This window comes from Streptomyces sp. NPDC057877, assembly GCF_042796855.1.
In the GTDB taxonomy this organism is placed as follows: domain Bacteria; phylum Actinomycetota; class Actinomycetes; order Streptomycetales; family Streptomycetaceae; genus Streptomyces.
This window is the reverse complement of the sequence record NZ_JBHVMS010000010.1, coordinates 112,974-169,184: the sequence shown is the minus strand read 5'-3', so window position 1 is coordinate 169,184 and position 56,211 is coordinate 112,974. Positions and strand designations below refer to the sequence as shown.

50 protein-coding genes and 7 pseudogenes (1 of these 57 cut by a window edge) are annotated in these 56,211 nt (G+C 71.2%); 30 read left to right on the top strand and 27 right to left on the bottom strand.

Translation table 11 applies throughout. The annotated features are described in order from the left end of the window. Window positions 1-41, top strand: a pseudogene (locus tag ACFVQG_RS29500) (O-methyltransferase); its annotated part reaches 552 nt to the left of the window's first position; the annotation flags it as partial. 123 nt (window positions 42-164) lie between these two features. Here the strand turns inward: ACFVQG_RS29500 and ACFVQG_RS29495 are convergent. Beyond that, entirely contained in the window at window positions 165-623 is a 459-nt protein-coding gene (locus tag ACFVQG_RS29495) for an SPW repeat protein (RefSeq protein WP_383389146.1), read from the bottom strand. A gap of 1,101 nt (window positions 624-1,724) precedes the next feature. Next, window positions 1,725-2,123, bottom strand: a complete 399-nt coding sequence (locus ACFVQG_RS29490) for a recombinase family protein (RefSeq protein WP_383389144.1) — start codon at window positions 2,121-2,123, stop codon at window positions 1,725-1,727. Between the two features lie 310 nt (window positions 2,124-2,433). Between ACFVQG_RS29490 and ACFVQG_RS29485 the strand changes: the two genes are divergently transcribed. Further along, on the top strand, window positions 2,434-3,099 hold the full coding sequence (locus ACFVQG_RS29485) for an ArsR/SmtB family transcription factor (RefSeq protein WP_383389142.1): 666 nt from the start codon (window positions 2,434-2,436) through the stop codon (window positions 3,097-3,099). After that, window positions 3,096-4,433 (top strand): MFS transporter, encoded by a 1,338-nt coding sequence (locus ACFVQG_RS29480; protein WP_383389140.1) that lies wholly within the window; start codon window positions 3,096-3,098, stop codon window positions 4,431-4,433. Before ACFVQG_RS29485 ends, ACFVQG_RS29480 begins: the two co-directional genes overlap by 4 nt. 184 nt (window positions 4,434-4,617) lie before the next feature. Here ACFVQG_RS29480 and ACFVQG_RS29475 read toward each other — a convergent pair. The 3 genes and pseudogenes from ACFVQG_RS29475 to ACFVQG_RS29465 all read right to left on the bottom strand — a co-directional run. Then, window positions 4,618-4,938: pseudogene (locus tag ACFVQG_RS29475) on the bottom strand (Tn3 family transposase); the annotation flags it as partial. Between the two features lie 376 nt (window positions 4,939-5,314). Further along, window positions 5,315-5,539, bottom strand: coding sequence for a DUF4158 domain-containing protein (locus ACFVQG_RS29470; RefSeq protein ID WP_383389138.1), 225 nt, complete (start codon window positions 5,537-5,539; stop codon window positions 5,315-5,317). 314 nt (window positions 5,540-5,853) lie between these two features. Further along, window positions 5,854-6,801, bottom strand: coding sequence for a LysR family transcriptional regulator (locus tag ACFVQG_RS29465; RefSeq protein WP_383389136.1), 948 nt, complete (start codon window positions 6,799-6,801; stop codon window positions 5,854-5,856). A 191-nt stretch (window positions 6,802-6,992) separates the two neighbouring features. On the opposite strand from ACFVQG_RS29465, the gene ACFVQG_RS29460 reads away from it, so the two are divergent. From ACFVQG_RS29460 to ACFVQG_RS29450, 3 genes and pseudogenes are all read left to right on the top strand, one after another. Further along, a complete protein-coding gene (locus ACFVQG_RS29460; RefSeq protein WP_383389134.1) occupies window positions 6,993-7,520 on the top strand; it encodes an SRPBCC domain-containing protein in 528 nt (175 codons plus the stop codon). After that, window positions 7,517-8,411 (top strand): annotated as a pseudogene (locus ACFVQG_RS29455) (NAD(P)-dependent oxidoreductase). The gene ACFVQG_RS29460 and the pseudogene ACFVQG_RS29455 overlap by 4 nt, the downstream one beginning before the upstream one ends. Window positions 8,412-8,784: 373 nt before the next feature. Further along, window positions 8,785-8,983, top strand: a pseudogene (locus tag ACFVQG_RS29450) (transposase family protein); the annotation flags it as partial. Window positions 8,984-9,011: 28 nt separating this feature from the next. On the opposite strand, the gene ACFVQG_RS29445 reads toward ACFVQG_RS29450, so the two are convergent. Beyond that, on the bottom strand, window positions 9,012-9,692 hold the full coding sequence (locus ACFVQG_RS29445; RefSeq protein ID WP_383389132.1) for an NAD(P)H oxidoreductase: 681 nt from the start codon (window positions 9,690-9,692) through the stop codon (window positions 9,012-9,014). 103 nt (window positions 9,693-9,795) lie between these two features. On the opposite strand from ACFVQG_RS29445, the gene ACFVQG_RS29440 reads away from it, so the two are divergent. Both ACFVQG_RS29440 and ACFVQG_RS29435 read left to right on the top strand, forming a co-directional pair. After that, window positions 9,796-10,755, top strand: coding sequence for an AraC family transcriptional regulator (locus tag ACFVQG_RS29440; RefSeq protein ID WP_383389130.1), 960 nt, complete (start codon window positions 9,796-9,798; stop codon window positions 10,753-10,755). A gap of 231 nt (window positions 10,756-10,986) precedes the next feature. Next, a complete protein-coding gene (locus ACFVQG_RS29435) occupies window positions 10,987-11,298 on the top strand; it encodes a hypothetical protein (RefSeq protein WP_383389441.1) in 312 nt (103 codons plus the stop codon). A 71-nt stretch (window positions 11,299-11,369) separates the two neighbouring features. Here the strand turns inward: ACFVQG_RS29435 and ACFVQG_RS29430 are convergent. The 10 genes and pseudogenes from ACFVQG_RS29430 to mftA form a co-directional block, all read right to left on the bottom strand. Further along, a pseudogene (locus ACFVQG_RS29430) lies at window positions 11,370-11,651 on the bottom strand (site-specific integrase); the annotation flags it as partial. A gap of 294 nt (window positions 11,652-11,945) precedes the next feature. After that, on the bottom strand, window positions 11,946-12,506 hold the full coding sequence (locus ACFVQG_RS29425) for an adenylate kinase (protein WP_383389128.1): 561 nt from the start codon (window positions 12,504-12,506) through the stop codon (window positions 11,946-11,948). Window positions 12,507-12,545: 39 nt separating this feature from the next. Beyond that, window positions 12,546-14,459: an acetate--CoA ligase gene (gene acs, locus ACFVQG_RS29420; protein ID WP_383389127.1), complete on the bottom strand. Its 1,914-nt coding sequence runs from the start codon at window positions 14,457-14,459 to the stop codon at window positions 12,546-12,548. Between the two features lie 74 nt (window positions 14,460-14,533). Next, window positions 14,534-16,084: a mycofactocin biosynthesis glycosyltransferase MftF gene (gene mftF / locus ACFVQG_RS29415; protein WP_383389125.1), complete on the bottom strand. Its 1,551-nt coding sequence runs from the start codon at window positions 16,082-16,084 to the stop codon at window positions 14,534-14,536. Further along, entirely contained in the window at window positions 16,081-16,866 is a 786-nt protein-coding gene (locus ACFVQG_RS29410; RefSeq protein ID WP_383389123.1) for a mycofactocin-coupled SDR family oxidoreductase, read from the bottom strand. Before ACFVQG_RS29410 ends, mftF begins: the two co-directional genes overlap by 4 nt. Next, window positions 16,863-17,600 (bottom strand): mycofactocin biosynthesis peptidyl-dipeptidase MftE, encoded by a 738-nt coding sequence (gene mftE, locus ACFVQG_RS29405; RefSeq protein WP_383389121.1) that lies wholly within the window; start codon window positions 17,598-17,600, stop codon window positions 16,863-16,865. The genes ACFVQG_RS29410 and mftE overlap by 4 nt, the downstream gene beginning before the upstream one ends. Before the next feature lies 1 nt (window position 17,601). Beyond that, window positions 17,602-18,855 carry a pre-mycofactocin synthase MftD gene (gene mftD / locus ACFVQG_RS29400; protein ID WP_383389119.1) on the bottom strand — a complete coding sequence of 418 codons (1,254 nt, stop codon included), beginning with the start codon at window positions 18,853-18,855 and terminating at the stop codon, window positions 17,602-17,604. Between the two features lie 27 nt (window positions 18,856-18,882). Then, complete coding sequence (gene mftC, locus ACFVQG_RS29395; RefSeq protein ID WP_383389117.1) at window positions 18,883-20,235, bottom strand: mycofactocin radical SAM maturase; 1,353 nt, start codon at window positions 20,233-20,235, stop codon at window positions 18,883-18,885. A gap of 15 nt (window positions 20,236-20,250) precedes the next feature. Continuing rightward, window positions 20,251-20,529: a mycofactocin biosynthesis chaperone MftB gene (mftB, locus tag ACFVQG_RS29390; RefSeq protein ID WP_383389115.1), complete on the bottom strand. Its 279-nt coding sequence runs from the start codon at window positions 20,527-20,529 to the stop codon at window positions 20,251-20,253. 10 nt (window positions 20,530-20,539) lie between these two features. Further along, complete coding sequence (mftA, locus tag ACFVQG_RS29385) at window positions 20,540-20,674, bottom strand: mycofactocin precursor MftA (RefSeq protein WP_383389113.1); 135 nt, start codon at window positions 20,672-20,674, stop codon at window positions 20,540-20,542. A 282-nt stretch (window positions 20,675-20,956) separates the two neighbouring features. Here mftA and mdo point away from each other — a divergent pair, with 282 nt between their 5' ends. The 4 genes from mdo to mftM all read left to right on the top strand — a co-directional run bounded on the left by mdo (window position 20,957) and on the right by mftM (window position 26,082). Beyond that, a complete protein-coding gene (gene mdo, locus ACFVQG_RS29380; protein WP_383389110.1) occupies window positions 20,957-22,249 on the top strand; it encodes an NDMA-dependent methanol dehydrogenase in 1,293 nt (430 codons plus the stop codon). An 83-nt stretch (window positions 22,250-22,332) separates the two neighbouring features. After that, window positions 22,333-23,562: an AAA family ATPase gene (locus tag ACFVQG_RS29375; RefSeq protein ID WP_383389108.1), complete on the top strand. Its 1,230-nt coding sequence runs from the start codon at window positions 22,333-22,335 to the stop codon at window positions 23,560-23,562. A gap of 23 nt (window positions 23,563-23,585) precedes the next feature. Continuing rightward, window positions 23,586-25,121 carry a VWA domain-containing protein gene (locus ACFVQG_RS29370; protein ID WP_383389106.1) on the top strand — a complete coding sequence of 512 codons (1,536 nt, stop codon included), beginning with the start codon at window positions 23,586-23,588 and terminating at the stop codon, window positions 25,119-25,121. 34 nt (window positions 25,122-25,155) lie between these two features. Continuing rightward, complete coding sequence (gene mftM, locus ACFVQG_RS29365) at window positions 25,156-26,082, top strand: mycofactocin oligosaccharide methyltransferase MftM (RefSeq protein ID WP_383389104.1); 927 nt, start codon at window positions 25,156-25,158, stop codon at window positions 26,080-26,082. Window positions 26,083-26,105: 23 nt separating this feature from the next. Here the strand turns inward: mftM and ACFVQG_RS29360 are convergent, their stop codons facing one another. Next, entirely contained in the window at window positions 26,106-26,795 is a 690-nt protein-coding gene (locus ACFVQG_RS29360) for a response regulator (protein ID WP_383389103.1), read from the bottom strand. Further along, window positions 26,785-27,651: a sensor histidine kinase gene (locus ACFVQG_RS29355; RefSeq protein WP_383389101.1), complete on the bottom strand. Its 867-nt coding sequence runs from the start codon at window positions 27,649-27,651 to the stop codon at window positions 26,785-26,787. The genes ACFVQG_RS29360 and ACFVQG_RS29355 overlap by 11 nt, the downstream gene beginning before the upstream one ends. Between ACFVQG_RS29355 and ACFVQG_RS29350 the strand changes: the two genes are divergently transcribed. Beyond that, entirely contained in the window at window positions 27,601-28,083 is a 483-nt protein-coding gene (locus ACFVQG_RS29350; RefSeq protein ID WP_383389099.1) for a hypothetical protein, read from the top strand. The genes ACFVQG_RS29355 and ACFVQG_RS29350 overlap by 51 nt on opposite strands. A gap of 87 nt (window positions 28,084-28,170) precedes the next feature. On the opposite strand, the gene ACFVQG_RS29345 is transcribed toward ACFVQG_RS29350, so the two are convergent. After that, complete coding sequence (locus tag ACFVQG_RS29345) at window positions 28,171-29,445, bottom strand: iron-containing alcohol dehydrogenase (RefSeq protein WP_383389097.1); 1,275 nt, start codon at window positions 29,443-29,445, stop codon at window positions 28,171-28,173. A gap of 245 nt (window positions 29,446-29,690) precedes the next feature. Here ACFVQG_RS29345 and ACFVQG_RS29340 point away from each other — a divergent pair, with 245 nt between their 5' ends. The 3 genes from ACFVQG_RS29340 (at window position 29,691) to ACFVQG_RS29330 (ending at window position 32,963) form a co-directional block, all read left to right on the top strand. Continuing rightward, window positions 29,691-30,923, top strand: a complete 1,233-nt coding sequence (locus ACFVQG_RS29340; RefSeq protein ID WP_383389096.1) for a GAF domain-containing protein — start codon at window positions 29,691-29,693, stop codon at window positions 30,921-30,923. A gap of 121 nt (window positions 30,924-31,044) precedes the next feature. Then, window positions 31,045-32,562 carry an aldehyde dehydrogenase family protein gene (locus tag ACFVQG_RS29335; protein ID WP_383389094.1) on the top strand — a complete coding sequence of 506 codons (1,518 nt, stop codon included), beginning with the start codon at window positions 31,045-31,047 and terminating at the stop codon, window positions 32,560-32,562. Next, complete coding sequence (locus tag ACFVQG_RS29330) at window positions 32,562-32,963, top strand: DUF779 domain-containing protein (protein ID WP_383389092.1); 402 nt, start codon at window positions 32,562-32,564, stop codon at window positions 32,961-32,963. Before ACFVQG_RS29335 ends, ACFVQG_RS29330 begins: the two co-directional genes overlap by 1 nt. A 473-nt stretch (window positions 32,964-33,436) precedes the next feature. On the opposite strand, the pseudogene ACFVQG_RS29325 reads toward ACFVQG_RS29330, so the two are convergent. Then, window positions 33,437-34,623: pseudogene (locus tag ACFVQG_RS29325) on the bottom strand (Cmx/CmrA family chloramphenicol efflux MFS transporter). 502 nt (window positions 34,624-35,125) lie between these two features. Here ACFVQG_RS29325 and ACFVQG_RS29320 point away from each other — a divergent pair. Further along, a complete protein-coding gene (locus ACFVQG_RS29320; protein WP_383389089.1) occupies window positions 35,126-37,288 on the top strand; it encodes a SpoIIE family protein phosphatase in 2,163 nt (720 codons plus the stop codon). Window positions 37,289-37,366: 78 nt separating this feature from the next. Here ACFVQG_RS29320 and ACFVQG_RS29315 read toward each other — a convergent pair whose 3' ends face one another. Both ACFVQG_RS29315 and ACFVQG_RS29310 read right to left on the bottom strand, forming a co-directional pair. Beyond that, complete coding sequence (locus ACFVQG_RS29315) at window positions 37,367-38,551, bottom strand: type III polyketide synthase (RefSeq protein WP_383389086.1); 1,185 nt, start codon at window positions 38,549-38,551, stop codon at window positions 37,367-37,369. A 476-nt stretch (window positions 38,552-39,027) separates the two neighbouring features. After that, on the bottom strand, window positions 39,028-39,975 hold the full coding sequence (locus ACFVQG_RS29310; protein WP_383389084.1) for an SDR family NAD(P)-dependent oxidoreductase: 948 nt from the start codon (window positions 39,973-39,975) through the stop codon (window positions 39,028-39,030). A 109-nt stretch (window positions 39,976-40,084) separates the two neighbouring features. On the opposite strand from ACFVQG_RS29310, the gene ACFVQG_RS29305 reads away from it, so the two are divergent. Further along, on the top strand, window positions 40,085-40,750 hold the full coding sequence (locus ACFVQG_RS29305) for a TetR/AcrR family transcriptional regulator (protein ID WP_383389082.1): 666 nt from the start codon (window positions 40,085-40,087) through the stop codon (window positions 40,748-40,750). A gap of 307 nt (window positions 40,751-41,057) precedes the next feature. On the opposite strand, the gene ACFVQG_RS29300 is transcribed toward ACFVQG_RS29305, so the two are convergent. After that, window positions 41,058-41,687, bottom strand: coding sequence for a hypothetical protein (locus ACFVQG_RS29300; protein WP_383389081.1), 630 nt, complete (start codon window positions 41,685-41,687; stop codon window positions 41,058-41,060). 53 nt (window positions 41,688-41,740) lie between these two features. After that, entirely contained in the window at window positions 41,741-41,869 is a 129-nt protein-coding gene (locus ACFVQG_RS29295; protein WP_383389079.1) for a hypothetical protein, read from the bottom strand. 171 nt (window positions 41,870-42,040) lie between these two features. On the opposite strand from ACFVQG_RS29295, the gene ACFVQG_RS29290 reads away from it, so the two are divergent. Further along, on the top strand, window positions 42,041-42,811 hold the full coding sequence (locus tag ACFVQG_RS29290; RefSeq protein ID WP_383389077.1) for a response regulator transcription factor: 771 nt from the start codon (window positions 42,041-42,043) through the stop codon (window positions 42,809-42,811). Window positions 42,812-43,166: 355 nt separating this feature from the next. On the opposite strand, the gene ACFVQG_RS29285 is transcribed toward ACFVQG_RS29290, so the two are convergent. After that, a complete protein-coding gene (locus tag ACFVQG_RS29285; RefSeq protein ID WP_383389076.1) occupies window positions 43,167-44,108 on the bottom strand; it encodes an NAD(P)-dependent oxidoreductase in 942 nt (313 codons plus the stop codon). A gap of 124 nt (window positions 44,109-44,232) precedes the next feature. On the opposite strand from ACFVQG_RS29285, the gene ACFVQG_RS29280 reads away from it, so the two are divergent. The 4 genes from ACFVQG_RS29280 to ACFVQG_RS29265 all read left to right on the top strand — a co-directional run bounded on the left by ACFVQG_RS29280 (window position 44,233) and on the right by ACFVQG_RS29265 (window position 47,459). Further along, window positions 44,233-44,829, top strand: coding sequence for a TetR/AcrR family transcriptional regulator (locus ACFVQG_RS29280; RefSeq protein ID WP_383389074.1), 597 nt, complete (start codon window positions 44,233-44,235; stop codon window positions 44,827-44,829). A 94-nt stretch (window positions 44,830-44,923) separates the two neighbouring features. Beyond that, the gene (locus ACFVQG_RS29275) at window positions 44,924-45,625 is read left to right on the top strand and encodes a TetR/AcrR family transcriptional regulator (RefSeq protein WP_383389072.1); all 702 of its coding nucleotides are present in this window, start codon (window positions 44,924-44,926) and stop codon (window positions 45,623-45,625) included. A gap of 97 nt (window positions 45,626-45,722) precedes the next feature. Continuing rightward, the gene (locus ACFVQG_RS29270) at window positions 45,723-46,712 is read left to right on the top strand and encodes an NAD(P)-dependent alcohol dehydrogenase (RefSeq protein WP_383389070.1); all 990 of its coding nucleotides are present in this window, start codon (window positions 45,723-45,725) and stop codon (window positions 46,710-46,712) included. A gap of 93 nt (window positions 46,713-46,805) precedes the next feature. Then, window positions 46,806-47,459 (top strand): 1,4-alpha-glucan branching protein, encoded by a 654-nt coding sequence (locus ACFVQG_RS29265; protein WP_383389432.1) that lies wholly within the window; start codon window positions 46,806-46,808, stop codon window positions 47,457-47,459. Between the two features lie 180 nt (window positions 47,460-47,639). On the opposite strand, the pseudogene ACFVQG_RS29260 reads toward ACFVQG_RS29265, so the two are convergent. Beyond that, a pseudogene (locus tag ACFVQG_RS29260) lies at window positions 47,640-47,825 on the bottom strand (MerR family transcriptional regulator); the annotation flags it as partial. 61 nt (window positions 47,826-47,886) lie between these two features. On the opposite strand from ACFVQG_RS29260, the gene ACFVQG_RS29255 reads away from it, so the two are divergent. The 7 genes from ACFVQG_RS29255 (at window position 47,887) to ACFVQG_RS29225 (ending at window position 55,631) form a co-directional block, all read left to right on the top strand. Further along, window positions 47,887-48,594 carry an SDR family oxidoreductase gene (locus ACFVQG_RS29255; RefSeq protein ID WP_383389068.1) on the top strand — a complete coding sequence of 236 codons (708 nt, stop codon included), beginning with the start codon at window positions 47,887-47,889 and terminating at the stop codon, window positions 48,592-48,594. Between the two features lie 243 nt (window positions 48,595-48,837). Beyond that, entirely contained in the window at window positions 48,838-48,927 is a 90-nt protein-coding gene (kdpF, locus tag ACFVQG_RS29250) for a K(+)-transporting ATPase subunit F (RefSeq protein WP_383389066.1), read from the top strand. A gap of 9 nt (window positions 48,928-48,936) precedes the next feature. Next, window positions 48,937-50,598, top strand: a complete 1,662-nt coding sequence (gene kdpA / locus ACFVQG_RS29245) for a potassium-transporting ATPase subunit KdpA (protein ID WP_383389063.1) — start codon at window positions 48,937-48,939, stop codon at window positions 50,596-50,598. Next, a complete protein-coding gene (gene kdpB, locus ACFVQG_RS29240; RefSeq protein WP_383389061.1) occupies window positions 50,598-52,721 on the top strand; it encodes a potassium-transporting ATPase subunit KdpB in 2,124 nt (707 codons plus the stop codon). Before kdpA ends, kdpB begins: the two co-directional genes overlap by 1 nt. Before the next feature lie 5 nt (window positions 52,722-52,726). Continuing rightward, window positions 52,727-53,338: a potassium-transporting ATPase subunit KdpC gene (gene kdpC, locus ACFVQG_RS29235; protein ID WP_383389059.1), complete on the top strand. Its 612-nt coding sequence runs from the start codon at window positions 52,727-52,729 to the stop codon at window positions 53,336-53,338. Between the two features lie 165 nt (window positions 53,339-53,503). Further along, window positions 53,504-54,916 (top strand): TrkH family potassium uptake protein, encoded by a 1,413-nt coding sequence (locus ACFVQG_RS29230; protein ID WP_383389057.1) that lies wholly within the window; start codon window positions 53,504-53,506, stop codon window positions 54,914-54,916. After that, window positions 54,909-55,631 carry a potassium channel family protein gene (locus tag ACFVQG_RS29225; protein WP_383389055.1) on the top strand — a complete coding sequence of 241 codons (723 nt, stop codon included), beginning with the start codon at window positions 54,909-54,911 and terminating at the stop codon, window positions 55,629-55,631. Before ACFVQG_RS29230 ends, ACFVQG_RS29225 begins: the two co-directional genes overlap by 8 nt. A gap of 33 nt (window positions 55,632-55,664) precedes the next feature. On the opposite strand, the gene ACFVQG_RS29220 is transcribed toward ACFVQG_RS29225, so the two are convergent. Next, on the bottom strand, window positions 55,665-56,162 hold the full coding sequence (locus ACFVQG_RS29220) for a lamin tail domain-containing protein (protein ID WP_383389053.1): 498 nt from the start codon (window positions 56,160-56,162) through the stop codon (window positions 55,665-55,667). Window positions 56,163-56,211 lie beyond the last annotated feature (49 nt).

Here is a 56,211-nt window from a genome sequence, read left to right as displayed (position 1 = left end):
TCGCAGCAGGCCTCAGCGCGGTCGTCGGCACCCGACTACCTGGCCGAGAGCAGCCGCATAGCCGGATGCAACGACGTCTTATGGGCGGGAGTAGGAGCGCACAGACGATGGCGCGTCACAGAACGGGACGGTCCGGGATCTCCCGTTGCCGAATCGGCGTCTGCTCAGCGGTCGGTTCCGCCGTAGGCGCCCTCGGGACCGCGTGCGTCGCTTGAGCGGGCTGCCGCGCTGGCGGCAAGGGCGAGTAGCAGGGCGATCAGGCCAGTGATCACGTTGTTGATGACGGTGCGTGTGGTGTCGACGTTGCCTGACACCACCCAGGGGGCGATGACCGTCCATGCGCCCAGGGCGCAGGCCGCCCAGGCCATGCTGTGTGTCCGGTCGTAGGCGCGACCGAATCCGCCACTCATCAGCAGGGCGTATCCGATCCCCACGATCAGGTTGTTGATGGCGAGCCGGGAGAAGCCGCCGCTGTTGAATCCCGCGATCCACGGGGAGGCCGCGAGGTAGAGGCCCGTGAGCAGGGCCAGTGCCTCGATGGCTTGCGCCCTCGGGGTCGTTGCGGCACGTTCGGCCAGCGCATGGCGCTGGCGCATCTCGACGATGTCGGGGTGGGTCTCCATGGCCGATCCGGTTGGTCCCCCCGATCGGGTCGATCCGGTGGGCCCGTAGCTAGGTGACGTCACTGCGATCACTTCCCGAAGAGAGAAACAAGAGCTGCGTTGAGCGTCGCTGCCAGAGGGCCGGAGTCCTGCAGTCGGCCTGCTGGTGGGGCGGCGCCCTTACGCTCCAGGGTTGCGGGGCTTCCCGCCTTCTCCTTGGCCGATTAACCCCCAGCAGACCAGTAAAACAGTAAAAATACTCTCAAACAGAGAAAATTTTCACTAGGGTCCCCTCATCCTGCCCGCGCCCTTCGCGGTCTCGGTAGGCTCCGGTTCCCGTATCCGTCAGAGCGCGGTCTGCCCGCCTCGCCCCCGACCCAGGCGGCTTCAACGGCGGCCCAGCAGCCCACGTCCCGGATCGCCGCGGGCGGGGCCTGCGGCGCACCGCCGCAGGGCTGAGCCAAGTGCGTCGTTGACCTGGCCAGTCCCGAACTCGCCGGGGACCGGCTGCTCGGCGTGCCCGAGGTGGCGGTGCTGGGCGGCATCACGGCCTCCACACTGCGGGGTTACATCTCCCGGGGCGGAACGCGCGCCGTTGCCCCAGGCGACTGTCGGCGGACGGGCCCAGTGGTCACGCCCGGTCGCCGAGGACTGGGCCCAGGCCCGGCGCCGCCCGTCCGAGGGGCTGAGGGATGCCATGTCGGCCGACGACCGGCAGCATCTTGCTCCGGGGGCCGCTCTGATCCGCGACCGGTTCAGCGAAACCTTCGCAGCTCGGCATCCCTGCCCAGGTGACGGGCGAAACCCTGCGGAGGTCCGCGACCACGAACGGGGAACTCGACGGGCAAACCGCGAAGGAGTTCTTCTCCCGCCTCGTCCCACGCGAGCCGGAGGACTGAGGACACGATCGCGAAAGGCGCCAAGCCAATCCCAGTGGCTTGACGCCTCTCGTTCACGACTCTCACGGCAAACGGAGAAGCCCCATCTGAGAGCGCGGGACACAGGGGGTACCGGTAAGAACTCTGTCACCTGCCGCAAACGGCGGTGATCAGGCCTCGGACTGGGTGGGTTGGGGCAGTTCCGGCGTGCTCGGCGCCTCAGCGAGTGCGAGGCGACCGCCCCTCAGCTCAGGCACGTAGTTGTGATCGTGTTCCTGGAGACGCCGAGGAGCTTCGCGTCCAGGCCCTCGTTGGTGCCCTGCACGATGAGTTCGCGGATGAACTCCGCCAGGGCCGCGAACACGTGGAACACCAGGCGTCCGCAGGGCGTGGTCGTGTCGAGCGCCTCGTGCAGCGAGGTGAAGCCGACGCCGCGCTTGCGCAGGCCGGACACGATCGCGATGAGGTCCTGGATGGAGCGGCCGAGCCGGTCGAGTGACGGGACGACGAGAGTGTCACCCTCGCGCAGGTAGTCGAGGGTCGCCCATAGTTCCTCGCGTGTGGCGTTCTTGCCGGACTTCTTGTCAGCGAAGATCCGGATATACCCCGCCTCGGTGAGTGCGTGGATCTGCCGGTCGAGCAACTACCCCTTCGCGGACACGCGTGCCTATCCCACAAGACCGCCGGTCCGTACGGCCGGTACGAGGGCGAGGAGATCGGCGGTGTCGTCGTCCTGGGGTGGCTGCACCCGCCAAGTTCTTGAGCACGTCGACTTTCTGAGCCGTTCCATGGGCATGGTCCGGCGTCGATCCCGCCGCGAGCACTCGCTTACCGATCTTGCTCAGGAATCGGTCGATAGATGAGCACAGGGGTCTCGCGCACGAAGCAGATCGCAAGGAGTTCTTCGCAAAGGACTCTTTGCGAAGAACTCTTTGCGGTTTAGCCTGTGTGGTGTGACCGACGCGATGAAGAGGCCAGAGGGCCCGAACCTTGAAGAGGACTCCGTTGTCCTGGATGCCAAGGGGCTGCGTGCCATGGCGCATCCGGTGCGTGTGCAGCTGGTGGGGCTCCTGCGGAAGTACGGTCCATCGACAGCCACCCGTCTTGCGGAGCGGCTGGGCGTGAATTCCGGGACAGCTAGCTATCACCTGCGCCAACTCGGCGCGGCTGGTTTCGTTGAGGAGGACGCTGAGCGCGGCAACGCGCGAGAGCGCTGGTGGCGCTCGGTACATCAGATGACGGAGCTCAACGACCGGGAGCTGGCCGATCGAGAGCCCGAGGCCATCTTGGCCTTCCTGCAATCCGTCGCCACCACCTACACCTTGCGCACTCAGCAGACGCTGAACGAGTTGCAGACGATGCCTCGTGCGTGGCGGGACACCTTCGACATGAGCGGCTGGGCCTTGCGGCTCACGCCCGAAGAGGCTGTCGCCCTGCGGCAGGAGTTGAGGGCCGTCATCTCTCGGTACCGCAGAGACACGCCCGAGGCGGCGGCAAGTGCCCCGAAGGGTGCCGAGCGGGTCGGCGTTATCACGCAGATGCTGCCCGAACTGGATGCGCCTGCCGCGTCGTCGCTCCCTTCCGGCCCTCAGGAAGAGGAAGGGAGCCCGAGGTCATGACCGAAGGCGCCTCGGAGGTCGGCGGCATACCCGGCAAGAGGTCCTTACGGCCGCTGAGCGGGGTGCTGGCGGCCATGGTTGTGTCGCTGACCGGCACGCGGATCTCCGTTGTGGCACTGCCCTGGTTTGTTCTCGTCACAACCGGCAGCGCCACCCAGACCGGACTGGTCGCCTTCTGCGAGATGACTCCCTACGTGGTGGTCAAGGCGTTCACCGGACCGCTGGTGGACCGGATCGGCCCGCGGGCCGTTTCCTGGACCACCGATCTGGCCAGCGCGACCGCCGCCGCCGCGGTCCCCCTGCTCCACGCCCTGGACCTGCTGTCCTTTCCGCTTCTGCTGGTTCTGGTCGCGCTGATCGGCGCGGCCCGGGGACCCGGAGACCTGGCCAAGGAGGTGATGGTCCCGGAGGCGGCCGAGCGCGGCCGAGTGCCGCTGGAGCGGGCCACCGGTCTGGCCGGTGTGATCGAGCGTCTCGCCTCCACCGTCGGTCTGGCGGTCGGCGGATCCCTGGTCGCGCTGCTCGGTCCCCTGACCGGACTCGCCGTCAACGCCAGCTGCTTCGCCCTCGGATCAGTGATCATCAAGCTCGCGCTGCCTCGCGGCATGGGGCTCGCGGTCGAGGAGGCCCCCTCGCCAGCCGGGGGAACGGAACCGGGCTACTGGCGGCGGTTCGGCGAAGGCTTCACCTTCCTGCGCAGCGAGCCGCTGCTGCTCACCGTCATCGTCATGTGCGGAATCACCAACCTGCTGGACGCGGCGATCACCTCGGTGCTCGTACCTGTCTGGGCCAGGGAGTCCGGTAACGGGCCGACCGCGATCGGCCTGATGGGCAGTGTGATGGGGGCCGCGGCGGTCGGCGGGAGCCTGATCGCCGCGGTGGTCGCGCACCGGCTGCGGCGGCGGGTGGTGGTTCTCGCCGGGTTCCTGCTGGTCGGGGCACCGAGGTTCCTCGTCCTTGCCTTCGATGCTCCGTTGGGGGTGGTGCTGGGCGTCTTCGCTGTCAGTGGATTCGGTGGCGGCTTCGTCAACCCAGTGTTGGGGGCTGTCCTCGTCGAGCGGGTGCCGCGCCGGATGCTGGGGCGGGTCAACGCGCTCGGTGACTCGCTGGCCTGGGCCGGTATCCCTCTCGGCGGGCTGCTCGCCGGGGCGGCGGTGACCGCTGTCGGACTCGTGCCGGTGCTGCTCGCTTGCGGCGCCGCGTACTTCCTCACCACGAATCTGGCTGGGCTACGGCCGGAATGGCGCGAGATAGACCGTACGCGTGGGCGGGGCGTCGTGAAGCCGCATTCCAAGGAAGACGCCTCACAAGGCAGTGCGACTGTAGCGACATGACGTCCACGGGAGGAGGTGGACCATCTGGTCTTCTTCTCCCTCCCCACCGCTCCTTCCCACCTCGCCACGCTTCACGCACGCTCAGATGACTGCTGGTCGGGCGGCGTCCGTCGCAACTCGGGGGGCGCGGAAGTGTGACCGCAGCAGGGTCGAGGCGGGTGCCCATGTCGAGCAGTTGCGGGTAGGCGTCCGGTTCGCCCGCCACCGGCCGGTACAGCTTCACCTTGTTGATGCGCTTGATCCTGGGCAGCAGGTCGAAGTTCAGCGGTCTCGTCATGCCGAACCCCATTTTCGACTGGCCATGCGAGTCCGTGTAGTTCGCTTCCACGTCCATGGTGGTGCCGAGCCGCATAGCGCCCTCGACCATCGCGGCGACCTCGGAGGCGGTGCTGTAGCTCGCCCTTGATCCTGCGCGGGTTCTTCGGCTCGGGCTGGGCCTCGGCAGGGTCAGCCGGATCGCCCCGGACTTCCGCTCGGTGATGTCCAGCCAGCTCAGCTTCGGCATCCGGTCGTTCAGCAGGCCCAGTTCGGTGGTCATCTGCTCGCGCAGCTCGTCGACGAAGACCTGCGGGTCCAGCGGCTTGCGCAGCTCGCGGTAGTTCTCCTCGCGGCGCTCGGCGAAGTCCTGGGGCAGGTCCTCGTCCGGGTTGCGCCACCTGTCGGCGCAGACGACCCAGATCTCCTTGCACTTGAGCTGGTCGCGCAGGGCCTGCAGCGCCGCCGCCACGATCCGGTCGCACCGCCCAGGCGTGGGCGGCTTGATGCACTCCGTACGACAACGGGCCAGCAGCTCCACCCGCACCTGCTCCGGCCGTCGCTCCCTGCAGGCGACGTTCTCGGCGAGTCAGGCCGTCAGCTTGTCCGCGTCCGCGACACCGCACTCACGGAAGCCCAAGTGCCGACGGATGCGCACGGTGGTACTCAACCCTCCGACCGCTCCACTCATAGGCGTCCAGCTCGGACGCAGGTACCTGTACCTGCCGGGCGACGAACTCCACTGCCGCACCAGGCAGCTCGAACCGGCCTCGGGGAAACCGGCCGTACTGCGTAGAGAACTTCAGCAACATGGCAAAGCCCAGTCGCGTCGCACCGCGCTTGCCGGACACAAGCCGTGTTCGTCCTTCAATAGCGTCCAGTGTTCGACCAGGTCATCCAGGTCCAAAGGGGTGCGGGCCATGGTCGTCGATCGTCCTCTCGGGGCTTCACCCCGCGTAGCTGTACGACGCCGGACTCACGCACACGAGTGACACCCGCACAAGATCACCGCCGGTTGCGGCTGGTGACAGCGTTCTTACCGGCAGCCCTACAGGCGCCGCTGGCTCGAACTCCACCCGGTGAACTGCACTCAGCTGGATCTGCTCGACGGACTCGCCGTTCGCCCGGGTCCTGCGACCCTCGGTTCAAGGCTGCCCGTGGGTTCCTACCAGGTGAGGGCGGAGCGGCGGAGGGTGTCGCGAACGCGGACGACGTCGGGGTTGGCTTCGGCGCCTGGGCGCTGGACGAGGAAGAGGGTGTTAAGCGGTGGTTCGTCGGGATCGTGTAGGAGGGTGAGGGTGCCAGCGGTGAGGTGGTCCCTGCACAGGGAGCGGGGCAGGACGCTGTAGCCGGAGCCAGCGGCGACTGCGGAGAGGACGGCGTACAGGTTGGGCACGGTGACGGCGGCCTGGGTGGTGAGCTGCTTGCCGAGGACGAGGCGCCAGTAGCGGCGCACGATAGGCAGGTCCTCCGCGTAGGTGACGAGCGGGATGTCCTTGAGCACGCTGCAGACGCTGTCGGGAGCCATGCCTTCCGTGCGCGTGGCCCAGCGTGGCGCCGCGACGAGCACGTACTCCTCGTCGGCCAGGGGTGCGGAGGGCAGGGCGCGGCCTCTCGGCCGCCGGGTGGTGATCACCAGGTCGTGCCGACCCGCCCGCAGCCCTTCGACGAGCGGTTCGGTCAGGCCGGTGTCGACGCGAAGCTGAACTCCGGCGGTGACGAGCGGGGCGAGTGCGGGCAGTGCCCGGGTGCACAGCAGCTCGGAGGGGCCGGCGAGGTGGACGGGGGCGCCCTGGCCGGAGAGGTGGCCGCTCTCCAGGGAGGCGAGGGCGTCGAGGGGGCCCGCGGACCGGGCGGCGAGTTCGTGAGCGAGCGCTGTGGGTTCCGCGCCGCGGGGGAGCCGGGTGAACAGTTCCTGCCCGGTCTGCTGCTCCAGTGTGCGGATCTGGGCGGTGACGGTCGGCTGCGACAGCCCGAGCAGGGGCGCCGCCGCGGTGAACGATCCGGCACGGTAGACGGCCAGAAACGTGCGGAGCAGGTTCAGGTCCGCGTGCGGGGCGATCCTTACCCCGCTGGGAACGGCCGTCGGCCCCTCGGGCGTCGCGTGCTTCATGACCTCCAGAGTAGCCCCCGAAAGTCATCGACTCTCCGATGGGAGGGATCGGCTCCTCTATTGGCCAGCCGATGGCTCGCGAGCGTAGCTTCGAAGCGTCGCCAGATGGCGGCACAGGCAGCGGACCGTGATGATGCCCGTGTCGCGGCGACGTGGTCTCCAAGCTCGCCCGCATCCGAGAGGAACCCCGAATGACCACGCAGAACGCGATCGACTGGCCCGAGAAGTACCTGCCCGGCACCGGCGACTACTTCGTCTCCAACGAGGTGATCGTTCAGGGTCTGACCGCCGCCCAGGTGTGGCACTACCTCGTCGACACCTCGACCTGGGAGTCGTACTACGACAACGTCGCCGACGTCTCCTTCCCCCAGGGCGGCGGCCCCCAGCTCAGGACGGACACCGTCTTCAGCTTCGGCACCTTCGGCTTCCCGCCCCTGGACGCCCACGTCGTCGAGTTCCAGGACCCGGCTCAGGGCGTCCCCGGGCGCCTGTCGTGGACCGCGAAACAGGACGGCCCGCCCGAGGAGCAGCTCGACGTGCTGCATGCCTGGCTGGTGGAAGACCTGCCCGGCGGCCGGGTGCGGATCCTGACCCAGGAGACGCAGATCGGCCAGCCCGCCGCAGCGCTTGCCGAGGAACGGCCGAATCCGATGCTCAACGGCCACCAGGCATGGCTCGACGGCCTGGTCCGTGCCGCCTCCGGGAAGGCGGGCCGATGAGCGTCACGCGCGCCGTCGCCGTCCTGGGCACGGGGATTATGGGGGCCGCGATGGCCCGTAACCTTGCCCGCGCCGGGCACACTGTCCGGGCATGGAACCGCACCCGCGACAAGGCCGAGGCCCTCGCCGCCGACGGCGTCGAGATCGCCGACACCCCGGCCGAGGCCGTCACGGGCACCGATGTCGTCCTGACCATGCTGTACGACGGCCCCGCCGCTCTGGATGTCATGAAGCGGGCCGTCGAGGCCCTGAGCCCCGGCACGGCCTGGGTGCAGTCGACGACCGCGGGCGTCGGGGCGACCGGCGACCTGGCGGGCTTCGCCAGCGAGCACCGGCTCGTCTTCTTCGACGCTCCCGTGCTCGGTACCCGTCAGCCCGCCGAAGCCGGGCAGCTGACCGTTCTCGCCGCCGGTCCGAGCGAGCACCGCGACACCGTGACGCCCGTCCTGGACGCGGTCGGCGCGCGCACGGTATGGACTGGCGAGGACGGTGCGGTCGGCAGTGCGACCCGGCTGAAGCTCGTGGCCAACAGCTGGGTCATCGCCGCGACCAACGCGGCCAGCGAGGTTCTCGCTCTGTCGAAGGCCCTTGGTGTGGACCCGCAGAGTTTCTTCGACACCATCGCGGGCGGCGGCCTCGACATGCCGTACCTGCGGGCCAAGGCCGACCTCGTCTTGAACGGCCAGCTTTCCCCGGCCCAGTTCGCCGTGAACACCGCTGCCAAGGACGCCCGCCTCATCGTCGAGGCCGGACGCCGGTACGGCATCCGGCCTCGACGTCGCCGCCGCGAGCGCGGAGCGCCTGGAGCGCGCCGCCGCGGCCGGACACGCCGACGAGGACATGGCCGCCGCCTACTTCGCCAGCTTCGACGGCCCGCCCACGACGACCTGACCCACTCCGTGGTCGGAACGCACCCCCGCGTCCCGGGCCGGTCGGCACCAGCGGTGAAGTGAGGGGCCCGGCGACCTGGGCCCCTCACCTGTTTCCCGAAGGCGGGCGCGGCCACACGCGCTGCGGACACCTGCGCACCGTCGGCGCCAGCCTCGCTGCTCTGCCCGTCACCGCCGACGCGGTTGCCCGGCGTCTCTGTTCCCTGAGCGTCGTGGGTGGGATCACCGAATCTCTCCCGATCCCCATGCGCGAGTGACTGGGCTTGTTCGAGTTGGCCACGGATCAGGTGACAGCCTGCGAAGTGCAACGAGCGAGGCCCCCGAGCTGTTGATGGAGAGGTCTGACGTCTCAACCACGCTGCTCGGAGGCCTCGTTGGTCGCCTACCCTGCCGCACTCGGTCTGCCCATGCGCTCGTGGAGTGGGCCATGAGGGTGACCGGCGCTGCAAGCTTCCCCCGTCGCAGCGCGCGATGGTGGCACTTATGTGCCTGCGTGAACACACCACCCCGGCGAAGGTCGCTGCCGGGTTCGGGATGAGCGAGTCCACCGCTCACGCCTACACCAGCGCGGTCACCCGCCCAGGTGAGCCGGTGGCTGTCCTCAGGCCGCTGCCAGTTCCGCTGTAAGGAACTCGTCCACCGCCTTCTGCGCGCGGCGGTCGAACTCGGCGTACTGCGCCTCGCGCTCGGCTCCCGAAACGGCGTCGCCCACCAGCAGGTTGCCCTCGGCGTCGACGCGCTGCGGGCGCTCCTCGGCGTCGGGGAGCAGGGCGACGGCGGAGTAGGAGAAGCCGCAGTAATAGGCGATGCCCTCGCTCAGGTTGGTCTCCAGCAGGGCCTGCATTCCCTCCGTGATGGGGTCATCGGAGGTGGCGCCCGCCAGGCCCAGCCACAGTATGCGCTTGCCCGCGAGGCGGGGCTTGCTGCGGCCGTAGGCGAACCCGTAGTTCCACACGCGATCGATCCAGCCCTTGAGGAGGGCGGGCACGCTCTGCCAGTACACGGGGAACACGGCGACGACGATGTCGGCGTCGAGAATGCGCCGCATATGGGCCTGGACTTCGTCCGAGTACGGCTTCTCCCGGTTGCCCCAGTCCGGCTGGTCCGCCATGTTCATCCGCGGGTCGAACCCTTCGGCGCGCAGGTCGAGCACGTCGACGCGGTATCCGGCGGCCTCGAGTCGCGCGGTGGTGCGGCGGGCGGTGTGCGCGGTGAGGGAATCGGCCCGATGGTGTGCGATGACCACAAGGGCGGTCTTGGCAGCGCTGCTGCGGTGCGACACGGCTTCTCCTGGGTGTCTCGGTCGGTTCGACCAGTCCAGTACACCCGTGATCCATTAGACGATCCATAGGGGAAACGCTCCACTGCATAGGAGTTCGTCTACGATGGCGTCCATGGATCCCTTGAGTGTGCTCCTCAGTGGCATCAGGGCGGAGGGCTCGGTCGTCAGCCATGCCGTGCTGGAAGCGCCCTGGAGTATCCGCTTCGTCGACGGGGCCCCGCTCACGATGGTCACCGTGCTGCGGGGCGGTGGCACCCTGTTGCTGCCCGGCGGCGCCGAACAAGCGGTCGGCGTCGGCGACACGGCCATCGTATGCACCCCCGAGCCGTTTCATCTCGCGGACCATCCGGCCACCCTCGACCGCCCACACGACGAGTACGAAATCGCGTGCTTCACAGGGGATCCCGAATGCACTGCCCAGGACCTCGGCGGCATCCGCTGGGGCAACGAACCCGACGGAGCGACCGCACTGATCGTGGGCGCGTACCGCGCCTCGGGCCATCGCCATGAACGGCTGCTCCGTGCGTTGCCGCCCGTACTCGTGGTCAACGACGACACCGAGGTCTGCGCCTGGCTTGAGACGGCCGCCGCCGACGCCGCGCTGCGCTCGGCCGGTTCCCAGGCTCTGATGGACCGACTGCTGGACTGGGCCCTGGTGTGCACGCTGCGTACGTGGTTCGACCAGGTGGGCTCGGACGCCCCCGACTGGTATCGCGGCCTGGCCGACCCGATCCTCGCCCCCGCTCTCGAAGCGTTCCACGCCCGGCCCTCCGAGAGGTGGACGGTAGAGGCGCTCGCCATCGAATCCGGTGTCTCCCGGGCGCTGTTCGCCAAACGCTTCACCAAGGTGATGGGCTGCCCGCCACTGACCCACCTCACCGAATGCCGTATGGCCGAGGCCGAGGCACTCCTGTCCGACACCGACTTCTCCATCGCCCAGATCGCCAAGTCCGTCGGCTACGCCGATGCGTTCGGCTTCAGCGCCGCCTTCAAGCGCCATCGGGGCGTGAGCCCCAGCGCCTTCCGCGCCCGTAACGCTCATCTGGCGACCAGCGCGCGTTGACCGGGCCGATGACCGCTGGCGCTACCTGCCACACGACCTGTCGGCCTGGTCGGCGGCCGGGGCCACCGCGTGACGGCCAGGCGTCAGGGCCGACTTCGGGGTGCGTGAACCGCACGGGCCTGCCCAGCGCCCGGCCGGAGGCGATGTCGGCTCGGGTGCTGTCTATCCCTATCGGTGCTCCTCTGCCAACGTGGTTCCGGGGCCATGTGGCGTCAGGGCCAGGGGGATGAGTTGAACTTCGACGCGAACGAACCGCAGTCTGTTCGAGAGGAACGCTTCGCCGCAGAACGGGCCGAACGCAGAGAGGCACGCAAGGCTGCGTCGCTCGACTCGCGGGGAGCCCACCTCGGCGCGGCAATCGTGACCATCGCCCTGGTCCTCCTCAGTTGGAACGGGAAGCTGGTCGCTCTGGGCATCGTCGGCGGAGTCTTTCTGCTCTGGTTCTCCACAGCCCTCGCATGGGCCTCCGCCGACGGGGACCACGGACGACACGCACTCCAGCGCGCGTACAACGTCACCTTCGGATGGGGCGACGGGTTCTGAGAGCCAAGAGCGAAGTGCCGGAGCGCGTGCGGAGTACCACGGCCGGACCAGCGAGACAGGTGGCGCTCCACAGCCTCCGCCGTCGCGCCCCGGGTCGCGCTGGTGCTCACGTGCTTGCAGCGGCCACCGGGATCGCGGCGCTCGGAGGGGAACAGCGGTGCACGGGGCTCATCGAGGTGCTCGTCGGACTCCCAGCGCGGGCCCTGGAGCCACCATTCGAGGAGTTCACGAGAACCGTTGATGAGCGGGACCGGGCGCTCCTTCTGCTGGCCGCGGCTGCCCTTGCCGCGCAGCAGCACCTTGCCGAAGGTGCCCAGGTCCCAGCGGAGGTCGTGGACTTCGAGCAGGCACAGTTCCGAGACCCGCGGGCCAATGAGGCTGGCCAGGCGGCATGCGGTGTAAGCACGGACACACGGCGCGTACTTCCGAGCCGAATGTAGATCGTCGCGCCATCCGCCTTGCGGACCTTCGTCAGCGTGGCCAGCCGTCGCTGGTCCTCGCCGAAGAACCGGTCGAGGTCAGTCGGGATCAGCTCCCAGAGCGGGCGGCCGCACCAGCCGCGCACCTCCGTCAGCGTATCCACGTCGCCGGAGATCGTCTCGTCGGCGAGAGGGATGCACCGGCTCGCCGGTTCCGCCCCGTCGGGCTCAGGGGTGGCCCGCTGGTTCCGTGAGGGCGGTGAGGGCTCGGGTCGTGATGTCCTCGACCGTTCCCACGGCGTGCACCGTGCGGACGAGGGGCGCGTAGTGGGTGAGGAGGGGGAGGGTCTGGTGGCGGTACACCCGCTGGCGGTGGCGGATGATCTGCTCCGTGTCGTCCGGTCTGCCCCGGCTGAGCAGGCGTTCCACCACCACGTCCGCCGGCGCGGTGAGTTCGAGGACGGCGTCCAGGGGCGCTCCCGACGAGGAGAGGATGGCGGTGAGTGCCTGGGCCTGGGGGAGTGTGCGGGGGAAGCCGTCGAGGAGGAAGCCCTGTTGGGCGTCCGGTTCCCCGAGGCGTCGGCGGACCATGCCGGTGGTGACGTGGTCGGGTACGAGTTGGCCCGCGTCGAGGTAGCGCTCGGCGTCCCGGCCGAGGGCGGTGCGACGGGTGATGTGTTCCCGGAACAGGTCGCCGGTGGAGATGTGGGGGATGCCGAGCCTCCGGCTGAGGGCGGTGGCCTGGGTTCCCTTGCCCGCACCGGGCGGGCCTACGAGGACGAGTCGCATCAGCGGGTGTGCCTTCCGGTCGCGCGTTAGCAGGGGCTGTCAGTCGGTCCGGCGTGCATCGCCTGCCAGGCCCGTGCTGATCAGGTCCATCACCGAGGCGTCGGCGAGCGTGGTGACGTCGCCGATGTCGCGGTTCTCGGCCACGTCCCGCAGCAGTCGGCGCATGATCTTGCCGGAGCGGGTCTTGGGCAGTTCGGGAACGACGAGGACGCGGCGGGGCTTGGCGATGGGGCCGATCTCCTGGGCCACGTGCTCGCGCAGGGCGCCGGTGACGTCTCCCGTGGACCAGACCGTGCCGCCGCGCAGGATGACGAAGGCGACGATGGCCTGCCCGGTCGTCTCGTCCGACGTGCCGACCACCGCGGCCTCGGCCACCGCCGGGTGCGAGACGAGTGCCGATTCGACCTCGGCGGTGGAGACGCGGTGCCCGGAGACGTTCATGACGTCGTCCACGCGGCCCAGCAGCCAGATGTCGCCGTCCTCGTCGTAGCGGGCGCCGTCCCCGGCGAAGTAGTACCCACGGTCGGCGAAGCGCGCCCAGTAGGTCTCGCGGTAGCGGTCGTCGTCACCCCAGACACCGCGCAGCATGGACGGCCACGGCCCGTCGAGGACGAGATAGCCGCTCTCGCCCTTGCCGACCTCGTCGCCCTGGTCGTCGACGACCTTGGCGCAGACGCCGGGCAAAGGGGTCCGCGCGGAACCGGGCTTGGGGTCCGGCGTACCGGGCGGGGGAGCGATCATCACCGCGCCGGTCTCGGTCTGCCACCAGGTGTCCACCACAGGGGCGCGGTCGGCGCCCAGGTGCCTGCGGTACCAGCGCCACGCCTCGGGGTTGATCGGCTCGCCCACGCTGCCCAGCACCCGGATCGACGACAGGTCGTAGCGGGCCGGGAGCCGTTCGCCCCACTTCATGAACGTACGGATGAGGGTGGGGGCGGTGTAGTAGACCGACACCCCGTAATTGTCGATGATCTCGAAGTGCCGTCCCTCGTGCGGGCTGTTGGGCGTGCCCTCGTACAGCACGGACGTGGTGCGGTTGGCGAGGGGGCCGTAGACGATGTACGAGTGGCCGGTGATCCAGCCGATGTCGGCGGTGCACCAGTAGACGTCGGTGGCGGCGTCGAGGTCGAAGACGGTGCGGTGGGTGTACGCGGCCTGGGTGAGGTAGCCGCCGGAGGTGTGCAGGATGCCCTTCGGCCTGCCCGTCGTACCCGAGGTGTGGAGGATGAACAGCGGGTGCTCCGCGTCGAAGGACTCCGGAGTGTGGTCGTCGGACTGGGCGGGAACCAGGTCGTGCCACCACAGGTCGCGGCCCTCGGTCCAGGGCACCTCGGTGCCGGTGCGGCGGACCACCAGGACGTGTTCGACGCTCGGGGTGTGCCGGGTCGCCTCGTCGGTGTTCGCCTTCATCGGCTCCGCCCGGCCGCGGCGGTACTGGCCGTCCGAGGTGATCAGCAGGCGGGCCCCGGTGTCCTCGATACGGGACCGCAGGGCGGCCGGGGAGAACCCACCGAAGACGACGCCGTGCGGCAGTCCGAGCCGGGCGCAGGCCAGCATGGCGAACACGGCCTCGGGGATCATCGGCAGCTGGATGGCGACCCGGTCCCCGGCGTTGAGGCCCAGCGAGAGCAGGGCGCCCGCGGTCCGGCAGACCTCGCGCCGCAGCTCGGCGTAGGTGATGGTCCTGGTGTCGCCCGGCTCGCCCTCCCAGTGGAGGGCGACCTGGTCGCCGTGGCCCGCCTCGACGTGCCGGTCCACGCAGTTGTACGCGACGTTCAGGCGCCCGCCGGTGAACCAGCGGGCGAACGGGGCGTTCGTCCAGTCCAGGACCTCGGTCCAGCGGGTCTCCCAGTGCAGGTGGTCCGCCTGGCGCGCCCAGAACGCGAGGCGGTCGGCCGTGGCCTCGGCGGCGCCGCCTGCGGTCGGGCGGCCGGGTTCGGGGCGCGGGGACATGCTGGTTCCTCCAAGGGTGTGCGTGGGGGTGACGGGCGTACCGCTCGGGGAGCCGAAGTGGCACGGCACGCCCGTCACCAGGTCTCCATGGTCGACTCGGCGGGTTGGTGCGAGGTTGGTGTCAGCGGCCGGGGCTCCCATGGGCGCGGGGCGCGCTGGCGGTGTGCGGGCCGGGCCAGGCGGGGCAGCAGAGGTGCCGTGGTACGGCGGCGCAGGGCGCCCTGCCAGACGCCCCAGCCGTAGGCCAGGTCGTCGAGGCGGCGGATCGCGGTGTGGGTGAGCGGATCGAGGGTGGTGCGTGCGCGGTGGTGGTCGGCCAGACCCTCGGCGAGGGCGGCGACGGCCAGGCCGTACCGGGCGCGGCGGCTGACCGTGGCGGCGGCCAGTGCGATCGGCCAGTGGTGGCGGGTGGCGCAGCGCAGGAGTTGTCCGGCGGTGCCGCGCAGCGCGGCGAGGGACAGCAGGGTGCCCGCGCGGGCGGGGTGGTCGGCGTCCGGCATGCGGCGGGTCACCTTGGCGGCGGTCGCCGCGGTGAGGGCCAGCGCGGCGGCGGTCGGCAACGGGCGGGCGCGCAGCAGCAGGGCGCAGGCGGCCAGCGACCAGGGAGCGGCGTACAGCGGTGGCACCAGGCCGGGGTGACGCAGGGCCAGGTCGGCGGCGCCGGTGCCGTATCCGGACCGTTGGGCCAGCCAGGAGCGCAGGTCGGTGCGGTGCCGGTGGCCCACGCGTACGGAGGGCACGTAGCGCAGCCGCCAGCCCGCCGCGTGCAGCCGCATGCACAGGTCGACGTCCTCGCCGACCCTCATGCCCGGTGCGAAGCCCGCGCCGACGGCCGCACGGCGGACCACGATGGTCGCGCTCGGGACGTAGGCGAGCGTGGACACCGGCACGACGGGACCCTCCCGCGGTCCCATGTCGAGTGGCGAGCGCTCCTGCTCGTAGCGGTCCAGCAGCCGTGGTCCGGGCACCGGCAGGGCCACGATCCGGGGCGCGACGAGGGCGACCGCAGGGTCACCGAAGTGCGCCAGCAGCGGGGCCAGCCAGCCCGGTTCCGGGACCACGTCGGAGTCGCAGAACGCCACGTACGCGGTACGGGCGTGCCGCAGGGCGGTGTTGCGGGCCGCCGCCGGGCCGAGGTTGCGCGGGTGCGCGAGGAGCCCGGCGCCGTGCCGCCGGACCACCCGGGCGAGGGCATCAGGGTCCCGGGAGCCGTCGTCGACCACGAGGAGCGGCAGCGCCGCGGTGGCGGGGTCGGCGCGCAGGGCGGACAGCAGCCCGTCGAGCTGGTCGGCCCGGTCGCGTACCGGGATCGCGATCGTGGTGCCGTCCACCGCGGGCACCGGGGGACGGGGGTGGGCGACGCCCGCGTCCAGGAGGCGCCGGGCGAGCGCGGCGCTCGCGGCGTCCGTGACGGCGAACCCGCCGTCCCGCAGCAGCCGGACGGCCGCGGGCCCGAGGCGCAGCAGGCGCGGCGGCGAGCCGCCGAGCAGCAGGTGGCCGTCGCGCGAGCGATGGGTGTCGGGCGCGAGTTCGACGGCGAAGCCGGTGGGGAGACGGCCGTCGGGTGGCGGCGGCAGCGGCTGGGACCGGGAGGATGCTCCCTCGGCCCGTACGAACCAGGTCATACCGTGAACCCTCCGTCCGCGTGGAGTACGGAACCGGTGACAGCGCAGGACTCCGCCGAGCAGGCCCAGGCCACAGCCCCGGCCACTTCCTCGGGCTCGAGGGGCCGCCCGGTGAGCTGCCGGTCGGCCAGCTCGTCGACGCCGGGGAGGCCGTACAGGTCGGCCGTGGCCCGGAGCATGTCGGTGCGGGTGGCGCCGGGGGAGACCGCGACCGCGTTCACCCCGGTGTCGCGCAGGTCGCAGGCCAGGCCGCGGACCAGGCCCACGACGGCGTGCTTGGCGGCGCAGTAGGCGCCCAGTCCCCACAGCCCGCGGTGCGCGGCGGCCGAGGCGAGGGCGACGAACCGGCCCGTGCGGGGCGGCGGCCGACGCAGCAGGGCGGGTACGGCGGCACGCGCCAGGTGGGCCACGCCCAGCACGTCCACGTCGAGCAGCGTGCGCCACTGGGCGTCGGTCTGCTCCCAGACCGGGCCGCCGCCGAGCAGCACCGCGGCGGCGGCCACGGCGGCGTCGAGGCCGCCGAACTCCTCCTCCGCCCTCGCCACGGCGCGGCGCAGCGCGGCCCCGTCGCGGACGTCCGCCCTGATGGTGCGGACCAGGGAGAACTCCTGGGACAGCAGGTCGAGTTGGCCGGGTGCCGCCAGGGGGTAGGGCACGTCCGGATCGTCCTCGCAGCGGTCCGTGGCCACGACCGCCCAGCCCTCGCGGGCCAGCCGCCGTACGGTCGCGGCGCCGATGCCGCGGGCGGCGCCCGTGACGACCGCGACCCGACGGCCGGTCACCGCTCGCCGCCCGAGCCGAGCCTGCCGTGCCCGGAGACCCGCCAGACGCCGATGTCGGTGGCGAGGCGGTCGGCCATCCGGTCGAGGAGCCGTTCGCCCTCGCCCGCGGCGGCTCCGGCCGGGTCGCCGAGGACACCGGACGGGCTGACGCCGCGCACCGACTCGGCCCTGAGCCGGTCCATCAGCTGCCCGACCGGCTCGGTGGGCCCCGCGACGGCCCTCTCACCGCGTACGGCCGACGGCCGCAGCCGCAGCATCAGCGAGGTCTCGGTGCGGCCCGCGTGGGCGTCCGAACCCGGCGGCAGACACGGCCACCACGCCGCGTCCCGGCTCTCGCCGCGCAGACCGGTCACCGCGTCGGCCAGGCTCACCAGGTTGCCGCCGTGCCCGTTGACCACCAGCAGGCGGTCGGCCCAGCGCAGCAGCGAGCGGCCGATCTCGGTGATCAGCAGGCGCAGGGCGGCATGGCCGAGGGACACGGTGCCGGGGAAGCCCTCGTGTTCGCCGCTGGCGCCGTAGGCCTGGGGCGGCGCGACCAGCACGTCCGCCGTGCCGCCCAGCCGGGCCGCCGCCCGCTCGGCCACGGCCTGGGCCACCGCGGCGTCCGTGTCCAGGGGCAGGTGGGGCCCGTGCTGCTCGCAGGAGCCGAGGGGCAGCAGCACCAGGGGGCGGCGGCCCTCCAGGTCCGGCCAGGTGACGTCCGCGAGACGGCTCGCCCGCACGGCGGCGGACATGTCAGACCGTCCCCAGAGGCCGGGCCGCGGTGTCCGGGGTTCGGGGCTCGCCCCCAGCCCGGTCGGCACCCGACCCGAACCCCCGGCCCACCCCCAGGGCCCGCGTGAACCCGTCCGGCACGAGCACGTCGTCCGGGGTCAGCTCGTGGACGGACGAGCGGCCGAGGCCGAGGAGGGCCGAGTCGATGCCGCGGCTCAGGATGTCCAGCACGTTCTCCACACCGGCCTGTCCGTTCGCGGCCAGGCCCCACAGGTAGGCGCGGCCGATCATCACCGCCCTGGCACCGAGCGCCACGGCCTTGACGACGTCGCTGCCCCGGCGGACGCCTCCGTCGAGCAGGACCTCGACCTCGTGGCCCACGGCCTCGGCGACGGCCGGGAGCGTGCGGATCGGCGCCGGGGTCGCGTCCAGGTTGTTGCCGCCGTGGTTGGACACGGAGATCGCGGTGACGCCCGCGTCCACGGCCCGCCTGGCGTCGTCGACCCGGCAGACGCCCTTGAGCATGAAGGGCCCGTCCCACTGCGCCCGCAGCCACGCCACGTCCTCCCACGTGGGGGGCGGGGTCTGCATCCACTGGTAGTAGGCGCCGAAGAACGTCGGGGCCTCCTCGCCGGGCTGCGTGATGTTGGGCGCCGTCAGGTCCGGAAGGGAGCGGGACTTGGCGAAGTCCCACAGCCAGCGCGGCCGGGCCAGGCACTCGGGGGCGAACCGGAGCATCTCCTTGAAGGTGAGCCGCTCGGGAATCCTCGGGCTGCCCCAGTCCCGGCCGTAGGAGAAGGACCAGTCCAGCGTGACGATGATCCCCCGCACACCGGCGGCGCGGGCCCGCTCCATGCGCCGCAGCATGTCGTCCCGCGATCCCAGCCAGTAGACCTGGAGGAACGTCTTGGCGTTGGCCGCGATCACCTCCTCCATCGGCTTGCTGGCGAAGGAGCTGAGCCCCATCGCCGTACCGCGGGCCGCCGCGGCGCGGGCCACGGCCACCTCACCGTCGGGGTGCACCGCCTGCACTCCCGTGGGGGAGACGAGCACGGGCATGGAGATCTCCTGGCCCATGACCGTCGTGGCCGTCTCGCGCTTCGCCGACAGGCCCGCCACGTGCGGTGCGAAGCCCAGTTCCGCGAAGGACGCGGTGTTGTCGCCGTAGGAGACGCCCTTCTCGGAGCCCGCGAGCAGTGCGCTGTAGACGGACCTCGGCAGCCGCTTCCTCGCCCGTTGCTGGGCCTCGGCCACCGTCTCGATCCAACCGGCCATGATCATCCTCTTTCGTCGTACGGCCGTTCACGTCGCTTCCAGACCGGCCAGCGGGTTCTCGTCGCAGAAGCGGTCCGGACGGCTGGTCCGGACGGCGGGCATCCCGAGGGGCACCTTCCGGTGCGAGTGGTCGTTGCCCTGGCGCGGAAGCCCGCCCGGGTCGACGCCCGAGAGGGCGACCGCGCCGTGGCCCTTGACGCACTCCGGGTCGGGCCCGTCCAGCGGCAGGCCGGTGAAGAACTTCGCGGCCATGCAGCCGCCCTGACAGGTGTCGTACGCCGGGCAGCCCGAGCAGGTGCCCGCGGCGGTGGGCCGTCGCAGCCCGGCGAAGAGGTCCGACTCGCGCCACACCCGCCGGAAGCCGCCCGGCGAGCGGACGTTGCCCGCCTTGAAGGCGTCGTGGATGGCGAACGGGCAGGCGTAGACGTCGCCCACCGGGTCGATCAGGCAGACGACCCGCCCGGCGCCGCACAGGTTCAGCCCCGGGATCGGCTCCGAGCCCAGCGCGTTGAGGTGGAAGAACGAGTCCCCGGTGAGCACCCGCTCGCCGTGGCCGACGAGCCATTCGTAGATCTCGCGCTGCTGCTCAGCGGTGGGGTGCAGCTCGTCCCATACGTCGGCGCCGCGTCCGGAGGGGCGCAGCCGGGTGATCCGGAGCTGGGCGCCGTAGCGGTCGGCGAGGTCGGCGAAGTCGTCGAGCTGGGGGATGTTCTGGCGGGTCATCACCACCGACATCTTGAAGTCGCGGAAACCGGCGTCGGCGAGGTTCGCCATGGCGCGCACGGCCAGGTCGTACGCACCCCGCCCGCGTACCGCGTCGTTGACCTCGCGGGTGGCTCCGTCCAGGGAGATCTGGATGTCGACGTAGTCGGTCGCCGCCAGCCGCCGCGCCCGGTCGGGCGTCAGGCGCAGGCCGTTGGTGGAGAACTTCACGCCGACCTGGTGGGCGACCGAGTAGTCCAGCAGTTCCCAGAAGTCGGGGCGGACCGTGGGCTCGCCGCCGCCGACGTTGACGTAGAAGACCTGCATCCGCTGGAGTTCGTCGATCACGGACTTGATCTCGTCCGTGGTCAGCTCCAGCGGGTCGCGCCGCCCGGAGGAGGACAGGCAGTGCGCGCAGGACAGATTGCACGCGTACGTCCACTCCCAGGTCAGGCAGATCGGGGCGTGCAGGCCGCCCTTGAACTGCTCGACGAGGGCGGGTACGGGCGGGGTTTCCCGGATCCCGGGCGGGGCTTCCTGGACCACGGGTGGGGCTTCCTGGATGGCGGGTGGGGCTTCCTGGACCACGGGTGGGGCTTCCTGGATGGCGGGTAGGGCTTCCTGGATGTCGGGCGGGGTTTCCCGGATGGCGGGCGGGGCTTCACGGATCAGGGACACGGTTGCGGCTCCGCTTCACTGGGGGATGATCATGTCGGCGGCGGCCAGCGAGGCCAGCGCCCGCCGGAACGCCTCCCGGCGCCCCTCCGGCACACGCGCCAGCGCCTCCCGCGCGCTGCCGTGCCGGTCCAGCGCACGGACCAGCGCGACCAGTTCGGGCGCCTTGAGGAACGACAGCCGACGGTTGCCGAAGTGGTAGGCGAGCGCCCCGAAGGGCTCGGGGCGCAACGCCACGGCGGGGTTCAGCCGGAAGGGCCGGTCCGCGTCGAAGGAGGTCGGTGAGGGGGACGGCATGACGGCGGCCTCAGTAGACGCCGCACATGCCGTCGATGGAGACCTCCTCCACGAGGACCTCCTCGGTCACGTCGTCCACGGCGACGGAAGCCGTGTCGTCCCGCTCCACGACACGGGTACGGGTCTCGTCCTGAACTGCCTGCACGGCACTCCTCCTTGGAGCGAAGCGATGGGGGCGAGGGGAACGCTAGGCCGACCGCCCCCGCTTCTCGCCCCTGCTTCCGGCCGCCCCCGCCCTGTCCGGTCGGACAGGTGGGCCCGCGTCTTCGCAGGTCACCGCCGCGAGCCCGTCCGATCGGACAGGGGCGTATCCCGTCCGTCCGCGCGCACCTGCCGTCCGAGCGGCGGGTATCGCCGTACCGCGCGCTCTCGTCAGGGTGATGCACGCCGCAAACTTCCGGCACGTCCCGAGAGGAAAGTCGCGATCATGCAGGTCGAAGAACTTCTCAAGCCGTTCCCGATCAAGGAATTCCATCCCTTCCCACGGGCGCTGATGGGCCCGGGAGCCCATGAGCTGATCGGGCCCGAGGCCAGGAAGCTGGGCTTCAGGCGGACGCTCGTGATGACCACGGGTCTGCGCGGCAGCGACACCGTGCACAAGATCGTCGAGTCGATGAAGTACCACGGCCTGGAGGTCGTGCTGTACGACAAGGTCGAGTCGAACCCCAAGGACTACAACGTCATGGACGCCGTGGCGCTGTACCAGGAGAACAAGTGCGACTCGTTCGTCTCGATCGGCGGCGGCTCCTCCCACGACGCCTGCAAGGGCGCCCGCGTCTCCGTCGCCCACGACGGTCGCAACGTCAATGACTTCGAGGGCTTCAACAAGTCGGAGAACCCCAGGAACCCGCCGCACATCGCGGTGTCGACCACGGCGGGCACGGGCTCGGAGACCTCCTGGGCATACGTCATCACCGACACCACCACCGATCCCGACAACCCCCACAAGTACGTGGCGTTCGACGACGCGTCCGTGGCCTCGCTCGCCGTCGACGACCCGACCCTCTACTACGACTGCCCCCTCGACTACACCGCCCAGTGCGGCTTCGACGTACTCGCCCACGCCTCCGAGCCGTACGTCTCCCGGCTCGACTTCCAGCCGTCGCTGGGCAACGCGCTGCACGCCATCAAGCTGACCGCGCGGCACCTGCGGCAGGCGGTGTGGAACGGGACGGACCTCGCCGGACGCGAGGGGATGATGTACGCGCAGTACATCGCCGCGCAGGCGTTCAACTCCGGTGGCCTGGGCATCATCCACTCCATCTCGCACGCCGTGAGCGCCTTCTACGACACCCACCACGGCCTCAACAACGCCATCGCGCTGCCCCGGGTGTGGGCGTTCAACATGCCGACCCACTACGAGCGGTTCGCGGACATCGCCCAGGCGATGGGCGTGGACACCCACGGCATGACCAAGGTCCAGGCGGCCGAGGCCGCGCTCGCGGCGGGCATCCGGCTGCTGCGCGACGTCGGCATCCCGGAGCGGTTCACGGACGTCCGGCAGGACACGTACTCCAAGAACCGGCTCGGCCAGGGCCCGACGAAGTTCTACGAGAACGCCAAGGTGATCACGGGCGACGCCGCCGACGTCGACCGCATCACCCACCACGTCCTCGGCGACGCCTGCACCCCGGGCAACGCCAAGGAGTGCACCTTCGACACCGTCCGCCCCGTCGTCGAGCACTGCATGACCGGCGACCTGGACGACCTGCTCAGCTGAACCGCGTCCCCGGCGGGGAGACGGCCCGAGGTCCCCGTCTCCCCGCCCCGTGCCACCGGACCGTTGCACCGGACGGAGAAACCGTGCCCGCCACACCCCCGCATCCCGCCTTCGGCTCGGTCGAGGACGTCGCCGAGCGGTTCGCCGCCCACGGCTACATCCCCGACCGGCGCCTCGCCACCACCGTGTTCCTCCAGACCAGACTCGACAAGCCGGTCCTGCTGGAGGGCCCGGCGGGTGTCGGCAAGACCGAGCTGGCCAAGACACTCGCCGCCGTCACCGGCCGCCGACTGCTGCGCCTGCAGTGCTACGAGGGCCAGGACGAGAGCCGCGCCCTGTACGAGTGGGACTACGGCAAGCAGTTGCTGTACACGCAGATGCTGCGCGACAAGATCGGCGACCTCACCGCCGACGCGCCTGACCTGGCCACCGCGGTGCGGCGGATCGAGGAGCAGGACAGCGTGTTCTTCTCCGACCGGTTCCTCGCGCCCCGGCCCCTGCTGGACGCCGTGCGCGGCGAGCAGCCCGCCGTCCTGCTGATCGACGAGGTCGACCGGGCCGACGAGGCGCTGGAGGCCGTACTCCTGGAGTGCCTGGCCGAGTACCAGGTCTCGGTGCCCGAGGTCGGCACGTACACCGCGACGGTCCCGCCGTACGTCGTCCTCACCTCCAACAACACCCGTGACCTGTCCGCCGCGCTCAAGCGCCGCTGTCTGCACCTCTTCCTCGACTACCCCGACGCCGAGCGGGAACTGGAGATCCTGCGGGCCAAGGACACCGGTCTGTCCGAGGCCACCGCCCGTCATCTCGTCCGGGTCGTGCGCGGACTGCGTGAACTGCGGCTGCGCAAGAACCCCAGCATCTCCGAGACCATCGACTGGGCCCGCACCCTCGCCGTCCTCGGCGTCGACGAACTCGACCCGCGGGTGCTCGCCGACACCGCCAACGTCGTCCTCAAGTACGAGCGCGACCTGGGCCGGGCCCTGGACGTCCTGCCGAGCCTGGTCGACCCCAACCGCACCCTGCCCGAGCCCGGCCACCACCACCCTCACCACAACGGCCACCACCAACCCCACCACAACGGCCACCACGACCATGACCACATCGGTCACCACGACCATGACCACAACGGTCACCACGACCATGACCACGAGGTGGACGGGCGTGTGATCCGTGCGGCCATGGACCAGCAGGGCCGCCACGACGAGAACTACTACGGCGCACCCGGCCCCGGACCGGCCGCGCGCCCCACGCCCGGCGCGGGCCAGGGCGCGCGCGCCTTCGCCGCCGTCACCCGCCGCCGCGCGGACTGAACCGGAGGGGACGGGAGACGGGAATGGAAGCCGGAGTGCACCGGTTCGTCCGCGTGCTGCGGCTGTTCGGGCTGCGGGTGTCCGTGTCGGAGACCATGGACGCCCTGCGCGCGGCGGCCCAGCCGGGCGTGCTCGACGGGCGTGCGGCGCTGCGCGAGGCACTGCGCCTGACCCTGGTCAAGGACCACCGCGACGACGAGCTGTTCGACGAGCTGTTCACGGCGTTCTTCACGCTGCGCCCGGTGGGCGGCGAGTCCGACGGCCACGGCCACAGCCACGCGCACGACGACCTGACGGACACCGGGGAGCTGGAGGCGTTCACCGTCTCCGACGAGCCCTCCGAGACCCCGCGGCAGGGCCACAGCCACGGCAAGCCGTCCGACATCCGGGACTACTTCGACCAGCAGGACCTGGCCCAGCAGTACAACCTGCACCAGGAGGCCAACAAGATCGACCTGGCCTCGATGACCGACGAGATCGTCCTGTCCAGGGACGGCGACGCGGCGAGCCCCCCGGACCGTGGCCCCTCCGTGCAACTGGAGACCGACCGGCTGCACGGTGCCGGAGTCCCCGGACAGCTCGCCGCCACCGGCCACCGCGTCGGCACCGAGCTGACCGTCGCCCAGCGGGACGCCCTGCTCGGCTGGCTCGCCGAAGACGCGGACGACCAGGACCGCCCCGAACCCGCCGACCTGCGGCGCCGGTTGGCGGGCGTCATCGACCACCTGCCCGAGCTGCTGAAACGGCACCTGGACCGGCTGGCGGAACTGCGGTCGGTGGCGGTGGAGGGCGCCCTGATCGCCGAACGCGCCCGCGTGGAGAGCGTCGACGACGACGAGCGCGCCCAAGTGGAGGAGGCGCTGCGCCGGATCGGCCGCTCCCTGCACGGCGCGCTGACCAGCCGCAAGCGCGACACCCCGCGCGGGCGCGTCCATCCGGGCCGCACCATGCGCCGCAACATGCGCTACGACGGCGTACCGTTCCGCCCGGTCACCGTCACCCGGGCCGAGGACAGACCGAGGCTCGTGATCCTGACGGACGTCTCGCTGTCCGTGCGGGCGACGGCGCGCTTCACCCTGCACCTGGTGCACGGCCTCCAGGCCCTCTTCGGGCAGGTCCGCTCCTTCGCCTTCGTCGACGAACCCACCGAGATCACCGAACTGTTCGCCGAACACCCCCTGGAGAAGGCACTCGGCCTGGTCTTCGACGGCCTGCCCGCGGGCGGCCTGCTCGACGTGGACGCCTGCTCCGACTACGGCGCCACCTTCGAGGCGCTGCTCACCGACCACGTCCCCGCCCTGCACCGGCGTACCACCCTGCTGGTGCTGGGCGACGGACGCGGCAACGGCAACCCGCCGGGACTGCCCGCCTTCGAGGAGATCACCCGCCGGGTGCGCGAGACGATCTGGCTGACCCCGGAACCCCGCTTCTCCTGGGGCCTGGGCGCCTGCGACCTGCCCCGGTACGCGGAGTTCTGCGATCGCGTCCAGGTCGTCTCCGACCTCGCCGGGCTCGAGCGCACCGCGCACCGGATGGCGGCGGAGGCGACCGGGCGATGAGCGCCGCCACACACCCCCGTGGGGAGCCGTCGTCATGAGCGTTCCCGGTCTCCGCGCCGCCGTGGCGGCGCGCCGTATCGATCCCGTGGCGCCGCACCCGTCCGGCCGCTACGCGGACGGTGTGGTCCGCGTCGTGCGCGAGGAGCCGCGCGGCGCCGACACACCGTCCAGCCCCATCGTCCGCACCGAGCACTTCAGCCTGCGCCGCCGGGGCCGCCGCGTCGAACTCGGCCACTGGCTGCGCCCCGACCAGCTGGACAACGACCTGGCCGGGCTGCTGGCCGAGGAACTGTTCGCGCCCGGCTGGCTGTCCGGCAGCGACATCTTCGAGCGCGTCTTCACCGGAGTGGTGCGCTCCTGCGTGGACGGGGCACTGCCCGCGTGGACCACCTTCTACGACAACACCCTGGCCCGTGTCCGCCAGGCCTGGCGGGCCCCGGCACCGGCAGACCACTCGTCGATCGCCGGGTTCGCCCCCGTGTACGGCCGCACGCTGGAGCTGGTGGCGCCGGGCGCGGTGCTGGACCTCGGCTCCTGCTTCGGCTTCCTGCCCCTGCTGCTCGCCGGGCGGCCCGGGTACACGGTGACCGCCTCGGACCTCTCGCCCGGGACCATGCGGCTGCTGGCCACCGTGGCGAAGGCCCGCGGCCTCGCGCTGTCCACGCTCACCTGCGACGCGGCGCGGGTCCCGCTGCCGGACGGTTCGGTGGACACCGTCACCGTCATCCACGTCCTGGAGCACCTCGAGCCCGGGCACGGCGACACCGTCGTACGGGAGGCGCTGCGCCTGGCCCGGCGGCGGGTGGTGGTCGCCGTGCCGTACGAGGACGAGCCGACGGCCGCGTACGGGCACGTGCGGTGCTTCACCCCGGCCCAGCTCGCGGAGCTGGGCCGCCGTACCGGGCACCGCTGCTTCGTCGACGCGCACCACGGCGGCTGGCTGGTCCTGCACGCCGACTGAACTCGGCCCGCCGTAACCCGAGTTCAGATGACGCCCCGCTTGCTGGCCTCGTACACCACCTCGGCCCGGGTGCGCGCGTCCATCTTGCGCATGATGTTGCGGACGTGGAACTTCACCGTGGTCTCGGAGATGTACAGCCGTGCGCCGATGTCCCGGTTGCTCAGTCCGGTGGCGAGGAGCTGGAGGACGTTCATCTCGCGCTCGGTGAACCGGGGCCGGTCGGACGGCACGCGCATCGACCGCACCATGGCGGCGGCCGCGTGCGAGTCGAAGGCGCTCCCGTTGCGGGCCACGGCGCGGATGGAGCGCAGCAGTTCGGTGGTGTCCACGTCCTTGACGACATAACCCCGCGCGCCGTGGTGGACCGCCTCCACCACCAGCGAGTCGTCGAGGAACGTGGTGAGCACCAGCACCGCCAGCGCGGGATGACGCCGGGTCAGGCTCGCGCACAGCTGCAGGCCCTCGGTGTCGGCGCCGGTGGACAGCTTCAGGTCGAGCAGCACGATCGCGGGGCGTTCGCGGCCGACGACGGCCTCGGCCTCCGCGGCGGTGCTCGCCTCCCCGACCACCTCCAGGTCGCTCTCGCGCTCCAGGATCGACCGCAGGCCGTGCCGGACGATCGCGTGGTCGTCCACCAGGACGATCCGCGTGGCGGGCGCCGGGGCGGCGGGACCCTGGCCCCCGGGGACCGTCGTGTGCTGTTCAAAGGCCATCGGCTGCTGCCTCCTGTGCGGCGCGGACCGGCAGCGGGATGTCAACCCGCAGCAGGATGCCGCCCATGCGTGAGCGGCGGATGGTGAGGGCGCCACCGAACTCCTCGGCCGTGGCGACCATGTTCGCGAGCCCCCGGTGGCGGCCGGAGAGGTCGGCGGCCCGCGAGAGCCGCAGCGCCCGGCGCAGGTGCGCGGGGTCCCCGGCGCCGTCGTCGGACACGGTCAGCACGACGGCGTCCGGCAGGTACCGCAGCCGTACCAGGGCGCGGCTCGCGGTGCCGTGCGTGGCGGCGTTGAACAGGGCCTCGCCGGTGAGCCGGAGGACCGACTGCTCGGCGCGCGGGCGCAGCGGCACCGGGCTGCCCTGGACCTGGACCCGGACGTCCAGGGCGGTCGGCAGGTGCACGACGGACAGCCGCTCCAGCAGCACCGGCAGCGGGCCGGGCGGCTCCTCGGTGTGGTGGAGCGCGTAGATCGAGGCGCGCAGCCGTTCCACGGCCTGCCGGTTGAGGTCCTTGGCCTCGGCGAGCCGCTCGGCGATGCCCGCCGCCGGTCCGCCCAGCGCCGCCAGCTCCGCCCGGCACACCTCGACGGTCATGCCCGCGCTGAGCGCGTACTGCGTGACGCTGTCGTGCAGTTCGCGGGCGATGCGGTGCCGCTCGTCGTCGAGGGCCTGGCGGCGCATCGCGTCGAACAGCCGGGCCTGGGTCTCGGCCAGTTCGGCGTTGCGCGCGGCGAGGTCGCGGGCCTGCCGTTCGGCGGCCTCCGACAGTTCCTCGGCCCGCCCGCGCAGGGTGGTCGCCGCGTGGAAGAGGAAGGTGTGGTGCAGGGCGACGGCCGCCTGGTTGGCCAGCACCCGCAGGATGGCCAGGTCGGTGTCGGCGACCTCGACCCCGGGGCCGGCCGCGCGGCGATCCCGCCCACCGGCTCGTCGTCCAGGGTCATCGGCGCCCGCACCCAGGCCCGGTCGTCGGCCGAGGTCGCGGCCTCCCAGGGGCGGCTGCGCAGCACCGCCAACTGCCCGCGCACCTCGGCGGGCAGCCCGGCCTCGTCGTCGATCAGCACGTCATCGGCGTACAGCAGGAACCGCGGCCGGGCCGCGCGCAGCGCCCCGTCGGCCACGGCCAGCAGCAGCCAGCGCGCCTGGAGGTGCTCGGCCGCGGTCCGTACGACCGCCTCGACCAGGGCACGCGGGCCCTCCGCCGTGCGCACCAGGGCGCGCGAGATGCCGTCCAGCGCCTCCACGGTGCGCTCCAGCCGCTCGGTGGAGCGTACGTACGCCGGGTAATACGACCGCTTGCCCGAGCGCAGTCCGGTGAGCACCCCCAGGTCAGCGGCCTGTGGGGACCGTTCGGGGACGTTCACTCGTACCGCCTCACAGCGCCTCGCGGAACAGCGCCTCGACATCGTGCACGTCGACCTCGCGCGGGTTGGTCGCCATGCAGGCGTCCTTCAGCGTGGTGCGGGCCAGCACGGGCACGTCGGACTCCGCGACACCGAGACTGGCCAGGCCCTTGGGCACCCCGACGTCGTCGGCGAGCGAGCGCACCAGTGCGGCGAGCCGCACCGCCACCTCGTACGGGGGCGCGCCCGCGGTGTCGAGACCGGCGGCCTCGCCGAGCGCGACGAACCGCTCCGGCCACGCCTGCGCGTTGAACCGGATGACATGCGGCAGCAGCACGCCGTTGACCACGCCGTGCGGGGCGTCCAGCAGGCCGCCGACCTGGTGGCTCATGGCGCGGGTCGCGCCCAGGATCGCGTTGGTGAAGGCCATCCCGGCCTCCAGGGACGCCTGCGCCATGGCGAGCCGGGCGCCGGAGTCCCTCGGCCGCAGCTGGGTGCGCACCAGGTTGCCGGTGATCAGCTTCACCGCGTGGAGGGCGTGGGTGTCGGTCAGCGGGTTGTGCGCGCGGGAGACGAACGCCTCGATGGCGTGGGTGAGCGCGTCCAGGCCGGTCGCCGCGTTGAGCCAGTCCGGCATGGTCGTCAGCAGCCGTGGGTCGATGACCGATGTCTCCGGTACCAGGGTCCGGCTGACGATGGTGATCTTGATGTGCTCGGTGGTGTCGGTGACGACGGCGAACTGCGACACGTCGGCGCCGGTGCCGGACGTCGACGGCACCATCACGGTGGGCGGGATCGGCCGCCCGACCTGGTCCACACCCTCGTAGTCGAGGATGCGCCCGCCGTTGGAGGACAGGATCGCCACGCCCTTGGCCGCGTCGATGACGGAGCCGCCGCCGACGCCCACGATGACATCGGCGCCACTGGCCGCGTACCGCTGGAAACCGGCCTCGACCTCGCGGTCCTTGGGGTTGGGCGTCACGTCGTGCCACACCACGGGGCGCAGTCCCACGGCCCTGAGATGCCGGACGGCCTCGTCCACCCAGCCCGCCTCGATCAGACCGGGGTCCGTGACGAGGAAGGGGCGACGGCCGCCGAGCCGTGCGGCGCAGTGCCCGAGTTCGGCCAGCGAGCCGGGACCGAAGACGATCTCGGGGACATGGAACTTGGCCAGCCGCGTGGACCGGCCCTCGAAGGCGGCGCCCGAGGGCTGCGGCCCCGTCAGCTCGCCCGGAACCCCGCCGTCGCTCCAGTCGGCGGACGGCGCGTCAGCGCCGGTCGTCGCGGCGCCCGGCAGCAGCGACATGCGACCTCCCGGCCTCGCCCCAGCATGAGAGTGCGCGAAGCGTGTGCAATCCGCGCGAAACCTTGATTTTGCCCACCGCTTGTCGGATAACTCTGTCATCGGCTCGTAGCTCAAGGTAGGCCGGTCGCGCTCAGATGCGCTACCTGCCCGGCCGAAGAGGGTTCCCTGCCCGATCGGGTAGGTGCGCTCGCTACGGCGCCGGTCGGACCATGGGCGGTTGTCCCCGAACGACGGCAGGGGAAGAGATGTCACAGGGCAGTGACCTGCGACGGCGCAGGGCCACGCTGGAGGACGAGTGGCTCCGCTGGGTGCCGGAGCTGAGGACGTCCCGCCGCTCGCCGGACGGCGCGTTGCTGCGGCCGGAGGTCACCGAGTCATGGGCGCGCTCCCTGACCAGCGTGGACCCCGGCCGGGACAGCGCCCCGGCCGCCGACGACCGGGCGGTGCCCCAACGCTGGGCCACCTCACCGCTGCGCGGGCCGGTCGCCGAACTGGCCGACGAGATGCGCGCCATCGCCGACGACGCCGGGTTCGTCACCGCCGTCACCGACGAGTCCGGCACCATCCTGTGGACCTGCGGCGGGCGCACCATGCGGCAGCGCGCCGAACGCGTCAACTTCGCCCCGGGTGGCCGCTGGGACGAACCCGCCATGGGCACCAACGCCCTCTCCCTCGCCCTGCGCACCGGCCGCCCCAGCACCGTCTTCTCCGCCGAGCACCTGGTCACCGCCCTGCACGGCTGGGTCTGCTACTGCGCCCCGGTGCGCGCCCCCGACGGCCGCGTCCTGGGCGTCCTGGACCTGTCCACCACCTGGGACCGGTCGCACCCGCTGGCCATGTCCACCGTGCGCTCCCTGGTGTCCGCCATCGAAAGCAGACTCCGCACCGAACCGCCCCGCCAGCGCGGTCAGGACGACCCCCCGGTCCGGCTGACCTGCCTCGGCGCGGAGGGCGCCGAACGCGCGGGCGTGCCCCTGCCGCTGCGCCCGCGCCAGCTGGAGATCCTCACCCTGCTCACCCTCGAACCGGACGGCTTCGCCCCCGAACGCCTCCGCGAGGCCCTGTACGGCGACCGGCCGGTCACCGCCTCCACCTTCAAGGCGGAGATCTCCCATCTGCGCCGCGCCCTCGGCGGCACCATCGCCACCCGCCGCTACGCCCTGACCGCACCCGTCTCCTGCGACGCCGCCGACGTCCTGCGCGCCCTGGAGAACGGTGACACGGACACCGCCCTGCGCCTGTACCGCGGCCCGCTGCTGCCCCGCTCCGAGGCACCGGGCATCGAGGAGTGGCGCACCCACCTCGAAGTGGCCGTCCGGGAGGCCGTCCTGGCCAGCGCCCGCCCGGAACACGCCCTGCGCTACGGCAAGCAGGCGCCGTACGACGCTCAGGTGCACGAACACGCGCTGCGGCTGCTCGATCCGGGCGACTCCCGACGGGCCGTCGCCGCCGGGCGGCTGACCTGCGCCCTGCGCTGACCGGAACCGTCCTTTCCCGCGCGCCAACCTCGCGCCAACCTGATGGGCCCAGAGTGAGCCACACCACGACGGCGTGGGCCGTCGGACCGCAGCACTCACCATCCCACCGAGGAGAGCCGCCATGGTGTACGCGCAGCCGGGTACGGACGGCAGCATCGTCGACTTCGCCCCTCGCTATGACAACTTCATCGGGGGTGACTGGGTCGCCCCCGTCGAGGGCCGCTACTTCGAGAACGTCTCACCGGTGAACGGCAAGGTCTTCTGCGAGGTCGCCCGCTCCTCCGCCGCCGACATCGAGCTGGCGCTGGACGCCGCCCACGCCGCGGCGGACCGCTGGGGACGCACCTCCACCGCCGACCGGGCCGCCGTCCTCAACAGGATCGCGAACCGCATCGAGGAGAACCTCGAGAAGATCGCCGTGGCCGAGACCTGGGAGAACGGCAAGCCCGTCCGCGAGACCCTGGGCGTCGACATCCCGCTCGCCGTCGACCACTTCCGCTACTTCGCGGGCGTGGTGCGCAGCCAGGAGGGCACGGTCGGCGAGATCGACGAGGACACCGTCGCCTACCACTTCCACGAGCCGCTGGGCGTGGTCGGCCAGATCATCCCCTGGAACTTCCCCATCCTGATGGCCGCCTGGAAGCTCGCCCCGGCCCTCGCGGCGGGCAACTGCGTGGTCATCAAACCGGCCGAGCAGACCCCGGTCAGCCTGCTGTACGTGATCGACCTGATCGCCGACCTGCTCCCGCCCGGCGTGCTCAACGTGGTCAACGGCTTCGGCGTCGAGGCGGGCAAGCCGCTCGCCTCCAGCCCGCGCATCGCCAAGATCGCCTTCACCGGTGAGACCACCACCGGACGGCTGATCATGCAGTACGCCTCCGAGAACATCATCCCCGTCACCCTGGAACTGGGCGGCAAGAGCCCGAACATCTTCCTGCCCGACGTCATGGACGCCGACGACGCCTATCTGGACAAGGCGGTCGAGGGATTCGTGATGTTCGCCGTCAACCAGGGCGAGGTGTGCACCTGCCCCTCCCGGGCCCTGATCGCCTCCTCCATCTACGACGAGTTCATGGCCCGCGCCCTGGAACGCACCCGCGCCATCAAGGGCGGCAGCCCGCTCGACCCGGAGACGATGATCGGCGCCCAGGCCAGCAACGACCAGTTCGAGAAGATCCTGTCGTACATCGACATCGGCAGGAAGGAGGGCGCCGAACTCCTCACCGGTGGCGCCTCCCGCGCCGTCCCCGGCCTCGAGGGCGGCTACTACATCGAGCCGACCGTCTTCAGGGGCACCAACGACATGCGGATCTTCCAGGAGGAGATCTTCGGCCCGGTCGTCTCGGTCACCACCTTCGACTCCCCCGAGGAGGCCGCGAAGATCGCCAACGACACCCTCTACGGCCTCGGCGCCGGAGTGTGGTCCCGCAACGGCAACCTCGCCTACCGGCTCGGCCGCGAGATCAAGGCGGGCCGGGTGTGGACCAACTGCTACCACGCCTACCCGGCCCACGCGGCCTTCGGCGGCTACAAGGGCTCCGGGATCGGCCGCGAGACCCACAAGATGATGCTCGACCACTACCAGCAGACCAAGAACCTCCTGGTCAGCTACTCCGAGCAGAAGCTCGGCTTCTTCTGATGGGCGCGCGGGTGACGCGGGTCGAACTGACCGAGGCCGCCGACGACCTGGTACGGCGGCTGACGCGGACGCACGGACCGGTGATGTTCCACCAGTCAGGCGGCTGCTGCGACGGCAGCGCGCCCATGTGCTACCCGCGCGGGGAGTTCCGGGTCGGCGGCTCGGACGTGCTGCTGGGCCATGTCGCCGGGGACACGCCGTTCTGGATGGGCGCCGACCAGTACACGTACTGGCGGCACACCCACCTCACCGTCGACGTGGTCCCCGGCCGGGGCAGCGGCTTCTCCCTGGAGGCACCCGAGGGGGTGCGCTTCCTCATCCGTTCCCGGGTCCTGACCGACGAGGAGTGGGAGCGGGTGGAGGCGGAACCGCCCCTGCCGACGGGTGCCGAGCCGACCTGACGGCCCGACCTCACATGGCTGACGGTGCCTCCGGAACCGCCCGCGGCCCGGCATCGGTCGCGGACGGCCCGGCACGGACGACCGCCTGGTCTCGATGCCGGTGGTGGCCGCGAGGGCCTCGAGCGTGAGTCCCCGTTCCCGGCGCGGCTGGCGCAGCCGGGACCCGATGCCCTCGAGGATCTGCTCCAGCGCCGGGTCCCTGGACCCCCACCACCCCGACGGAACTCGCACACGCGTCCCGCCCCGGCTGGATCCTGGTCGTCACCTGTGGCGTGGTGCTTTTCCTCGTCGCCCGTGTCTCGCGACCGCAGGAGGGGGTTGCAGGGGTTACGCGCAGTCGGACGCCAGGGCGGTGACCGTGAAGCCGGTACGCACCATGCCGGACCGCCAACCGGTGTCGGCGCCGACGGCTCCGCGAGTGGCACTTTGCACGAACCACAGTCCGTTCGGGCCGCCGCCGCGCAGACCCCGGGTCATCCGGCGGGCCGATCCGTCGTTGCCGAAGGTCTTCGAGGTCTGGGGGGCGGACAGCCGTCAGCGATGAGCACGGCGACCGCGACGAGGAGTCCGCTTGCCCACAGCGGTCCGAGGTTGTCGGCTCCGGTGCTGAGGGTGGCCCCGGCGATGACGGGGCCGACGGCGGCGCCCGCGTTGAGTGCCGCGGTCGCGTACGAGCCCGCCATGGTGGGGGCTCCCGCGGCCTCGTAGAGGACCCGCGTGATCAGCGTGCTGCCCAGCGCGAACGACAGTGTGCCCTGCACGAACAAGAGGATGAACAGGGCGACCGGCTGGTGTGCCAGCAGCGCCAGGGCCAGCCAGCCGGTGAGCAGCAACGGACCGCCGATGGCGATGACAGGAGCGGCGCGCCGGTCGGAGAGTCGGCCCGCGAGGGTGACGCCCACGAAGGAACCCGCACCGAAGATCACCAGAGCGACGGAGACCCACAACTCGCTCAGCCCGGCGCTGTCGGTCACCACGGGGGCCAGGAAGGTGAGGCTTGCGAAGGTCGCCGCGTTCACCAGCGCGCCGAGCAGCATCACCAGGATCAGCCGTGGCCGCGTGAGTGGGGTGAGTTCCGCTCGCAACGCTGGCCTGTCGTTCGCCTCGTTGCCGTCACGTCCTGCTGGGATTCCCTTCAGGACGCCGAGCGCCGCGGGCAGGCAGAGGGCGGCGACAGCCCAGAAGGTGGCCCGCCAGCCGAGCAACGTGCCGAGCACCGAGCCGCCGGGGACACCGGCGACCATGGCCACCGTCGTGCCCGACAGCAGCACGGCCAGCGCACGTCCCTTCTTGTCAGGTGGGACCAGCGCTGCGGCGGCCGTCAGGGCGACGGCAAGGAACCCCGCGTTCGCGAGCGCGGCGACGACCCGGGTGGTGAACAGGAGGGGGAAGCTGGTGGTGAGGGCGCCCACGGCATGAGCTGCCGCGAAAGCGAGGACGAACCCGAACAGGCTGGAGCGCGCTGGCCAGTTGCGGGCGAGCGCGGCCACCAGGGGGCGCCGACGAGCATGCCGACCGCGAAGGCCGACGTGAGCGTGCCGGCTGTCCCCACGGTGACATCGAGGTCTGAGGCGATGTCCGGCAGGAGACCGGAGAGCATGAACTCCGAGGTGCCCATGGCGAGGACCGCCATGGCAAGCAGACACAGCGGGAGGGGCATCGAGTGGCTCCGAGGTGAGGAGAAGTACGAGAAGGTCATCCCGTCACCGCGGTCAGCCCGTACAGCACACTCGCCCGGCCGCGGAATGCGGCGTGACGACAGGGCTACGAGGTCAGTGGTTCAGGGGCTGACGGCGTGACCGAAAGCCCCCACCCTGTCTGACTCAGGACTCGACATGTCCCGCACGCTACCCGACCGGTGCCCGTCGAAGCATCGTGGTTTTGCTGACAGCGGCCCGGGTCACCGACGTCATGTCCAGTCGGGTCCTCGGCGGACTGGGCAGCCAAGGGGCCCTTGGCAGCGCGGTCGAGCCCTCCGTATGTCACTGAAAGTAACGGATCGGTGCTGTTCGCTGTCGCCGTGTGATCGGCTGATGTGGGCGAAGCGGCCCCGTTTGTATTTGAATGAGGTGTGCGGTCAGGAATCCCCGGGACGCTGTCGCCGAGGTTCCGGTACGGCCCCGGCGTTGTGCCGGGGGTGGCGAGCGAGATGAGAGAGCCGCATGGAGTCCACCTCTTCCTCCTCGCCCGGGTCGCCGTTCGACATGGTCAGCGGCGCATTGGGGCGGTACATCCCGCGCGGCGCGGCAGCACGGGCCGCCGGTACCTCCGGCTCGCAGGGAGGGGACGACGGCCGTCCGCACGTACCCGCCGGTGCGGCCCCCGGCCGCGCGGAGCAGATCCTTGGCGCGGTCAATCTGGACCGCGACCTGAAGATCACCCGCTCCAATCTGGACGCACCCGTCTTCACGGGAGTGGAGGCCACGACTGGGAGCCCTTTCGTCGATCTCCTGCCCCCCTGGGACATACCCACGGTCACCCGGCGGCTGCGGCAGGTACTGGAGACCGGTGAGCCGCATGTCGCCCGGGTCCAGCGCCTGCGGCGCGGTGACGGCTCGGAGCTGGTGGTCTCGATGAGCATCCTGCCCGCGGCCCCGCCGTTGGAGGGCCTGACCGTCTCCCTGATCGCCATGGCCAAGAGGCTGCACCTGTACGCGGCCGAGACGGCGATCGGGACCTCGCTGGACATCGGCGAGACCGCGCAGTCGCTGGCGCAGTCCCTGCTGGCCTGGGGAGACGTGGCCGCCATCGACCTCGACCTCGCCGTGTGGACGGGTGAGGTGGTCACCGAGCAGCCGCAGCGGCGCATCCGGCTGCGCCGGGCGGCCCTCGTCCCGGACCGCGTGTGGCCCGAGGGCTACGTGACTCCGGGTGACGATCTTCCCAGCGACGCGAGCCACCTTCTGTCGCAGGCGATACGGCGTGACGATGTCGCGCGGGCCATCGTCCTGCCCGACCGGGCGGCGATCGAGCGGGTACTCGGCAGCGCGCGGCTGGTCCGTGCCCTGGTGCCCGGTGACCGGGCGGCGTGTGTGGCGTACATACCGCTGGTCCTGGACGGCGCGCCGCCCGTCGTACTGGGAGTGGCGGAGGTATGGCGTCGCTCGGGCCGTCTCTTCGACGACAGTGAGCTGCTCGACCTGCAAGAACTCGTGGCCAGGACCTCCCATCACGTGGACCTGGCCCGTCAGCACCAGCGCGAGCACACGCAGGTGCTGGCGTTGCAGCGCCGACTGCTCCCGCGCTCCAGCGGCGACACCATCGAGACCGCCAGCATCTACCAGCCCGCCACCCCCGACAGCGCGGGCGTCGGCGGTGACTGGGTGAACAGCTTCCCCCTGCCGGACGGCCGCACCGCGCTGGTGGTCGGTGATGTCGTCGGACACGGCCTGGGGGCCGCCGCGACCATGGGACAGCTGAGCATGGAAGCCCGCGCGCTGCTGTCCGCGGGGCTGGCGCCCGACGAGGTGCTGGAGCACCTGGACGAGACGGTGACCTTGCTGGACGACGCGGAGTCCGGGCTGGCGGCCGGATACAGCGCCCTGGGGTCGACCTGCTGCATCACCGTCTACGACCCCGTCAGCCACCACATCGCCCTGTCCAGCGCCGGCCACCTGCCCCCGATCCTGGTGCCCCCGGACCGGCCGGGCGGACCGGTCGCGGCACGTCCCCACCCCGGGCTGGGCGCCGAGTTCGCGTTGCGGGAGCCGTTCGACGTGTACACGTTCGCCGCACCCCCGGGCTCACTGCTCGCCCTGTACACCGACGGCCTGGTGGAGGACCCCGCCCTGTCGATCGACGAGGGCATCGGCAGGCTGTCGGACGCCGTCTCCGCCGTGCACCCCTGGGACGCACTGGACCAGGCCGCGCGACGCGTGGTCTCCGCGCTGGCGCCCGCGCAGCAGCGCGACGACATGACCCTGCTGCTGGCGCGCGTGATCGGCTACCGCAAGGAGGACACCGCGACCTGGCGGCTGCCTGCCCGCGATGACGCAGCGGCCGAGGCCCGCGCCGCGGTGTCCGAGCTGCTGGGGCAGTGGCGCATCAGGGACCACACCAGGAACAGCGTGCTGCTGGTGGTCAGTGAGCTGGTCGCCAACGCCGTCCGCTTCGCGACCGGCCCCATCACGGTACGGCTGATCAGGACCGGTCACGGAGTGCTGTGCGAGGTGGGCGACACCGGCAACGGCAGGCCACGGCTGGGCCGCGACGGGCTCCTCGGGGACCGTGGTCGTGGGTTGCGCGTCGTGCACGGGCTCACCACCCGGTGGGGGGTGCGGTGGACGGACACCGGCAAGGTGGTGTGGGCGTCGGTCGGGAAGTGACGCGGCTGCCGGTGCAGGCGGACTGCGCCGGTCAGGTGGCGACGCCCCCGGCAGCACGGCGGGTGGCGCGAACAGGTCCTACAGCCACTCTCCCTCCAGGGCGGTGGCCGTCAGGCCCGGCGCCGCCGCGTACAGGACGGCACGACTGCCCGGTTCCTGCCCCGCGTCGTGCGCCCTGCGCATGATGTCGAACACGGCGGCGCCTCCCCGGTTGCCGGTGGTGTAGCTCTCCCGGCTGAAGTCCAGCAGGCCCGACGGCCATGACTCGGGCATCGTCTGCTCCATGTACTCCAGCACGCGCGTCCCGCCGGGGTGCGCGAGCAGCACGTCGGGGTGCCAGGCGCCGGGGTCGTCCTGGTAACGGGCGTGCAGCCACTCCCACATGGCGGTGACCGTCTCCTGCACGGCGCGCGGTCCGCGCCGGTCCATCACGAAGTGGGTGCCGTCCGCCTGCGTCTCCAGGCGGTGCAGGTCCTGGGTGCCGGGCAGCGTGTGGTTCCAGGCGGCGTCCAGTCGCAGCGCCGACTCGGGCCGCGGGCGGCCGGTGACCACCGCGGCGACCGCGGTGTCCGCGAACAGCAACCGGACGATCAAGGACTCCAGGGTGTCGTCCGCGGGCTGGTAGGTGGTACTCAGCGCCTCCGCGATCACGACCAGGACCACCCGGTCGGGGTCCGCGGCCACGAGATCCGCCGCCAGCGCCAGGGAGCGGGTCCCGGCGATGCAGGCCCACTGCGTGGCGGGCAGCAGCAGTACGTCGCTGCGGAGCGGAAGCTTGTTGGCCAGGGCGACGTCCAGCCCCGGCAGCGCCGGGGTGGTGGAGTGGCTCGTGATCAGGCAGTCGACGTCGGCGGCGTCCAGCCCGGCGATCTGGAGGGCTCCGCGTGCCGCATGCTCACCGTAGGACTGTACGGCTGCCCAGGCAGGCGCGGTGCGTTCCTGGACGGTCTGCGGCGCGGGTATGGACTCCAGGGCGGCGATGACGCGATCCACGTCCTGTGCGGAGAACCCGTCACCCGCCAGCGCCTCCCGGGCCGGTCCGACACCGGCGGTCGGCAGGCCGTTCCCCCCGCCGGGCGCGACGGCGGTCTCCAGCGGCACCATCCACCCGCGGGTCTCGATGCCCGTACTGGCCGCGATGCTGTCCATCCGCGGCGCCCAGGCCGCGTTCGGGTGCCGGTCGCGTACGTCAGCCACGATCTGGCTGGTCTTCACGGTGTTCTCGCCGTGTATCACGGCAGGCGGACACAGGTAAGCGGGCATGAGGGGCACCTCTCGATGGGAACGCGGAAGAGCGTCACGAACGCTGTGTCATGCATCACTTCGGCACGGCACATACAAGTCGACGCGTGTGCGCTCTACTTCGGACTTCGGTATCCGGATCGAGCATGGGCCATAAACGGGCATTTACGCTGTGACCTGAACAACGTGGGCAACTGCTGCCATGCGTGACATCGCGCACACTGTCGCGTGAGGCGCGACGGGGAGCCGTGTCGATCTGTCGCACCGTCAGCCCGCCTCCGGCGACGGCGACTTCCGCGGCCGTGCGGGCCTTGGGCGGTGTGGTCGCTGGACCTGCCGAGTGAGTCGGGCCCGTTGTGGTCTGGGCGGTACCGGGCCCGACTGACGTCCAGGCCGCGGCGGCGGGTACTGGCTGGCAGTGCAGCTCCGTGGTCTTCGTCGACCGGCTCCCGGCCGCCCTCGTCCGTCGTCGAGTCGGCGCCTCCTGTCGGCGCGGGTCAGCTGGTGATCGTCGGTCCGGAGGGGCGTGAGTTCCGCTGGGGCCGACCGACGGGGAACTGCACCCCGGTGAGGTCTTCGGAGACGGCCCACAGTCGCTGCTGGACGGCCAGTTCGTGCGACTGCGGGCTGGAGGTGACCAGCCGGGGGTGGCCCTTGACCTCGTAGCGTCCGCCGGGGCCGTAGTACTGGCCGCCGAGCGCGGCCGGGTCGGTGGCGGCGCGCAGGGTCGGCAGCGCGCCCATCGCTGACGTCTGGCCGACCAGCGGCGCGAGCCAGGTGAGCGGGAGCCGGAGGGCCGCGGGGGTGTTGCGGGCGAGTTCGGTGTTGGACAGGCCGGGGTGGGCGGCCATCGCGACGGTGGTGCCGTGTGTGGCCAGTCGGCGCTGCAGTTCGTAGGTGAACATGAGGTTGGCCAGCTTGGACTGGCCGTAGGCGGCGACCCGGTCGTACGACCGCTGCCACTGCAGGTCGTCGAAGTGGATCGCGGCCCGGATGCGGTGGCCGGTGCTGCTCACGGTCACCACGCGCGAGCCGGGCACGGGCAGCATCAGGTCCAGCAGCAGCCCGGTGAGCGCGAAGTGGCCGAGGTGGTTGGTGCCGAACTGCATCTCGAACCCGTCCCGGGTGACCTGCTTCGGGGTGTACATCACACCGGCGTTGTTGATCAGCAGGTCGATCCGGCCGAGCCGGGACCGCAGCGCCGCCGCCGCGGTCCGTACGGAGTCGAGCGAGGTCAGGTCCAGCGCCTGCACGGTCACGTCGCCCGTCATGCGGGCCGCGGCCTGCTCACCCTTCCCGACGTCGCGCACGGCGAGCACCACGGACGCCCCGCGTTCGGCGAGCGCCTTGGCGGTCTCGTATCCCAGTCCGGTGTTGGCCCCGGTCACCACGGCCACACGCCCCCGCTGGTCCGGGATGTCCGCCGTCGTCCACTTCTCGCTCATGTCGTGCCCCCAACTTTTAACGTACCGAAGGTATCTTGTCGTGGTCGACACTAAAGTACTCCCGGTACGTTGTCAACGTACCGCAGGTACCTAAGTTAGGCTGGTGATCGTGACTTTCCAGCGGGCGCGAACCGCAGAGCAGCGGGAGATCCGCCGACGGGCGATCCTGGAGACGGCGTCGGCCATGCTCGACGAGATGCCCGTGGCCGCGGTCACCCTGAACGAGCTGAGCCGCCGGGTGGGCCTGGCGAAGCCGAACGTGCTGCGCTACTTCGAGTCCCGCGAAGCGGTGCTGCTGGAACTGCTGGACCACTTCCTGCGGGAGTGGCTGGTCGAACTGGCGGACGAGTTGGCCGCCGGTATCGACGAAGATCTCCCCCTGAGTGAGCGAGCGTCCGCGGTGGCCGAGATCCTCGGCCGTTCACTCTCCGGCCGAGTCGTCCTGTGCGACCTCTTCGGCGCACAGGGCAGCGTCCTGGAGCACAACGTCTCCGTCGAGGTCGTGGCGCGCTACAAGCGCGCCTCCCTGGACCGACTGACGACCATGACCGACCTGCTCCGGAAGCACCTGCCGGAACTGGGCGAGAACGCCACACTGTTCAGCCTGCAGACCATGGTCCTGGCTGGCGCGCTGTCGGCATACAGCACCCCGCCGCCCAGCCTGCGTGCGGCATACGAGGCGGAGCCCGAACTGGCCCGCTTCCACATGGAACTGAACGAGTCCCTGAAGCTGGCCCTGACCGCAACCCTGCTGGGCGTGCTGCCCCGCCCCTGACCCGCGCCGCACGGGCAAGGCCACCTTGCGAGCCAGCTCGAGGTCTCGCGGGAGGAGCGGGACCGGTTCGAAGCCGCGGTCCAGCGAGGCCTTGGACAGTAAGTCAGCCAAGGCCTCGGCCACGCTGCACTGACCCGGGGCGACCTGATTTCCGCCCGGCGGGCCCCGAGCGGCAGGACGCGCACCAGCACCGCCCCGGCGAGCGACGGCGCGATACCGTTCATCGGTAGCCGTGGGGCATCACGCGCACCGGGGACACGTCATGGCAAGGCGGGCGCCACACCGTGGAGAGCCGACGGGGGAGCCGTCAGTGTGGCGGGTTCCCGTGCCGGGGCAGCCTCTCCACCTCCCGAAGGTTCACCGTCAGCGGCACGTGCCAACGACCCGTCGCGCAGTGGGTCCTGCCCAGGCCGTTACCGATGAAGAAGTACCCGAAGCAGTTCTGGCACACCCGCCATCCTGCCTGGTGCGGATACTTGGGGTTGGCGTCCGTCGGGCCCTCCACGTGGTACGTCTCGGACGACGGCGTGTGGCCCCGCGCGTTGTTGGGGCACAGGGTCGGACCCGGTGTGTCGAAGTACGCCGCCTTACAGGTCCGGCACCACTTCATCTCGAGGGAGCCCGTGGTCACCGGGTCGTGGTGGAAGTCGCCCCACTGGTCGACGAACCAGTACACCCCGCTGCCTTCGGTGTAGTGGCTGTGGTCCCACCAGTGCTCCACCGGGCAGTGGCCGTTGTCCCCCGCGCCCGCGCGCCACATCCCCTGGCACCGTTGGCACCAGCGGAAGGCCGCGTTCACTCCGGCGTGCGCCGCTGGCGCACTGCCGAGCACCACCTCGGAGGCGAGCGCGAGGGCGCCGCCGAGCAGCGCCCGCCTGCGCACGGTTGCCTCGCTGTCCGTGCCCTTGTTCATGTCCTTGTCGGCGTTGTCGTTCATCGCTTCTCCCACGGTGCGACGGATGTCGGTTGAGGGTTGAGGGCTGAGGGGCCTCAGGGGGTCGGCTCCGGGGTCACGTGGCCCTCGACGCGGGTCCGCTGGTATCCCTCGCCGCGGCCCGCGGCGTGGTCGACCTCCACGACGGTGACGCGGGCGAACGAACAGGCCCGCCCCTTCCTCACCAGACTGGCGCTCCGTGCGGGCCCTCTGAATACGGACAACTCCGTAGTGCCGCGCGCCTGTTGGGATGGATGTGGTTCTGGGCAATGACGAAAAGTCAGGACTGGGGGACATCGCCGAAGATCTTCACGGTTTGCCCGACCGGGGGGATGCCGATCAGGCACACTGCGTGTGTGACAGCTCTGTCCGGGCGTGACGCCACACTCATCCATGACCTGGCGAAGGCGATTCTCACCGAACCCGGGCCGCTGCGTGTGTGGCCGCTGCTCATGGAGCGACTGACGACCGACCTGCCGGTGGATCTGGCCGTCCTCATCGATCTGGACTGGACAGTCGGCACCGGGCATGCCCTGACCGGCAAGCCCGACTGGCTGCACGAGGCGCCGTTGGACGCCCTGATCGCCACGCACATGCGGGCGCACCCCCTGCTGCGTCACTACGCGCATTCGGCGGACCGGACCCCGCTGACGCTCGACGAGGTCGCCGACGACCGCTGGTGGAAAAGCGAGGCCTATCGCGCCGGTAAGTCGGCCATCGGGATCGACCGCCAACTGGCGCTCCCGCTCAGCTCCCGCCCGGGACAGATCCGGGGCGTCATCATGAGCCGCAGCCGTCACGGCTTCAGCGATCGCGACCTGGAGTACGCCGGGCTGGCCCGCTCACTGCTCGACACGGTGTCCGCCCACGAGCGCGTGTCACTCCGTATGCCGAGGCTCGGCGATCCCGCCGAGTACGGGATCACCGCGCGGGAGATGGCCGTCCTGACGCTGCTGGATGAGGGTCTGACCGCCCACGCCATCGGCAGCCGACTCCGGATCACGGAGAAGACCGTCGTGAAGCACAAGGAGAACCTCTACAAGAAGCTCCGCGTGCACGACCGGGTGACAGCGATCAACAAGGCCCGCTCGCTCGGCCTCATCCCACCCGAACCACCTGTGGCCTGACGCCCCGTGCCTCTGCCGAGGGTGGCAGCAGCGGAGCCGAGTCGCGGACTTCGTCTGGCCAGGGCCTGGACGAGCAGCTTGCCGGTGGCCGGTCGAGAGGTCACTGCCGGACGCGCGACCGGACCCCGAGCATGCCCGGCCACGAACCGCCCGGCGTCGACGACCGTGTACCGCGTCCGGGGACGCGTGCGTGGACGCGGGAGCCGAACGCTTCCGCGTTCCCTGCCGGGTACGGGGCCGGGTTGGGGACGATGGCGAGCAGGCGCCCGTCGGGCGCGAGACGTCCACCGCCACCGCACGCCCGGCTCCGCGAGATGTAGAAGGGCGAAACTCCCGAGGTGTGACCGGTTGGCCTTCATGCCTCGATGACGTGGTCTGGCTGGGGCCTTGTTCCGGCCGTGGAGGGGCCGGAGGGCCGGTCCTGGGCTCGGTCGCTCCGGGACTCCAGCGCACGCAGCACGGCCACCATGTCCTCGCCGCCGTGGCCTTGCTCGACCGTCTCGCCGTAGAGGGCGTGGCAGACGTCGAGGAGCGGGGTGGCCAGGTCGGCCTCGCGGGCCGCCGCCGCGATCAACCGGTTGTTCTTCAGGACGTCCGCGGCGGCTGCCTGGACGGTGAAGTCGCGGGTCAGCAGCTTGGCCCCCTTGATGCGGGAGACCGCGCTCGCCATGGGGCCCGCGTCCAGGACGTCCCGGAGCAGGCGCTGGTCGAGACCGTGCCGGTCGGCGAAGTGGAACGCCTCGGTGAGGCCGGTGACCAAGGTGATCAGGAACAGGTTCACCGAGAACTTCGTCAGCAGCGCGCCCGGGACCGTCCCGCAGTCGAACGTGTCGCGGCACACGGGTGCCAGCAGAGGGCGTACGGCCGCCACCGCGTCGTCGTCCCCGGCCAGCATCCCCACGAGTTCGCCCCGTTCGGCCGGGGTCCTGGAACCGGAGACCGGTGCCTCGACGTACCGGCCGCCCGCCGCCCGGATGTCGTCGTGCAGGCCGCTCGAGTACTCGGCCGAGGTCGTGCCCATGTGGACGACCGTGTGCCCGGCGACCCGCGCGGCGAAGTCCGGGGTGCCGCGTCCCAGGACCGCGTCCACCGCCGTCTCGTCGGCCAGCATGAGGAACACCGTCTCGGCCCGGTCAAAGACCTCGGCGGTGCTGACCGCCACCTCGGCGCCGAGGGCACGCAAGGGCTCGCACCGGCCAGGGGTGCGGTTCCATACGACGAGTCGTGTCCCGGCGCGGGCGAGGTTGCTGGCCATGGGCTGTCCCATGACGCCGAGGCCGATGAAACCGACGTACATGACGCACCACCATCACTTCCGGCCCGCATCCCCTGACTATGACGGTGGTCATAGTAGCGGTCGTTATGACGGTCGTCATAGGGTGGGTGCCACTCCGAAGCGCCGCACGGTACGGGAGGTCGGGATGGCGGTGTCCGAACGCGGGCCACGTGAGCGGATGGTCTTCAGCGCGGCCCAGTTGATCCGGCGCGGTGGGGTCGCCGCCGCCGGGATGCGTGAGGTCGCCGCGCACGCCGAGGCGCCGCGCGGCTCGCTCCAGCACTACTTCCCCGGCGGCAAGGAGCAGTTGGTCAACGAGGCGGTCGGCTGGGCGGGGCGCTACGCGGGCAACCGGGTCGCCCGCTTCCTCGCGGCGCTGGACCGGCCGACGCCCAGCGGGCTGTTCGCCGAGATGGTGCGGCAGTGGACCGACGAGTACGGGACCGTCGGCTTCACGGGTGGCTGCCCCGTCGCCGCCGCCACGGTGGACTGCGCCGACTCCACCGCGTCCACGCGGGAGGCGGCGGCTGCCGCGCTCGCCGCCTGGACCGGGCCGGTGGCCGAGGCGCTGGCCGACATGGGCGTGCCCCGGGCGCGGGCCGGTTCGCTCGCCACGCTCATGATCAGTGCCCTGGAAGGGGCCATCGTCATCGCGCGGGCCGAGCGGGATGTCCGCGCCCTGACGGTCGTATCCCGGGAGCTGGGGCCCCTCCTCGACGCGGCGGTGAGGGAGGACGGCTGAGGGCGGCCCGGTCCGCGCTGCTGCTGGCCGAGTGGGACAGGCCCTGACGGTAGATTCGTGGAGGGGAGCGCAGGTAGCTGCCGTACAAGAGGAGATGGTCGAGATCAGCACGCAGGCCGACGCCGCCGCACGGTCCCGAGTTCCCCTGAGCAGGCAGCGGGTCCTGAGCGCCGCCGTCGCCCTGGCCGACGAAGGCGGGGTCGACGCGCTCAGCATGCGCAAGATCGCGCAGGCGCTCGGCGTCGTCCCCATGGCGCTGTACAAGCACGTGGCCAACAAGAACGAACTGCTGGACGGCATGATCGACGTCCTCGTCGGCGAGATCGACCCACCGGCCGACGACGCCGACTGGAAGACCGTCGTGCGCCGCCGGGTCCTGTCGGCCCGCCGCATGCTGCTCCGGCACCCGTGGGCGCCCGAGGTCATCGAGTCGCGGATGAAGGCGCGGGTCACTCCGACCCCGGCCGTCATGGCGTACCTGGACTCGATGATCGGGATCTTCCGGGCCGGAGGCTTCTCGATCGACCTGGTGCATCACGCGATGCACGTCATGGGCAGCCGACTGCTCGGGTTCTCCCAGGAGTTGTTCCAGGACAGCCCCGACCGCGCCCCGGATCCGGACGCGCCGCCGCCGGAGGAGATGGCCGCGCGCTATCCCCACATCACCGAACTGGCGATGGCGGTCGCCCATGACCAGGACTCCGTCGTCGGCTCGGGCTGTGACGACCAGTTCGAGTTCGAGTTCGCGCTGGATCTGACGCTGGACGGCCTGGAGAGGCTCCGCGGCGCGATCTGACCCCCTCGACGGACCTTGACCGGGTGTACGGCGTACACCTACGCTGCCCCGAAGAGGGTGTACGCCGTACACCTCACTTGGGGCTGGGGGCAGGCAGATGAAGGCAGTGATCCAGGAACGGTTCGGCCCGCCGGACGTGCTGAGGGTGACGGACACCGAACGGCCGGAGATCGGGCCCGGCGAGGTGCTGGTGCGGGTGCACGCCGCCGCGCTCAACCCCTACGACTGGCACCTGCTGCGCGGCGATCCGTATGTGGCGCGGCTGATGGGCGGCGTGGGGCTGTTCCGTCCGAAGGCCCGGGTGGCCGGGATCGACGCGGCCGGGCGGGTGGAGGCGGTGGGCGCCGACGTCCAGGGACTCCGGCCCGGCGACGAGGTGCTGGGCTTCTGTCCGGGTGCCTTCGCCGAGTACGCGCGTACGACGGCCGACCTGCTGGTGCCCAAGCCCGCGAGCCTCACCTTCGGACAGGCGGCGGCCGTGCCGATGGGGGCGGTGACGGCGCTGCGGGGGATACGGACGGTCGGTCAGGTCCAAGCCGGGCAGCGGGTGCTGGTCAACGGGGCGGCGGGTGGGGTGGGTACGTTCGCCGTGCAGATCGCCGCGGCTCTGGGCGCGGAGGTCACCGGGGTGTGCGGCGCCGGTAACGCCGACCTGGTGCGCTCGTTGGGCGCCGCCCATGTCGTCGACTACGCGCGGGAGGACTTCACCGACCGGCGCGGGTACTACGACGTGATCCTCGACAACGTCGGCAACCGCCCGTTGAGCCGACTGCGTCGGGCGCTGACGGCGTCGGGGACCCTGGTGGCCAACGGCGGTGGCTCGCCCGGCCATGTCTTCGGCGCGGTCGCCTCGATGCTGCGTGTGGTGGCCGTCAACGCCGTCGTAGGACAGCGACTGCGCCCGATCCTCCCGGCCGCGCCGTCCGGGCCCACCCACGATGACCTGCTCGCCGTCACCACCCTGGTCGAGGCCGGGAAGCTGACCCCGGTGGTCGACCGGACCTACTCCCTGGCGGACACCGCCGAGGGCGTACGCCATGTGGAGCGGGGGCATGCGCGCGGTAAGGCCGTGGTCACCGTGGTCTGAGTCCCGTACGGGGTCCGGTGGGTCGGCGGCCCGTGGCGTACCGCGATAATCCTTCTGGCACTGGCAATGACCCAACGGAAGGGGACCGTCGGCATGGCCGTCATCCACCACACCACCGTCAAGCCGACCAAGCTGGAACTGCTCACCTCCTGGCTGCCCTCCCGTCCCTGGTACCGCGGCGGTGCCGCCGAACCGGAGTTGCTCAAGGCGGGTGGCTTCCGGCTGGACGACCCGGAGGGTGAGGTCGGCATCGAGTTCATGGTGGTGACCGACACGTCCGACGTTCCTGACCCGACCACGTACCTCGTCCCGCTCACCTACCGCGGCGCCCCGCTCGCCGGGGCCGAGCACGCCCTCGTCGGCACCATGGAGCACGGCGTGCTGGGGCGGCGCTGGGCGTACGACGGCTGCCATGACCCCGTGCTCGTCGCCCAGTTGCTGGCGCTGATCGAGGGGCGGGCGCAGGCCCAGGCCCAGAGCGTCAGCGATGCCCCCGACCGGGAGGTCATCGCCGCCTACGCCGGTGAGGGCTCCCTCGCGGCGGACATCACCACGGCCGTCGACGACGAGGAGGGCACCCTACTGGGCACGGCCCTCCGCCTGCACCGGGTCTTGCGGCCCGCCTCGGCCGCTCCCCAGGGAGCGACCGGCCACGTCACCGGCGCCTGGCAGTCGCCGGACGGCGACCGCGTCCGGGGCGTGTTCGCCGTCCTGGGCACCGGCACCCGCGGTGACCTCCGCCCCTGACGAGCACTGCGCCGGTGACGCCGCCGTGAACCCGGCGGCGAGGCCGATCAGCTCGTCAAGCCGCTCGCGTGCCCGGGTCAGGTCGTCGATCCGGGTCTGGATGCGGTCACGTTCGTCCGTGAGCCGTCGCGTCATCTCCGGGGTGGCGACCAGCGTGTCCATGAACGGCAGGATGTCCAGGATCGCCTTGCTGGGCAGCCCGGCCGAGTAGAGGAGCTGGATGAACCGCACCCGCTCGACGTCGGACTCCGCGTACTGCCGCTGGTCCCCGGGGCCGCGGGCGGCGATGACGAGCCCCTGCTCCTCGTAGTAGCGCAGCGCGCGAACGCTGACGCCCGCCCGTTCGGCGACCTTTCCGATCCGCATCGCGCCTCCTCGCCGTCCGGACTTGAACCTCACGTCGACGTGAGGTTCTAGCGTACGCGTCATGGACATCAGCGGAGCCACAGCGCTCGTCACCGGAGCCAACCGCGGCATCGGCCGCTCTCTGGCAGCCCAACTCGTCAAGCGCGGCGCGCAGGTCTACGCGACCGCGCGTCGACCGGAATCCATCGACCTGGACGGCGTGGAGGTCCTCGGCCTCGACATCACCGACCCCGACGCCGTGGCGGAGGCCGCCCGTACCGCCCACGACGTCGACCTGCTCGTCAACAACGCGGGCATCGGGGGTGCGGCCCTGCTCGGCGACCTGGACGCCGTGCACACCACGATGGAGGTCAACTTCTGGGGCACCCTGTCCATGGTCCGCGCCTTCGCCCCGGTCCTGGCGAGGAACGGCGGAGGCGCCGTCGTGAACATCGCCTCCTCGGCGTCCTGGTTCGTCTTCCCCGGCAGCAGCGCCTACGCGGTCTCCAAGGCCGCCGTCTGGAGCATGGGCAACGCCCTGCGCCAGGAACTGGCCGGGCAGGGGACCCTCGTCACCTCGGTGCACCTCGGAGCGGCCGACACCGACATGACGAAGGGCTACGACGTACCCAAGATGGACCCGGCCGATGTCGCGGACGCCGCCCTCGACGGGGTCGAGGCGGACGCGTTCGAAGTGGTCGTCGACGACTTCACCAGGATGGTCAAGGCGTCCCTGAGCAGGGACCCGAGGGACTTCGACGGCCAGTTCCAGCGGTTCCTCAACGCCTGACCCCGCCGCGCGAGCGCCCGGTCCGGGCCAGCCCCGCGTATGAGGCGCGTCAAAGCGGGCGGGGTCCGGCGTATGAGGGCTGTCAAGGGCCGTCGTACGCGGCCCGGCCGCAGGTTTCCTGTTCTGGTCCGATCCGTTCTCGAACTTGTTCAGGGAGCTTGCGATGGCCGATGTGGCCTTCGTCCTCGCCACGGTCGCGGTGTTCGCGCTGGTGGCTCTCATCGCCCGAGGGGTGGGCAGGCTGTGACCGCCGAGCATGTGGTGGGTCTGGTGGTGGCCGTCGCCCTGCTGGGCTATCTGGTGGCCGCCCTCGTCTTCCCGGAGAGGTTCTGAGCCGCCGAGATGAGCCCCGTACTTGCCGATGTGCTGCTGGTGACCGCGCTGATCGGCGCGCTCGCCCTGGTGCATCGTCCCTTCGGCGACTACATGGCCGCCGTGTACTCCTCCAGGAAGCACCTGCGGGTCGAGCGGTGGATCTACCGGTCCGTCGGCGCCGACCCGGACGCCGGGATGCGCTGGCCCGCCTACCTGCGGGCCGTCCTCGCCTTCTCGGCGGTGGGGGTCCTGTTCCTGTACCTGCTGACGCGGGTGCAGGACAGGCTGCCGCTGTCGCTCGGCTTCGAGCCGATCAGCCCGGACCAGGCGTTCAACACGGCCGCCTCCTTCGTGTCGAACACGAACTGGCAGTCGTACTCGGGTGAGGCCGCGATGGGCCATGTCACCCAGACCATGGGCCTGGCCGTGCAGAACTTCGTCTCCGCGGCCGTCGGTATCGCGGTGGCGGTGGCCCTGGTGCGCGGGTTCGCCCGGTCGCGGACCGGGGAGCTGGGCAACTTCTGGGCCGACCTGGTGCGTGGTGTCGTACGCATCCTGATCCCGGTCTCCGTGGTCGCGGCGGTGCTGCTGATCGCCTGCGGTGCCCTGCAGAACTTCGGTGACATCCACACCGTGACCACGCTGACCGGCGACAAGCAGGCCATCAGCCCCGGTGCGGTGGCCTCGCAGGAGGCGATCAAGGACCTGGGGACCAACGGGGGCGGCTACTTCAACGCCAACTCCGCGCACCCCTTCGAGAACCCCGACGGCTTCACCAACTGGCTGGAGATCTTCCTCCTGCTGGTGATCCCGTTCTCGCTGCCGCGGACCTTCGGGCGGATGGTCGGCAGCGTCCGGCAGGGGTACGCGATCGTCGCCGCGATGGGGGTGATCTGGTTCCTCGGCGTCGTCGCCGTGACGATCACGGAGTACGCGCATCCGGGCACCGCCTCGCAGCTCGCGGGCGGCGCGATGGAGGGCAAGGAGCAGCGCTTCGGGGAGGGGCCGTCCTCGCTGTTCGCGGTGTCGACGACCATGACCTCGACGGGGTCCGTGAACTCCTTCCACGACTCCTTCCAGGGGTTGTCCGGTGGCGTCCTGCTGCTCGGCATGATGCTCGGCGAGATCGCGCCCGGCGGGGTCGGCTCCGGTCTCTACGGCATGCTGGTCATGGCGGTCATCGCGGTGTTCATCGCCGGGCTGATGGTCGGCCGCACGCCCGAGTACCTGGGCAAGAAGATCGGCGGCCGTGAGATCAAGCTCGCCGCCTGCTACCTCCTCATCACCCCGGCGCTCGTGCTGACCGGCACCGCGCTGGCGATGGCGCTGGGCAAGGGGCAGTCGTCGATGACGAACATCGGCGCGCACGGCTTCTCCGAGGTGCTCTACGCCTACACCTCCGCCAGCAACAACAACGGCAGCGCGTTCGCGGGGTTCGGCGCGGACACGCCGTACCACAACACCGTGCTCGGGCTGTGCATGCTGCTGGGCCGGTTCCTGCCGATGGTGTTCGTCCTGGCGCTGGCCGGTTCGCTCGCCGAACAGCGGCCGGTGCCCGTCACCGCGGGCACCCTGCGCACCGAGAAGCCGCTGTTCACCGGGCTGTTGGTCGGCGCGATCCTGATCATCACCGGACTGACGTTCTTCCCGGCGCTCGCGCTGGGACCGCTGGCCGAGGGGCTGGCGTGATGACCACTCACCTGAACAAGCCGAAGAAGTACGAGGACTCCATGTCCACTCCCACCCTCGCGCCGCACCAGGACGCGCCCACCGGACACCGGCCCGAAGGGCGCGTCGGCGGGGGACTGTTCGACCCCCGGCAACTGGTCACGTCGCTGCCGGAGGCGCTGCGCAAGCTCGATCCGCGGGTGATGGTCAAGTCGCCCGTGATGTTCGTCGTGCTCGTCGGGTCCGCGCTGACGACCGTGTTCTCCTTCCAGGACCCCGGCGACTGGTTCGGGTGGACGATCAGCGCGTGGCTGTGGCTGACCGTGGTCTTCGCCAACCTGGCGGAGGCGGTCGCCGAGGGCCGTGGCAAGGCACAGGCGGACACCCTGCGCCGGGCCAGGACCGACACGGTCGCCCGCAAGGCCGACGGGACCGTGGTGCCCGGCACCGAGCTGACGGTCGGCGACCTGGTGGTGTGCGAGGCGGGCGACACCATCCCCGGTGACGGCGATGTCATCGAGGGTGTCGCCTCCGTCGACGAGTCGGCGATCACCGGTGAGTCGGCGCCCGTCATCCGCGAGTCCGGCGGCGACCGCAGCGCCGTGACGGGCGGGACGAAGGTGCTGTCCGACCGCATTGTCATCCGCATCACCACCAAGCCCGGCGAGACCTTCATCGACCGCATGATCGGCCTGGTCGAGGGGGCCGCCCGGCAGAAGACGCCGAACGAGATCGCGCTGAACATCCTGCTCGCCTCGCTCACGATCGTCTTCCTGCTGGCCGTGGCCACGCTCCCGCCCTTCGCGGAGTACGCGGGCAGCCACCTGACCATGGTCGTGCTGGTGGCGTTGCTCGTCTGCCTCATACCGACCACCATCGGCGCCCTGCTGTCCGCGATCGGCATCGCGGGCATGGACCGCCTCGTCCAGCGCAACGTCCTGGCGATGTCCGGCCGTGCCGTCGAGGCGGCCGGTGACGTCTCCACGCTGCTGCTGGACAAGACCGGCACCATCACCCTCGGCAACCGGCAGGCCGCCGCGTTCGTCCCGGTGCCCGGCACCACCGAGGCCGAGGTGGCGGACGCCGCCCAGCTGTCGTCGCTGGCCGACGAGACCCCGGAGGGCCGCAGCGTCGTCGTCCTCGCGAAGGAGAGGTACGGGCTGCGCGAGCGGCACCACGGGGAGTTGGCGCGCGCCGAGTGGATCGAGTTCACCGCCCAGACCCGTATGTCGGGCGTGGACGTGGACGGGCGGAAGGTGCGCAAGGGAGCGGCCGGTTCCGTCGTCGCCTGGGTACGGGAACAGGGCGGCGCCGTCGACGGCGAAGCGCACGGCATCGCCGACCGGATCGCAGCGGCGGGCGGCACCCCGCTGCTGGTCGCCGTGCGCGACGGCGAGGGCGCCCGCGTCCTGGGCGTCATCCACCTCAAGGACGTCGTCAAGGACGGCATGCGGGAGCGGTTCGAGGAACTGCGCCGGATGGGCATCCGCACCGTCATGATCACCGGCGACAACCCGCTGACCGCCAAGGCGATCGCCGAGGAGGCGGGCGTCGACGACTTCCTCGCCGAGGCCACGCCCGAGGACAAGATGGCGCTCATCAAACGGGAACAGGCGGGCGGGAAACTGGTCGCGATGACCGGCGACGGCACCAACGACGCCCCGGCCCTCGCCCAGGCGGACGTCGGCGTCGCCATGAACACCGGCACGTCGGCGGCCAAAGAGGCCGGGAACATGGTCGACCTCGACTCCAACCCGACCAAGCTGATCGAGATCGTCGAGATCGGCAAGCAACTGCTCATCACCCGGGGCGCGTTGACCACGTTCTCCATCGCCAACGACGTCGCGAAGTACTTCGCGATCATCCCCGCGCTGTTCGCGGCCGTCCACCCGGGCCTGGACAAGCTCAACGTCATGCGGTTGTCCAGCCCCGACTCCGCGATCCTCGCCGCGGTGGTCTTCAACGCGCTGATCATCGTCGCGCTGGTGCCGCTGGCCCTCAAGGGCGTGCGGTACCGGGCGGTCGGCGCCGACCGGATGCTCCGCCGCAACCTCGCCGTCTACGGCCTGGGCGGCCTGGTCGCCCCGTTCATCGGCATCAAGGTCATCGACATGCTCATCTCGCTCATCCCCGGGATCGGTTGACGGACATGAACACCTCTCTCGCCACCACCGGCCGCACGGCCTGGGCCGCCCTGCGCATGCTGCTCGTCCTCACCGTCCTGACCGGCGTCGGCTACCCGCTGGCGGTCACCGGCATCGGCCAGGCCCTCTTCCATGACCAGGCCAACGGCTCCCTGGTGCAGGTCGACGGCCATGAGGTCGGCTCGAAGCTCATCGGCCAGAGCTGGAACCTGCCCGGCACCGACCGGCCCGACCCCCAGTGGTTCCAGGGGCGGCCCTCCCACAGCGGCTACGACCCCCTGTCCACCGGTTCCAGCCAACTCGGCGCCAGCGACCCCACCCTCGTCAAGGACGTCAAGGCGGCCAAGAAGCGGGTCGCCGCCTTCAACGGCGTACCCGAGTCGGAAGTCCCCAAGGACGCGGTCACCGGCTCCGCCTCCGCCATCGACCCGCACATCTCGCCCGACTATGCGGACATCCAGGTCAGGCGCGTGGCCGAGGCCAACGGCGTGTCCGTCGCGCAGGTGCGCAAGCTGGTCGACGAGCACACCGACGGTCGCACCCTCGGCTTCATGGGTGAGCCCCACGTCAACGTCCTCGAACTCAACATCGCCCTCAGGGAACTCGCCGGGAGGTAACGCGTCCAGCGGCATCAGGTCGACGCGGCGCCGTCGACCTGTTGCCGCTCCTCCGAGGCCCTGTCCGGTCGCGTGTTCGGTTAAGGTGTGCCGCCGGGATCTTGGCATGACCTGCCGGATCCTGACGACGTCCGAGCGGGATGCGACAGGTGGAGGGGCCCGAGCGTGAGCGAACGCGCGGCGGTGCCGTCGGCGGGGGCGGTCCGTCGTTCGAGAGCGGTGCGGGTGTGGCACGCGCTGTTCCTGGCGCACCCCGCGCGGACCGTGGTGACGGGCTTCGCCGCGGTGGTGCTGATCGGCACCGTCCTGCTGACGCTGCCGGTCGCCAGCGAGGACGGCTCGCCCACCGGGCTGGTGACGGCACTGTTCACGGCCACGTCGGCGGTCTGTGTGACGGGCCTGGTCGTGGTCGACACCGGCACCTACTGGAGCGCCTTCGGCGAGGGCGTGATCCTGGCCCTGTTCCAGGTCGGCGGCTTCGGCATCATGACCATGGCCTCCCTGCTGGGCCTGCTCCTCTCCGGCAAGCTGAGGCTGCGCATGCAGCTCACCGCGCAGGCGGAGACCAAGAGCCTGGGCATCGGCGACGTACGCACCGTGCTGCTCGGCGTCGCCGGGTGCACGCTGATGGTGGAGCTGGCCGTCGGCGCGGTGCTCGCGCTACGGCTGCGGTTCGGCTACGGCGAGTCCCTGGGGGACGCCGTCTACCTGGGCTTCTTCCACGCCGTCTCGGCGTTCAACAACGCCGGTTTCGGGCTGCACGCCGACAGCCTCACCCAGTACGCCCGGGACCCGTACATGACGCTGCCGGTCGCCGTCGCCGTGATCCTGGGCGGCATCGGCTTCCCGGTGCTGTTGGAGTGGCTGCGCCACCGTCGCCGCAGACAGCTCACCGGCCGCCGGGGCTGGTCCCTGCACTTCCGTCTCACCGTGCTCACCACGGCCGTGCTGCTGGGCCTCGGGGCCCTGCTGACCTGCGCCCTGGAGTGGGGCAACGACGGCACCCTCGGACGCTTCGACTGGCACGAGAAGATCCTCGCCGGGTTCTTCCACTCGGCCATGTCCCGTACCGCGGGCTTCAACAGCGTCGACATCGGCGCGATGACGGACGCCACGCTGCTGCTGACCTGCATGCTGATGTTCATCGGCGGCGGCAGCGCCGGTACGGCGGGCGGCATCAAGGTGTCCACCTTCGCCGTGCTGGGCGCGGCCATGGTCGCCGAGGTGCGCGGCGAGCCCAACTCCGGTGTGCTGGGCCGCAAGCTCGCCCCGCATGTGCTGCGCCAGGCGCTGACCGTCGCCCTGGGCGGCGTCGGGTTCGTACTGAGCGCGACGCTCGCCCTCCTCGTGGTCGTCGACGAACCCTTCGAGGAAGTCCTGTTCGAGTCGGTGTCCGCCTTCGGCACCGTGGGACTGTCCACCGGCATCACCGCCGATCTGCCCACCAGCGGACAGCTGATCGTGATCGTGCTGATGTTCGTCGGCCGACTGGGACCGGTCACCCTCGTGTCCGCGCTCGCCCTGCGCGAGCGCACCCGCCGCTACCAGCTACCTGAGGAGCGACCCGTCATTGGGTAACTACCTGCACAACCTGCGCCGCCGCCGCGCCAAACAGCTCGCGGCCCAGTACGCCGGACAGCACGGGGACCAGCGCGTCGCCGTCATCGGCCTGGGCCGCTTCGGCAGTTCCCTGGCCATCGAGCTGATGCGGCGCGGCTGGGACGTCATGGGCGTCGACACCGACCCGCAGCTGGTGCAGAAGATGAGCGACTGCCTCACCCACACCGCCGTCGCCGACTGCGCCGACCCCGAGGCGCTACGGCAGCTCGGTGTGCACGAGTTCACCAGCGCGGTCGTCGGCATCGGCACCGACATAGAGGCGTCCATCCTCATCGCCACCAATCTGCTGGAGGCGAAGGTGCCCAACATCTGGGCCAAGGCCATCAGCCGTCAGCACGGTCAGATCCTCGAACGGCTGGGCGTCCCCCACGTGGTCCTCCCCGAGCACGAGATGGGCGAGCGCGTCGCCCATCTCGTCACCGGTCGGATGCTCGACTTCATCGAGTTCGACGACAACTACGCCCTGGTCAAGACCGTCGTCCCGGAGGCGGCCACCGGTGTCCCGCTGGGCCGCAGCGGGGTCCGCACCAAGTACGGGGTCACGGTGGTCGGCATCAAACGCCCGGGCGAGGGCTTCACCCACGCCACCGCCGACACCGTCATCTCCAAGGGAGACGTCATCATCGTCACCGGCAAGATCCGGGACGTGGAGTCGTTCGCCGAACTCGACTGAGCCTCGGTCCCGGCAGGGACGCGTCGGACGTGGTCAGCCGTGGTAGCTGATGTAGCCGTTGCCGTCCCGGTCGTCGTCGCGCTTGGTGTAGGAGTGCACGTCGGCGCGGGCGCCGGACGGCTTGTACAGGTAGATGGTGTCCTTGTCGTTGTTCCACATGAAATTGCAGTTCTGGCGGTAGACGACGTTGTTGGCGTCGGAGTCGGTGCCGCGTCCGCCGCGCAGCTTCACGTAGTCGCCGGGCTGGAGGTAGTGGTTGGCGGTGAAGGCGTACCTGTTCCCGGCGGCGTCCTTGACGACATAGCCCTTGAGGTTGACGGTCCTGCTGCTCGAGTAGTTCTTGACCGTCAGGTACTCGGCCCTGGTGTTGCCGCCGCTGCACCGGTTGTCGTCCGGGCCCGGCGCGTCGTACTGGATGCCCTTGACCTTCAGGGCCGAGGTGTACTCGGCGGCCTGGGCGGGCGTCGCGGTCACGGCGGCCAGTACTCCGGTGGCCGTGGCCGCGGTCGCCACGGCGAGGCGTATGCGCATGAGGTGATCCCCCCTCGTTGGTGCCACTGGTGCGGGCGGAGCCTATCGA

Bases quoted from the DNA above. Each gene is read 5' to 3' on its own strand.
- mftM (WP_383389104.1), top strand. From the start codon at position 25,156: ATGAGCGTTCCCGGTCTCCGCGCCGCCGTGGCGGCGCGCCGTATCGAT.
- ACFVQG_RS29370 (WP_383389106.1), top strand. From the start codon at position 23,586: ATGGAAGCCGGAGTGCACCGGTTCGTCCGCGTGCTGCGGCTGTTCGGG.
- ACFVQG_RS29465 (WP_383389136.1), bottom strand. From the start codon at position 6,801: ATGAAGCACGCGACGCCCGAGGGGCCGACGGCCGTTCCCAGCGGGGTA.
- ACFVQG_RS29425 (WP_383389128.1), bottom strand. From the start codon at position 12,506: ATGCGACTCGTCCTCGTAGGCCCGCCCGGTGCGGGCAAGGGAACCCAG.
- kdpB (WP_383389061.1), top strand. From the start codon at position 50,598: ATGACCACTCACCTGAACAAGCCGAAGAAGTACGAGGACTCCATGTCC.
- ACFVQG_RS29275 (WP_383389072.1), top strand. From the start codon at position 44,924: ATGGTCGAGATCAGCACGCAGGCCGACGCCGCCGCACGGTCCCGAGTT.
- ACFVQG_RS29255 (WP_383389068.1), top strand. From the start codon at position 47,887: ATGGACATCAGCGGAGCCACAGCGCTCGTCACCGGAGCCAACCGCGGC.
- ACFVQG_RS29360 (WP_383389103.1), bottom strand. From the start codon at position 26,795: ATGGCCTTTGAACAGCACACGACGGTCCCCGGGGGCCAGGGTCCCGCC.
- ACFVQG_RS29280 (WP_383389074.1), top strand. From the start codon at position 44,233: ATGGCGGTGTCCGAACGCGGGCCACGTGAGCGGATGGTCTTCAGCGCG.
- ACFVQG_RS29330 (WP_383389092.1), top strand. From the start codon at position 32,562: ATGGGCGCGCGGGTGACGCGGGTCGAACTGACCGAGGCCGCCGACGAC.
- ACFVQG_RS29495 (WP_383389146.1), bottom strand. From the start codon at position 623: ATGGAGACCCACCCCGACATCGTCGAGATGCGCCAGCGCCATGCGCTG.
- ACFVQG_RS29285 (WP_383389076.1), bottom strand. From the start codon at position 44,108: ATGTACGTCGGTTTCATCGGCCTCGGCGTCATGGGACAGCCCATGGCC.
- ACFVQG_RS29220 (WP_383389053.1), bottom strand. From the start codon at position 56,162: ATGCGCATACGCCTCGCCGTGGCGACCGCGGCCACGGCCACCGGAGTA.
- mdo (WP_383389110.1), top strand. From the start codon at position 20,957: ATGCAGGTCGAAGAACTTCTCAAGCCGTTCCCGATCAAGGAATTCCAT.
- ACFVQG_RS29300 (WP_383389081.1), bottom strand. From the start codon at position 41,687: ATGAACGACAACGCCGACAAGGACATGAACAAGGGCACGGACAGCGAG.
- mftE (WP_383389121.1), bottom strand. From the start codon at position 17,600: ATGTCCGCCGCCGTGCGGGCGAGCCGTCTCGCGGACGTCACCTGGCCG.
- ACFVQG_RS29310 (WP_383389084.1), bottom strand. From the start codon at position 39,975: ATGAGCGAGAAGTGGACGACGGCGGACATCCCGGACCAGCGGGGGCGT.
- ACFVQG_RS29335 (WP_383389094.1), top strand. From the start codon at position 31,045: ATGGTGTACGCGCAGCCGGGTACGGACGGCAGCATCGTCGACTTCGCC.
- mftD (WP_383389119.1), bottom strand. From the start codon at position 18,855: ATGGCCGGTTGGATCGAGACGGTGGCCGAGGCCCAGCAACGGGCGAGG.
- ACFVQG_RS29340 (WP_383389096.1), top strand. From the start codon at position 29,691: ATGTCACAGGGCAGTGACCTGCGACGGCGCAGGGCCACGCTGGAGGAC.
- ACFVQG_RS29480 (WP_383389140.1), top strand. From the start codon at position 3,096: ATGACCGAAGGCGCCTCGGAGGTCGGCGGCATACCCGGCAAGAGGTCC.
- kdpC (WP_383389059.1), top strand. From the start codon at position 52,727: ATGAACACCTCTCTCGCCACCACCGGCCGCACGGCCTGGGCCGCCCTG.
- ACFVQG_RS29315 (WP_383389086.1), bottom strand. From the start codon at position 38,551: ATGCCCGCTTACCTGTGTCCGCCTGCCGTGATACACGGCGAGAACACC.
- ACFVQG_RS29270 (WP_383389070.1), top strand. From the start codon at position 45,723: ATGAAGGCAGTGATCCAGGAACGGTTCGGCCCGCCGGACGTGCTGAGG.
- ACFVQG_RS29460 (WP_383389134.1), top strand. From the start codon at position 6,993: ATGACCACGCAGAACGCGATCGACTGGCCCGAGAAGTACCTGCCCGGC.
- ACFVQG_RS29265 (WP_383389432.1), top strand. From the start codon at position 46,806: ATGGCCGTCATCCACCACACCACCGTCAAGCCGACCAAGCTGGAACTG.
- kdpA (WP_383389063.1), top strand. From the start codon at position 48,937: ATGAGCCCCGTACTTGCCGATGTGCTGCTGGTGACCGCGCTGATCGGC.
- ACFVQG_RS29345 (WP_383389097.1), bottom strand. From the start codon at position 29,445: ATGTCGCTGCTGCCGGGCGCCGCGACGACCGGCGCTGACGCGCCGTCC.
- mftB (WP_383389115.1), bottom strand. From the start codon at position 20,529: ATGCCGTCCCCCTCACCGACCTCCTTCGACGCGGACCGGCCCTTCCGG.
- ACFVQG_RS29440 (WP_383389130.1), top strand. From the start codon at position 9,796: ATGGCGTCCATGGATCCCTTGAGTGTGCTCCTCAGTGGCATCAGGGCG.
- mftF (WP_383389125.1), bottom strand. From the start codon at position 16,084: ATGACCTGGTTCGTACGGGCCGAGGGAGCATCCTCCCGGTCCCAGCCG.
- ACFVQG_RS29320 (WP_383389089.1), top strand. From the start codon at position 35,126: ATGGAGTCCACCTCTTCCTCCTCGCCCGGGTCGCCGTTCGACATGGTC.
- acs (WP_383389127.1), bottom strand. From the start codon at position 14,459: ATGTCCCCGCGCCCCGAACCCGGCCGCCCGACCGCAGGCGGCGCCGCC.